The organism is Providencia sp. PROV040 (assembly GCF_032706145.1).
GTDB lineage: Bacteria > Pseudomonadota > Gammaproteobacteria > Enterobacterales > Enterobacteriaceae > Providencia > Providencia hangzhouensis.
Genome location: NZ_CP120530.1, coordinates 2,364,529 through 2,422,199 on the forward strand (window position 1 = coordinate 2,364,529; position 57,671 = coordinate 2,422,199).

The 57,671-nt window shown below is 39.1% G+C and carries 51 protein-coding genes and 1 other annotated feature (2 of these 52 only partly in view); of the genes, 21 read left to right on the forward strand and 30 right to left on the reverse strand.

What is annotated here, in order from left to right:
* Positions 1-776: the 3' portion of a murein tripeptide/oligopeptide ABC transporter ATP binding protein OppF gene (oppF, locus tag P3L40_RS10845; RefSeq protein WP_004254119.1), read on the forward strand. 226 nt of this gene lie to the left of the window's left edge; only the last 776 of its 1,002 coding nucleotides appear in the window; its start codon lies off the left edge, out of view; it ends in the stop codon at positions 774-776.
* Positions 777-866: 90 nt separating this feature from the next.
* On the opposite strand, the gene P3L40_RS10850 is transcribed toward oppF, so the two are convergent.
* Both P3L40_RS10850 and cls read right to left on the reverse strand, forming a co-directional pair.
* Positions 867-1,199 (reverse strand): HI1450 family dsDNA-mimic protein, encoded by a 333-nt coding sequence (locus P3L40_RS10850; protein ID WP_004254123.1) that lies wholly within the window; start codon positions 1,197-1,199, stop codon positions 867-869.
* Between the two features lie 22 nt (positions 1,200-1,221).
* Positions 1,222-2,682, reverse strand: coding sequence for a cardiolipin synthase (cls, locus tag P3L40_RS10855; RefSeq protein ID WP_094960524.1), 1,461 nt, complete (start codon positions 2,680-2,682; stop codon positions 1,222-1,224).
* Between the two features lie 287 nt (positions 2,683-2,969).
* Here cls and P3L40_RS10860 point away from each other — a divergent pair, with 287 nt between their 5' ends.
* Positions 2,970-3,143, forward strand: a complete 174-nt coding sequence (locus P3L40_RS10860; RefSeq protein WP_004254127.1) for a YciY family protein — start codon at positions 2,970-2,972, stop codon at positions 3,141-3,143.
* 127 nt (positions 3,144-3,270) lie between these two features.
* On the forward strand, positions 3,271-3,990 hold the full coding sequence (locus P3L40_RS10865; protein WP_210852541.1) for a TonB family protein: 720 nt from the start codon (positions 3,271-3,273) through the stop codon (positions 3,988-3,990).
* A gap of 82 nt (positions 3,991-4,072) precedes the next feature.
* On the opposite strand, the gene yciA is transcribed toward P3L40_RS10865, so the two are convergent.
* Entirely contained in the window at positions 4,073-4,507 is a 435-nt protein-coding gene (yciA, locus tag P3L40_RS10870) for an acyl-CoA thioester hydrolase YciA (RefSeq protein WP_004254136.1), read from the reverse strand.
* Between the two features lie 289 nt (positions 4,508-4,796).
* On the opposite strand from yciA, the gene P3L40_RS10875 reads away from it, so the two are divergent.
* Positions 4,797-4,994, forward strand: coding sequence for a YqaE/Pmp3 family membrane protein (locus P3L40_RS10875; RefSeq protein WP_004911118.1), 198 nt, complete (start codon positions 4,797-4,799; stop codon positions 4,992-4,994).
* A 58-nt stretch (positions 4,995-5,052) separates the two neighbouring features.
* Here the strand turns inward: P3L40_RS10875 and P3L40_RS10880 are convergent, their stop codons facing one another.
* Positions 5,053-5,610 carry a septation protein A gene (locus tag P3L40_RS10880; RefSeq protein WP_004254142.1) on the reverse strand — a complete coding sequence of 186 codons (558 nt, stop codon included), beginning with the start codon at positions 5,608-5,610 and terminating at the stop codon, positions 5,053-5,055.
* A gap of 225 nt (positions 5,611-5,835) precedes the next feature.
* On the opposite strand from P3L40_RS10880, the gene P3L40_RS10885 reads away from it, so the two are divergent.
* Positions 5,836-7,638, forward strand: a complete 1,803-nt coding sequence (locus P3L40_RS10885; RefSeq protein WP_196731940.1) for a SulP family inorganic anion transporter — start codon at positions 5,836-5,838, stop codon at positions 7,636-7,638.
* A 49-nt stretch (positions 7,639-7,687) separates the two neighbouring features.
* On the opposite strand, the gene P3L40_RS10890 is transcribed toward P3L40_RS10885, so the two are convergent.
* On the reverse strand, positions 7,688-8,440 hold the full coding sequence (locus P3L40_RS10890; RefSeq protein ID WP_096863786.1) for a YciC family protein: 753 nt from the start codon (positions 8,438-8,440) through the stop codon (positions 7,688-7,690).
* Positions 8,441-8,844: 404 nt separating this feature from the next.
* On the opposite strand from P3L40_RS10890, the gene ompW reads away from it, so the two are divergent.
* Positions 8,845-9,495: an outer membrane protein OmpW gene (ompW, locus tag P3L40_RS10895; RefSeq protein WP_094960528.1), complete on the forward strand. Its 651-nt coding sequence runs from the start codon at positions 8,845-8,847 to the stop codon at positions 9,493-9,495.
* Positions 9,496-9,836: 341 nt separating this feature from the next.
* Here the strand turns inward: ompW and P3L40_RS10900 are convergent, their stop codons facing one another.
* The 8 genes from P3L40_RS10900 to P3L40_RS10935 all read right to left on the reverse strand — a co-directional run bounded on the left by P3L40_RS10900 (position 9,837) and on the right by P3L40_RS10935 (position 21,341).
* Positions 9,837-11,519 carry a ShlB/FhaC/HecB family hemolysin secretion/activation protein gene (locus tag P3L40_RS10900; protein ID WP_004254154.1) on the reverse strand — a complete coding sequence of 561 codons (1,683 nt, stop codon included), beginning with the start codon at positions 11,517-11,519 and terminating at the stop codon, positions 9,837-9,839.
* Positions 11,520-12,053: 534 nt separating this feature from the next.
* Positions 12,054-14,201, reverse strand: coding sequence for a filamentous hemagglutinin N-terminal domain-containing protein (locus tag P3L40_RS10905; RefSeq protein WP_004254158.1), 2,148 nt, complete (start codon positions 14,199-14,201; stop codon positions 12,054-12,056).
* A gap of 494 nt (positions 14,202-14,695) precedes the next feature.
* Positions 14,696-15,502: a tryptophan synthase subunit alpha gene (trpA, locus tag P3L40_RS10910; RefSeq protein ID WP_094960530.1), complete on the reverse strand. Its 807-nt coding sequence runs from the start codon at positions 15,500-15,502 to the stop codon at positions 14,696-14,698.
* The gene (gene trpB, locus P3L40_RS10915; RefSeq protein ID WP_210852538.1) at positions 15,502-16,692 is read right to left on the reverse strand and encodes a tryptophan synthase subunit beta; all 1,191 of its coding nucleotides are present in this window, start codon (positions 16,690-16,692) and stop codon (positions 15,502-15,504) included. The genes trpA and trpB overlap by 1 nt, the downstream gene beginning before the upstream one ends.
* Before the next feature lie 47 nt (positions 16,693-16,739).
* The gene (gene trpCF / locus P3L40_RS10920; protein WP_210852537.1) at positions 16,740-18,131 is read right to left on the reverse strand and encodes a bifunctional indole-3-glycerol-phosphate synthase TrpC/phosphoribosylanthranilate isomerase TrpF; all 1,392 of its coding nucleotides are present in this window, start codon (positions 18,129-18,131) and stop codon (positions 16,740-16,742) included.
* A 1-nt stretch (position 18,132) separates the two neighbouring features.
* On the reverse strand, positions 18,133-19,134 hold the full coding sequence (trpD, locus tag P3L40_RS10925; RefSeq protein ID WP_172767169.1) for an anthranilate phosphoribosyltransferase: 1,002 nt from the start codon (positions 19,132-19,134) through the stop codon (positions 18,133-18,135).
* A 21-nt stretch (positions 19,135-19,155) separates the two neighbouring features.
* Positions 19,156-19,767, reverse strand: coding sequence for a glutamine amidotransferase-related protein (locus P3L40_RS10930; RefSeq protein WP_110591761.1), 612 nt, complete (start codon positions 19,765-19,767; stop codon positions 19,156-19,158).
* Positions 19,767-21,341, reverse strand: a complete 1,575-nt coding sequence (locus tag P3L40_RS10935; protein ID WP_210852535.1) for an anthranilate synthase component 1 — start codon at positions 21,339-21,341, stop codon at positions 19,767-19,769. The genes P3L40_RS10930 and P3L40_RS10935 overlap by 1 nt, the downstream gene beginning before the upstream one ends.
* 26 nt (positions 21,342-21,367) lie before the next feature.
* Positions 21,368-21,469: a sequence feature (Trp leader region), on the reverse strand.
* Between the two features lie 139 nt (positions 21,470-21,608).
* Between P3L40_RS10935 and rnm the strand changes: the two genes are divergently transcribed.
* From rnm to aphA, 4 genes are all read left to right on the forward strand, one after another.
* Positions 21,609-22,508: an RNase RNM gene (gene rnm / locus P3L40_RS10940; RefSeq protein WP_405127817.1), complete on the forward strand. Its 900-nt coding sequence runs from the start codon at positions 21,609-21,611 to the stop codon at positions 22,506-22,508.
* Between the two features lie 146 nt (positions 22,509-22,654).
* The gene (locus P3L40_RS10945; protein WP_036957701.1) at positions 22,655-23,275 is read left to right on the forward strand and encodes an L-threonylcarbamoyladenylate synthase; all 621 of its coding nucleotides are present in this window, start codon (positions 22,655-22,657) and stop codon (positions 23,273-23,275) included.
* A gap of 200 nt (positions 23,276-23,475) precedes the next feature.
* A complete protein-coding gene (gene rluB / locus P3L40_RS10950; RefSeq protein ID WP_036958116.1) occupies positions 23,476-24,393 on the forward strand; it encodes a 23S rRNA pseudouridine(2605) synthase RluB in 918 nt (305 codons plus the stop codon).
* A 393-nt stretch (positions 24,394-24,786) separates the two neighbouring features.
* Positions 24,787-25,500: an acid phosphatase AphA gene (gene aphA / locus P3L40_RS10955; RefSeq protein ID WP_004254174.1), complete on the forward strand. Its 714-nt coding sequence runs from the start codon at positions 24,787-24,789 to the stop codon at positions 25,498-25,500.
* A gap of 405 nt (positions 25,501-25,905) precedes the next feature.
* Here the strand turns inward: aphA and P3L40_RS10960 are convergent, their stop codons facing one another.
* The 4 genes from P3L40_RS10960 to P3L40_RS10975 all read right to left on the reverse strand — a co-directional run bounded on the left by P3L40_RS10960 (position 25,906) and on the right by P3L40_RS10975 (position 32,576).
* Positions 25,906-28,014 carry a filamentous hemagglutinin N-terminal domain-containing protein gene (locus P3L40_RS10960; RefSeq protein WP_210852533.1) on the reverse strand — a complete coding sequence of 703 codons (2,109 nt, stop codon included), beginning with the start codon at positions 28,012-28,014 and terminating at the stop codon, positions 25,906-25,908.
* 498 nt (positions 28,015-28,512) lie between these two features.
* Positions 28,513-30,660, reverse strand: coding sequence for a filamentous hemagglutinin N-terminal domain-containing protein (locus P3L40_RS10965; protein WP_210852530.1), 2,148 nt, complete (start codon positions 30,658-30,660; stop codon positions 28,513-28,515).
* Between the two features lie 555 nt (positions 30,661-31,215).
* Entirely contained in the window at positions 31,216-31,806 is a 591-nt protein-coding gene (cobO, locus tag P3L40_RS10970) for a cob(I)yrinic acid a,c-diamide adenosyltransferase (RefSeq protein WP_112307152.1), read from the reverse strand.
* A 5-nt stretch (positions 31,807-31,811) separates the two neighbouring features.
* Positions 31,812-32,576 (reverse strand): YciK family oxidoreductase, encoded by a 765-nt coding sequence (locus P3L40_RS10975; protein WP_036957702.1) that lies wholly within the window; start codon positions 32,574-32,576, stop codon positions 31,812-31,814.
* 177 nt (positions 32,577-32,753) lie between these two features.
* On the opposite strand from P3L40_RS10975, the gene sohB reads away from it, so the two are divergent.
* Entirely contained in the window at positions 32,754-33,800 is a 1,047-nt protein-coding gene (gene sohB / locus P3L40_RS10980; RefSeq protein ID WP_004254182.1) for a protease SohB, read from the forward strand.
* Between the two features lie 96 nt (positions 33,801-33,896).
* On the opposite strand, the gene P3L40_RS10985 is transcribed toward sohB, so the two are convergent.
* Complete coding sequence (locus P3L40_RS10985; RefSeq protein ID WP_094960535.1) at positions 33,897-34,154, reverse strand: DUF2498 family protein; 258 nt, start codon at positions 34,152-34,154, stop codon at positions 33,897-33,899.
* A gap of 290 nt (positions 34,155-34,444) precedes the next feature.
* Here P3L40_RS10985 and topA point away from each other — a divergent pair, with 290 nt between their 5' ends.
* Both topA and sodC read left to right on the forward strand, forming a co-directional pair.
* Entirely contained in the window at positions 34,445-37,051 is a 2,607-nt protein-coding gene (gene topA / locus P3L40_RS10990) for a type I DNA topoisomerase (RefSeq protein WP_004254195.1), read from the forward strand.
* 318 nt (positions 37,052-37,369) lie between these two features.
* A complete protein-coding gene (sodC, locus tag P3L40_RS10995; RefSeq protein ID WP_004254197.1) occupies positions 37,370-37,894 on the forward strand; it encodes a superoxide dismutase family protein in 525 nt (174 codons plus the stop codon).
* A gap of 320 nt (positions 37,895-38,214) precedes the next feature.
* Here the strand turns inward: sodC and P3L40_RS11000 are convergent, their stop codons facing one another.
* On the reverse strand, positions 38,215-40,248 hold the full coding sequence (locus P3L40_RS11000) for a M13 family metallopeptidase (protein ID WP_136135095.1): 2,034 nt from the start codon (positions 40,246-40,248) through the stop codon (positions 38,215-38,217).
* A 315-nt stretch (positions 40,249-40,563) separates the two neighbouring features.
* Here P3L40_RS11000 and cysB point away from each other — a divergent pair, with 315 nt between their 5' ends.
* From cysB to P3L40_RS11015, 3 genes are all read left to right on the forward strand, one after another.
* On the forward strand, positions 40,564-41,538 hold the full coding sequence (gene cysB, locus P3L40_RS11005; protein ID WP_004254202.1) for an HTH-type transcriptional regulator CysB: 975 nt from the start codon (positions 40,564-40,566) through the stop codon (positions 41,536-41,538).
* 275 nt (positions 41,539-41,813) lie between these two features.
* Entirely contained in the window at positions 41,814-44,486 is a 2,673-nt protein-coding gene (gene acnA, locus P3L40_RS11010; RefSeq protein WP_004254205.1) for an aconitate hydratase AcnA, read from the forward strand.
* Between the two features lie 306 nt (positions 44,487-44,792).
* Positions 44,793-45,236, forward strand: a complete 444-nt coding sequence (locus P3L40_RS11015; protein WP_036957705.1) for a hypothetical protein — start codon at positions 44,793-44,795, stop codon at positions 45,234-45,236.
* A gap of 110 nt (positions 45,237-45,346) precedes the next feature.
* Here P3L40_RS11015 and hemB read toward each other — a convergent pair whose 3' ends face one another.
* Positions 45,347-46,324 (reverse strand): porphobilinogen synthase, encoded by a 978-nt coding sequence (gene hemB, locus P3L40_RS11020; protein ID WP_036957706.1) that lies wholly within the window; start codon positions 46,322-46,324, stop codon positions 45,347-45,349.
* A gap of 189 nt (positions 46,325-46,513) precedes the next feature.
* Positions 46,514-47,110: a GTP cyclohydrolase II gene (ribA, locus tag P3L40_RS11025; protein WP_094960627.1), complete on the reverse strand. Its 597-nt coding sequence runs from the start codon at positions 47,108-47,110 to the stop codon at positions 46,514-46,516.
* A gap of 213 nt (positions 47,111-47,323) precedes the next feature.
* Here ribA and P3L40_RS11030 point away from each other — a divergent pair, with 213 nt between their 5' ends.
* From P3L40_RS11030 to yciH, 5 genes are all read left to right on the forward strand, one after another.
* The gene (locus tag P3L40_RS11030) at positions 47,324-48,046 is read left to right on the forward strand and encodes a phosphatase PAP2 family protein (protein ID WP_136135096.1); all 723 of its coding nucleotides are present in this window, start codon (positions 47,324-47,326) and stop codon (positions 48,044-48,046) included.
* 145 nt (positions 48,047-48,191) lie between these two features.
* A complete protein-coding gene (locus P3L40_RS11035; protein WP_004254219.1) occupies positions 48,192-48,509 on the forward strand; it encodes a LapA family protein in 318 nt (105 codons plus the stop codon).
* A gap of 6 nt (positions 48,510-48,515) precedes the next feature.
* Positions 48,516-49,688 (forward strand): lipopolysaccharide assembly protein LapB, encoded by a 1,173-nt coding sequence (lapB, locus tag P3L40_RS11040; RefSeq protein WP_136135097.1) that lies wholly within the window; start codon positions 48,516-48,518, stop codon positions 49,686-49,688.
* 44 nt (positions 49,689-49,732) lie between these two features.
* Entirely contained in the window at positions 49,733-50,458 is a 726-nt protein-coding gene (gene pyrF / locus P3L40_RS11045) for an orotidine-5'-phosphate decarboxylase (RefSeq protein WP_112307124.1), read from the forward strand.
* Positions 50,455-50,781, forward strand: coding sequence for a stress response translation initiation inhibitor YciH (gene yciH, locus P3L40_RS11050; protein ID WP_004254225.1), 327 nt, complete (start codon positions 50,455-50,457; stop codon positions 50,779-50,781). Before pyrF ends, yciH begins: the two co-directional genes overlap by 4 nt.
* Before the next feature lie 72 nt (positions 50,782-50,853).
* Here the strand turns inward: yciH and nadS are convergent, their stop codons facing one another.
* From nadS to rsxC, 9 genes are all read right to left on the reverse strand, one after another.
* A complete protein-coding gene (gene nadS, locus P3L40_RS11055) occupies positions 50,854-51,138 on the reverse strand; it encodes a NadS family protein (RefSeq protein ID WP_096863771.1) in 285 nt (94 codons plus the stop codon).
* Position 51,139: 1 nt separating this feature from the next.
* A complete protein-coding gene (locus P3L40_RS11060) occupies positions 51,140-51,472 on the reverse strand; it encodes a type II toxin-antitoxin system RelE/ParE family toxin (protein WP_036957715.1) in 333 nt (110 codons plus the stop codon).
* Positions 51,473-51,623: 151 nt separating this feature from the next.
* Positions 51,624-51,842: an osmotically-inducible lipoprotein OsmB gene (osmB, locus tag P3L40_RS11065; protein WP_036957717.1), complete on the reverse strand. Its 219-nt coding sequence runs from the start codon at positions 51,840-51,842 to the stop codon at positions 51,624-51,626.
* Positions 51,843-52,043: 201 nt separating this feature from the next.
* Positions 52,044-53,987, reverse strand: a complete 1,944-nt coding sequence (locus P3L40_RS11070; protein ID WP_196731499.1) for an exoribonuclease II — start codon at positions 53,985-53,987, stop codon at positions 52,044-52,046.
* Between the two features lie 139 nt (positions 53,988-54,126).
* Positions 54,127-54,768, reverse strand: coding sequence for an endonuclease III (nth, locus tag P3L40_RS11075; protein ID WP_004254236.1), 642 nt, complete (start codon positions 54,766-54,768; stop codon positions 54,127-54,129).
* 19 nt (positions 54,769-54,787) lie between these two features.
* Positions 54,788-55,504: an electron transport complex subunit E gene (locus tag P3L40_RS11080; RefSeq protein ID WP_094960545.1), complete on the reverse strand. Its 717-nt coding sequence runs from the start codon at positions 55,502-55,504 to the stop codon at positions 54,788-54,790.
* A complete protein-coding gene (gene rsxG, locus P3L40_RS11085) occupies positions 55,504-56,133 on the reverse strand; it encodes an electron transport complex subunit RsxG (protein WP_036957719.1) in 630 nt (209 codons plus the stop codon). Before rsxG ends, P3L40_RS11080 begins: the two co-directional genes overlap by 1 nt.
* 10 nt (positions 56,134-56,143) lie before the next feature.
* Positions 56,144-57,229, reverse strand: coding sequence for an electron transport complex subunit RsxD (gene rsxD / locus P3L40_RS11090; protein WP_004254245.1), 1,086 nt, complete (start codon positions 57,227-57,229; stop codon positions 56,144-56,146).
* A gap of 11 nt (positions 57,230-57,240) precedes the next feature.
* Positions 57,241-57,671 carry the 3' end of an electron transport complex subunit RsxC gene (gene rsxC, locus P3L40_RS11095; protein WP_210852524.1) on the reverse strand. It continues 2,029 nt past the right edge of the window, so only the last 431 of its 2,460 coding nucleotides appear in the window; its start codon lies off the right edge, out of view; the stop codon is at positions 57,241-57,243.

A 57,671-nucleotide genomic window follows, 5' to 3' on the forward strand; every position in this document is an offset into this window, starting at 1 on the left:
CGGATGGTACGGTAAGTTGGCTGGGGCAGAATTTATTAGGTAAAACTGATAAAGAGTGGCGCAGTGTTCGCAGTGATATTCAAATGATTTTCCAAGATCCACTGGCTTCGCTTAATCCGCGAATGACCATCGGTGACATTATCGCTGAGCCATTAAAAACCTATCATCCTAAAATGCCACCATCACAAATCACAGAAAAAGTGAAAAAAATGATGATGCGGGTTGGCTTATTACCAAATTTGATTAACCGCTACCCCCATGAGTTTTCGGGAGGGCAATGCCAGCGTATTGGTATCGCAAGAGCATTGATTTTAGAACCTAAACTCGTGATTTGCGATGAGCCAGTTTCTGCATTAGACGTGTCAATTCAAGCACAAGTTGTTAATTTATTGCAAGAATTACAACGCGAAATGAAATTATCGCTAATCTTTATCGCGCACGATTTGGCGGTTGTTAAGCATATTTCTGACCGTGTCTTAGTGATGTACTTGGGGCATGCCGTAGAGCTTGGTACCTATGATGAGGTATACAATAATCCCTTACATCCTTATACACGCGCATTGATGTCAGCAGTGCCCGTTCCTGATCCCGATAAAGAAAAAAATAAGGTAATAGAACTTTTAGAGGGTGAATTGCCATCACCCATTAACCCACCTTCAGGTTGCGTATTTAGAACCCGTTGCCCATTAGCGGATGAAGAGTGTGCAAAAACAAGGCCATTATTAGAAGGGAGTTTCAAACATGCGGTGTCTTGTTTGAAAATTGACCCATTGTGATTGTTTTCTCATGATGGGCGAAAGGGAATGGCGTTTAGGGGGCTTCTACTTTAATTAATCCAAAAGGGACGAAATGTCCCTTTTAATCAACTATTTCTTCCAAAAAATATGGTGAAACGGTTTAGAAGGGTGGCGGCTAATTAATACGCGAGCAAAAATATCGTCTAATTCGGCATCCGGGCTTTGAGCTAATCCAATAACCACTTCACTTAATTGGTTTAAATTAAGCTCTTCAGTAATCATCTCTTGCCAATTAAGGGTAACAGGAACAATTTCTGCGGCACCTAACTCTTCAAACTGCAAAGCAAAAATTAATTGGTCAGCGGGCTCTAAATTATCCATTGCCCCTTCAAGAAAAAGGTCATAAGCCATTTCAATGATGTCATCTTCATCGATTAAAGGTGTATTTTGTATTTCAGTCATGACCTTTCCTAATTAACTTAATTTATAACAATGGGCTAAAGAAGTAGCAAATGCGTTCAACGACACGGTTCCAGAACGGACGTTGTTCCCATTCTTCAATTTCTAAACGAGTTGAACGCGCAATATAATCATACTGAACTAGCGTGAGATCGCTACCAAAACTTTTATCATCAATGACCACTGTTATTTCAAAATTGAGCCATAAACTGCGCATATCAAGATTTACTGAACCAACAAGGCTAAGCTCGCCATCAACCAAAACACTCTTCGTGTGTAATAAACCATCTTCAAATTGATAAATCTTAACACCAGCAGCTAATAATTCACTGTAAAATGAGCGGCTTGCCCAGCGAACAAGGAATGAGTCATTCTGCCTTGGCATAATAATACTGACGTCGACACCTCGCATTGCTGCTGTACAAATTGCATGCAAAAGGTCATCACTAGGCACAAAATAAGGGGTGGTCATGATCAGTTGTTTGCGCGCAGAGAACATCGCGGTCATCAGTGACTGTTGAATCAACTCATCAGGGAAGCCCGGTCCTGAGGCGATAATTTGTGTTGTATGCCCATTCGCTTGTTCAAAAGGCATAATATTACTGTCAGGCGGTGGTGGAAGTACGCGTTGGCCGGTTTCCATTTCCCAGTCAAAAGCATACACGATACCTAATGTGGTACTCACAGGGCCTTCCATACGTACTAAAATGTCAACCCATTCACCAACCCCTGAATCTTGTTTAAAATAACGAGGGTCAACCATATTCATACTGCCTGTATATGAAATATAGTTATCGATAACCACTATTTTACGATGTTGACGTAAATCCATTCGACGCAAGAAGAAACGCATCAAATTAACTTTTAATGATTCTACAAACTCAATACCTGCAGCACGCATTTTTTCGGGGTAATCGCTACGGAAAAAATGCCAACTTCCCGCGGAGTCCACCATAATCCGGCACTTAACACCGCGTTTAGCGGCATTAAGTAAGGCTTCGGTAACACCGTCGACTAAACCACCCGGTTGCCAAATATAGAAGACCATTTCAATCGAGTGCTGGGCATTGTTGATGTCGTTGACTATCGCTTTTAATGAGTCTTCACAGGTAGTTAAAAGTTGAATTCTATTACCTTTAACACCAGCAATACCCTGGCGCTTTTCAACTAACTGAAATAATGGTTCAGCGACGGGGCTATTATCAGTGGCGAAGATATGTTTTGAAGTTCGTAAGTTTTCTAACCATGTCGCGACGGAAGGCCACATATCATGAGCTTTATCGACTCGACGTTTACCGAGGTGAAGTTCACCGAAGGCGACATAGGCAATAATCCCGACTAATGGCAGAATATAAATGATCAGGAGCCATGTCATGGCTGAGGTGACCGGCCTTCTTTTGACTAAAATGCGGACTGTAATTGCTGCAATAATTAGCCAATATAGGAAGAACAGAAGCCAACTCATAAGTGTATAGACGGTTGCCATAACGGGTCAGATGCCTCACTGATAAGAAAAAGGTTCAAAAAAAGATAGTTTAGCTAAAAAAACTGTTAGTAAAATATCAACTTAATAGAATTTAGCAAAATTCTGCAGTAAAAGCTTCGTGAAATAGAGTAATTTGTTAGGAAAAATAGTTTTGTTAATTGATTTTATCATCATGAAATTAAAAGCAGTGCACCGAAATGACATAAAAAGTTCCTCTTGGTTCTTTTTTTCAAAGGAATATAATATTTTTTTCTAATAATTTTTAGACGATAAAAGGACACAATTAAATGAGACGTAGTAGGCATGAAGTAGGGCGTTGGCGTATGTTAAGACAATCCCTACGTCGCCGTAGACGCTGGCTAGAAGGGCATTCAAGGCGAAACATGCGCATCTATGCAATGCGTAAAATTGACATTTACCATCGTCGGCATTCCCTGCTTTTTACCCAATGGATTGAGTAAGGTTATTACAGCGTACACTCACATTTTTCACTTTGTATGACAAACCTTATTGAATATGATTGCTATTTGCATTTAAACTATCAGTCATATTCTTTTTTGGTAGACAGGTGTAGGGTAGAAATTGCATATGCGTTGGATGCGTTGGACTTTAATTATCGCCGTTTCATTATCTATTCATGCGGGTCTTGCAATGGCATGGATTTTTAATCAACCTAACTTGGTCAGAGACCCTGAACCATTGACGATTTCTATGATTGCTTTTGCCGCCCCTGAACCTGCTTCTGAGCCCGTTGAGCAGGTTGAAACACCGGTAGAGCCAGAACCAGAGCCCGTTATAGAACCTGAACCCGAACCGGTAGTTGAACCTGTTATTGCATTACCTAAGAAGAAACCTGAGGTAAAGAAAAAGCCTAAGCCAAAACAGGAAGAAAAGAAAAAAATTAAAGAAGATGTTAAGCCAGTTGAAAAGCAATTGGCGATGAATAATCTTAAATCAGACGTTACTGCGCCGAAAACGAATAACAGTCCAATTAAAACTGCAAACAATACAGGGGCAAGTAATAGTCAATCGACTAAGAAAGGCGGCCCGAGGGCTCTGCATAAACAAGCTCCTTCCTATCCTGAACGCGCGCGTCGCTTAGGTAAAGAAGGATATGTGAAAGTTCGTTATGATATTGATGATGGTGGACGAGTGACAAATATTGAATTTGTCGAAGCCTCACCTAAAGGTTTATTCGAGCGGGATGTTAAACGTGCAATGAACCGTTGGACTTTTGAAAAGCAACCTGCAAAAGGCTACGTGACTGAAATTTATTTCAAATTAGATGGCACTGTTAGCCAAGTCTAATGGTTAACATTAGGTTGTATAAAAAAGCACCACAGCAATGATGGTGCTTTTTAGTTTTTACATAATGAGTGGAGCTAAAAACTTATGCTTCGTTAGTTTTTTGATCTGAACTCGCTAACTGAAAATGTTGTTTTTCTTTGGGTAATGAACGTGAGGTACTATCATCATTAACTGCGACATAAGTAAATACCGCATCAGTAGCACGGTAACGTTGCCCAACAGGCTCCGTTGCGACTTTTTTTACCCAAACTTCAATATTAATGGTAATTGAGCTTTTTCCTGTTTTTAAGCAACGTGCATAGCAGCAAACAACATCACCAACTGCAACGGGCTTTTGAAACTTAATGCCATTAACTGCCACAGTAACAACTCGTCCGAGCGCTATTTCTTTTGCTAAGATAGCCCCACCAATGTCCATTTGTGACATTAACCAGCCACCAAAAATATCACCATTCGCATTAGTATCTGCGGGCATGGCTAATGTACGTAAAACCAACTCACCGTTCGGCAATTGCATATCTGACTCTTATTAAAAGGGTTATTACTTTTGATTTTGCATTTATAACAAATTACATATGCAATAGTAAACCTGAACCATACAGTTATTGATTGATAATAGCTATTTGATTGAATTGCTGCAAAAATAAGACAAATATGGTACCCATTATTAATAAACGGCGTCTAATTCTTGGTAAAAGATCAACTTTTGCAAAGAAAAAGCAAGAAGTGTTTTTTATATTTAGTCAATTGATTGAATTGGCTATACTCAATAATATAAATTTTATTGATTAATTTAGAGGTATGAAATGAGATTGTTACTGGCAATATTATTACCTTGGTTGCAATTTTTTACGATAGGGCGCCCCTTTGCTGGGATCATTTGCTTAATTCTACAGATCACGTTAATTGGTTGGCTACCCGCAGCCATATGGTCGGTATACGCATTATCACAGTACAATACAGATAAAAAAATTGAAAAAGCATTTGGTGACAAGCGCTATTAATAAGAAAAAAACCTGCTAATCGATAGACAATTAGCAGGTTTTTAACTCTAATTTTTAATTATTCTTCGTGTTTTTCTGCAGGCTCTTTAACCATATTTTTAAAAATATAGACCACACTCAGTACTGTAAATATTAATGTTCCCGCTGTCAGACCAAAGACTTTGAAATTTACCCAAATATCTTGCGCCATCCAGAAAGCAACATAAATGTTCAGTAATGCGCAGAAAATAAAGAATATTGCCCATGCACTATTGAGTTTGTTCCAATAACTATCTGCTAATTTTATTTCTTGATTACTGCCTAACATGCGCTGAATTAGGGGCTTTTCAGTAAACCATTGGCTAAAGAGTAATGCGCCAGCAAACGCAGCATAGATGATAGTGACTTTCCATTTAATAAATGCATCACTGTGGAAAATAAGGGTTAACGCAGCAAAACTCATCACAATTGCACAGGTGATTTTTGCAACTTTCTCAACTTTTTTATAAATAAGGTAGGTAGCTAATAACGCTAAAGGAGTGGTAACCATTAGTGCGCCACTCGCATAGAAAATATCGTATCTTTTATAGACTATAAAAAAGATTACCAAAGGAATAAAATCAATAAGTTGTTTCATAACAGTGAATACAGCGCCTCAACGTAAAGATAATGGAGTAGTTTAACCGATTTTGGCTTTAATTGTTAAAAGTTTGCACCTTTTTACCAATAAACATGTTTTGTTACCAATCATATTTGCACTATTTTACGATTATTTGACTTACTTCTAGATAAACTTTATTAGTTCGGATATAAGTAATACATAAAATAATTTAACTTGCTAATTTATAGGTACTTTTCTCCCATGATAAAGGCAAAGCTATTTGTCTGGATGCCAGGTTTAAAAACGCTATTTAACTATCAACGTACAGACTTAGGCCCTGATATTAAAGCGGGTTTGTCTGTCGCTGCAGTTGCTTTGCCAGTGGCTATTGCCTATGCCGAATTAATGGGGGTGAATGCCATTGTCGGATTATACTCATGTATTTTACCAATGTTTTTCTATGCGTTATTTGGGACGTCGAAACAATTGATTATCGGGCCTGATGCCGCAACATGTGCTGTAATTGCAGCCGCAGTCGCACCACTCGCAATGGGGGATGAAACCGTTCGTTGGCAACTGATTATTGTCATGAGTTTTATGACTGGGGTTTGGTGTTTGATTGCAGCAAGGTTTCGTTTAGGTACCTTTGCTGATTTTTTATCGAGACCGATATTGCAAGGTTTATTAAATGGGGTAGCTCTTACGATTATAGTCAGCCAAATCAGTAAAATATTTGGTATTACGACTTTACCTTCAGGGTTTATTGAACGCTTAATAGCGTTTCCATTAGCGCTAATGGAAACACATATTCCGACATTATTAGTAGCTATTGCAACATTGGTAATCACCTTAGTGATTAAACGAGTAAGGAGTAAGTGGCCGTCCCTATTAATTGCAATGGTTTTGGCTACAGCAGCCAGTATTCTATTTAATCTTGAGCAATATGGCATTAGCACGGTTGGGGATTTAGGTGAAGGACTTCCTTATATACCTATGCCTGATTTTCCGCCTGGGTTACTCAGAGATCTTGTCATTCCATCATTAAACTTAGCAGTGATTAGCTTTGTAAGCTTTATGATGACAGCGCGAAGTTTTGCAAGCAAAAATGGCTATACCGTGGATGCAGACCAAGAATTAAGAGCATTAGGAATGGCAAATATTGCTTCTGCTTTTGGTCAAGGTTTTGCAGTGAGTGCTGCGAGCAGCCGTACAGCAGTTAATGATATGATGGGAGGGAAAACACAGTTGGTTTCCCTCGTTGCCGCGGTGACCATCTTAGCTGTTTTACTTTTTTCTATGAATTTATTGGAATATATCCCTATGCCTGCTTTAGGGATGGTTTTAATTATTTCAACTTATTCCTTGCTCAGTTTCCGCAGTATTTTATCAATGCGTAAACGCAATAGAGAAGCTTTTTTCTTATGTGTTTTTACTTTATGCGCAGTGTTGGTAGTTGGTTTGATTAGTGGTGTAGGCTTAGCCGTTTTATTAGGTTTATTACAGTTTATCCGAATTATATTTAGGCCAACAGATCAATTATTAGGCGTTGATGAGCATGGTATGTTGCACTCGATGACATCAGAAAATGATATTCAAGAAGTTGATGGTGTCCTAATTTATCGTTTCAATTCTCCGCTTACCTATTTTAATGTGAATTACTTTAAAGAGCGGCTAAATAAACATTTAGATAATCAACGTAAAAGACCCGCTTGGGTGATTGTTGATGCTGCTGTCAGCTTTACGCATAATGATGTGAGCGTATTTTCCACATTGAATGATATTGTGACATCTTTGAAGGCGAAAGGGGTGACTTTGGTATTAGCTGGGCGTAGAACTTCTCTTAATCGTTGGTTAGAACAAAATAAAATCAACCGTTCAGATGATGATTTATTAGTGGTACCGGATATTTATTTTGCGATCCGTTTAATTCAAAGTAAGCAGCAAATTCAAATGAAATGTGTGGAAGAAAGAAAGACACAAGAGAGCGGGAAGGACCCAGGCTCATTAGAATATGATTGCGAAAATCGAATTAGACCAACGAATATTAGCTCAGATAAAGTTTAAAAATAACGTAAATAAAAAGGTATCAAATGATACCTTTTTATCAGCGAGATCAATTTTTTGTAATTAGCATATATAAACGATAAAAGTAAATTAAAGCAAATGCGGCTACAACATTATTGAGTAAAAAGGAGATACCATTAATCGCAATATGATTCATATTAAGGTTACCCAATAGAACACTGATAAGCATTTGAACGGCCATCCAAATTAAAATCATCGGTAAAGCGACACGCCAATTTGCATAAGCCAATTTCCAGCTTTTTCCCATCGCACTAAATGGGTTGGTGTTTTCAGTCATTAAAATTGCTGGCGCTAAGGAAAAACCAATGGCTAGCACGATACCAGGTAGAACCATAATTGTGATGCCTAATTGGATAAGCAGCGAGCAAACGACCAACAGAAGAAACATAGATGGCGCTTTGTTCAGTGATGATGTTATCGCTTGAAGCCCTGTCATATCTTCGCCACGAGACATCCCTGAGATATAGGATAATGTGCCACAAATAAGGAACAAACTGCCAAGAGTGACGGAGAGAATCAATCCAAAAGAAACGCGCAAAATACTACTTTTATCTTCTTCAGATAGATTTAGAATCCAGTCTTGTAACCCCGAATTACCAGATTCAATCATTTTACTTTGTGCTTGAGCAAGAACACCTATCATCTGTTCACTAGGGATCATCATCGCATAGATGACAAGGCTTACCACGGTGGCTAAGAGCACAATGGTGAGGAGGCCACTCAATTGGTTTTTAAAGAAATTGATACTATCACTGATGAGTGAGTTGGCCGAAATGGACATGACACTGCTCCTATCTACAAACGGGATCAAAATTTTAATCTAATTGTAACCGAGTATCACGCCTAGAGGTAGAGAAAGATAAGAAAATTCGGGAGGTTAAGAAAAATATATTGCTCATGATGATCGAATGTAATTAACCCAAGAAATGAATTTATATAAATTGTATTTTTTATGCATGTTTAAATTTTGAAATAAATATCTATATTTAGAAATCAAATTTTTATTTTGTTAGTTACTTTATAAAAATTGATTTAAATCAAAAATAAAAAAACAATAAATGAAATAATAAATCCATATTTATTGGTTTACCTATAAATTAGTAAAAGATGTGATCTTGATTTGAACATCAATTTAAATAATACGGTATATTTTCCTAAAATAAAAACATAGGAATGGGATTGATAATGAAAAAACTCACTGCGCTTGTATTAGCTGCTGCAACTTTAGCTCCAGCAGTTTCTATTGCTCATGAAGCTGGCGATTTTCTTTTTCGCGCGGGTACTGCAACAGTCAGACCTAATGTCGGAGGAGATGATGTTAAAATTAATGGATTAGGTAATTTAGGTACCTTTGATGCGAATAATAATACTCAATTAGGTTTAACGTTTGGGTATATGATCACTGATAATATCGGTGTGGAATTATTAGCAGCAACTCCGTTTGAACATAAAGTTGGTACAGGCCCTACAGGTAATATTGCAACGGTAAAACATTTACCACCAACATTAATGGCGCAGTATTATTTTGGTAGTAAAGAAGATAAATTACGTCCTTATTTAGGTGCCGGTGTTAACTATACTTTCTTCTTTGATGAGAAATTTAACTCTACCGGAAAAACTGCAGGCTTATCTGATCTAGATCTATCAAGCTCGTGGGGCTTCGCGGCACAAGCAGGTATGGATTACATGCTGACTGATAACTGGATGTTAAACGCTTCTCTTTGGTGGATGAATATTGAGAGTGATGTGAAATTTAAAGCGGGTGGTGAACAGTATAAAGTTAATACTCGTTTAGACCCATTTGTATTTATGTTCGGTGCGGGTTACCGTTTCTAAGAATTTGATAGGATGCAATACAGGTAATACCTGAATTCTGAAGGACTAGAGAGAAGTAGGAAATCCGAGAATATTCGTATTCTCGGATTTTTCAATTACCATTAAGCTTGAACATATATTTAACAAATGGTCATCATAAAAAAACAAATTATGATAATGATATTTATAGTATATTAATTAGTGTTATAGGGTGATAATAAAGTAAAGGTACTTATTGATTATCTTTATTTAGGGTAATTAATAAAAAAATAAAAATATTGAGACTAATTACCTTGAAATAAAAAAGCCGAATACAGTGGCGTATTCAGCTTTAAGATATTATTCAAATTTACAATATTAAATTACCAAAACCATTGCACGTTTAACCCAGCATTGACGCTACTGGTTTCATATTCATCCGGCTTATAAAGTGGGGCACCTAAGAATAAGTCATAACTAAATATATTAACATTACCTCTCATGCCTATAGCCATTCCTAATAATTGGTCATCAGAATAGAGACCTAACGGATAAACACCGCCGAATACACGTCCATAGTCAAGAGCATAGTATGGATAGATGGAGAAGCCAGGAATATAAAAGTTAAACTCATTGCGTAAGTAAAAACCTTTGTCACCTATTAGGGAAAATTCTTCGTCAAAACCACGAACCGTCCAACGGTTACCTAACGAAAATTGATCTTGAATGGTTAAGCGGTCTCGTGAGTATTGTATAAACAGTTGTGGATTATAACTCATAATAAAATTGTCAAAGGCGAAGGGAAACATTCCTGAAATATCGGCAGTATAAACACGGCTCATTTTGCTGACATCACCATATTTCATATCCCAGCTTTCTTCGGCACCAAACCAAGGTACATTACGTTGGTAATATATTGAAGCATCGATAGTTGAATTATTGATGTTTTGACGGTGGCTAACACCGAGCTTAAGGCTGGTAAGGTCACGTTGTTGGGAAAGTAGGGCGACATCCTCTAATTTATATTTTGATTTTCTTTTAATTAATTGAATTGATGCAGTGTCTTTGAACGTTTGCCCACGCAAGAAAACATTACTCGCCGTAGCATTATAATATTTACTATCACCATAATACTTATAGCTAAATACGGAGTCATTAATAGTTTGTTTATAGTCGCTTTTGCTTGCATACAATGAAAAAAGCCAGTAGTTGTAGGGTACGGCATAATAAATTGCAGTATTACTGGTGCTGTAGCGGGCTTGGTTTTTTAAATTTTTTCCTGCTGAAACATATATTGTGTCGTTTAAACTCGTTAAATTGTTAGCATACAAAGTCACTCCGACTTGATCTTTACCCGTTTGGCGGCTTCCTGAGTTATTGTAATATCCACCTACGTTAAAGTGAGATGATTTTTCTCTTTGTATGGAAATATCAGATGTGGAAAACTCTTTACCCGGTGCTAGCTCTATATTCACTTTAGCACCCGGTATCCGTTCAAGGTTCTCTAAGCCTTGTTCGATGTCACGAATATTCAGAATATCCCCTTCTTTAGCAGGCATAATCGCACCTAATGTAATATAAGTGTCGCTACCTTCTGCAAGTTTTACATTCGCAACTTTACCTGGAATAATTTGGAGCGTTAAAATACCCTCACTGATGTTTTGTTCTGGAATATTAACTCGTGTTGTCACATAGCCTGATTTAATTATTTTATCTTGTAAGCCCTTTGCTAAAGTTTCAACGCCATTAATACCAATGCATACACCAACAACTTGGTTTGCATAAGCTTCTAGAGGTCGCATAGAAGGGAGTTTAGGCTCAGAGAGTAAGATAACCTGTTTCATTTGAAAACAATCTTTCTCATCATCAAAAACTAAAATATTATTTGAACGCTCTCTAGTTTTACCTAAGGCATCTTTAGCTTCTAATTGAGTCTGTTGTTGGCGAGAACGATCTTGGCTAGCTTGGTTATTAATTTGTTGGTCAATAATTTGTGCGGTATTAGCTGATGCAGCTAAAGGCAAAGAAGTTAAAGTTGATAATAGAAAAATAAATCGAAAATTCATGTGCACCACATTAATTTTAATAAAGATTAAAGTTATTTTTATGATATAAAGACTAATAAATTGCCGATATAATTATTTATTAATTAAATACATCAGAATTTTCTTGTTTAATCTCCATCAGTCCTTTGTTTTGAAATGAGTACATGTATATCCCTATAACAAACCTATTGTTAATTTTCTTATTTTACATAATTTAATTATGCGTTAAATTTATAATAAATAAAAATTAATTAAATTGATTGAGTTAGTGTAAATGCTTTTGGGGATTACTACTGAAAATATAACTAATATAATTTAATCTTTGGTGGCTTGATTAATTCTTAATGAAATCAATGTCTAGTAAATACACTAAATTAGATTAAATAAGTTTTTTTACTTAGAGTTAAACTATTTTGTCTTGCTTTAAAAATAAGTAAACATTAGAAAGCTTTAAGGTTTGTCAATGATATTAAAATAATGGTGTATACTATTTTAATATCACTCCGTATTGGCGTAATAAAATAAGGAGGCTAGTAGCCTCCTTATTTGACCTAATTAATAATAATAAGGTGTATTTAAAACAATCATTGAACCTAGGATTTGTCCAGTAGGGCTATTGTAAATTATAGGACTTGTAATCGTAGTTTTGTTCATTGAACTTAAGCGTCCAGTGTTATTATCTACGCGAGTAAAGGCATCAATGTTTAAATCTTTGCCAGCATGAATTGAACCTGATTTGGTATTATCTAGCTTATTAAGATCTAAATTGACATCATTAGCACCTTGAATTTTTCCACTACGGTTATCAAGGTCATTTCTTAGTGTAATATTAATATCGCCTTTATTTCCAGCCTTTTCCTGTGCATCTGAAACAATCACACCAGAGTTGTTATTTATGCCATTTGCTTTGATAGTAATAGAACCATCTTTGGTATAAATACCACCCGTTTGGCCGGAAACACCGTATTTGCTAGCATAAGCATTAAAACCGCTAGCATAGCTGTTATCTACAGTTGTTGCATTAACTACGACATTAGAATCAGCAGAAATTAAACCTCTGAGGTTGTTTAAGTAAGTTGCTTTAATGTCTATATTATTTCCTTTGATAAAACCATATTGGTTGTTAAGGGAATACACATCAAACTTGGACTTACCTGCACCAGAAATTAGTGAACCTTGGTTATTAACAACATGAGCATTAATATTTAAGGCTTTTCCACTATCAATTGAAGAATAACCGTTATTTACTAGGTTACTTCCCAAGGTGATATTGATTGGGCCATTGTTAGATTTAATCAATGAGTTACTATTTTGTAACGTAATAGTATCTATATCGATTCTTCTTTTTGCTGAAATTTGAGAGTTATTATTATTAGTGACAGTATTACGAGCATTTATTGTAATATCACGACCTAATAATGTTGAGTTATCGTTTGCTAGGGTGGTTGTTTCTATAGTTAAACTACCATTACCACCTGCTCGAATTCCTCGTTCGTCTGCATTAACAACATTACTACGTAAGGTATAGTTATTATCAATCTTGCCTGTTGCACGGATTGCAATATTTCCACTATTAGTTTTGATTGAACCATTAGTATTAACAACATTTGCAGTTGAGATATTCATGTCTTTTTGAGCATGGACAATACCATTTCGGTTATCAATACTCGAAGCTGAAGCGAGTTTGAGATTACCGCCATTAGACTTAATCTGTCCATTCACATTACTTAGAACTAATCTTTGAGAATCAATATCAACATCGCCATTAGCTATAATAGTGGAATTATTATATAAACCATTGGCTTTTATATTGATGTTGCCATTGGCATTTACTTTTCCACGTTGGTTATACACTAAGCCAGTTGAATCAATATTAACTCCACCGATTCCGGCAGCTAGGTTTCCGTTATTGGAAACACCAGTTCCACTTTCAGTTGAAATTAAGGTAATTTTGTCAGCATACATACCACCCATGGCGGCTACATCGACACCAATTCGAGTTGCATTTCCAACGCCTTGAACTTTAGTCACGAAATTACCTTTGGCATCGACAAAGTTATTACCTGCGACGACATTAATTTCTTTAGCGTGGATATCACCTTGGATCACCGCAGAACGAGCGATGATATCCGTCGGGGAGTCTGATTTTAAGCGGCTATTAATAATAATTTGGCCTTTTTCAACGTTATAGCCAAGAACTTCACCGCCAGCAACAATTGGTTTACCCGTTGTTAGAGTTACTCGGTCTGTGTTGATAAAACCACAATTATTACATGTGATACCAGATGCGTTAGCAACGATAACTTGTGCTTTATCACCTGCAACTTCAATCATACCCCCTAGGGTACTTGCCTTATATGAATTAACTTCATTCAAAATGACTTTTGCAGGGCCATTACCATTATTTAAATTTAGGTTTCCATTGATTTGTCCGCCTAAACTGGTATTCGTATTTGTTGCGCTATTATTTAAAATAACCCCTTTTTGGTCAACATCAAATTGGCTATAAATGTTATGTGAGACACCTTTGTCACTAGCTCCTTTAATATGAACGATAGTCGGGCCATTACTTTGATTTATTACACCAGCACCATTTGTATTAACAACGGCGCCGTGAGCAACAGATATTGACCCTAAAATAACGGATACGCTTAAAAAGAGTGGTTTGATTTTCATCATAGGATGAGTGGTAGGCTGTTTCATAAATATCCCTAAAATAGACTATAGATAAAATTAAAAATAGCTAAATAAAATTCCATTAAAGCATGAAGATTATCCGTGATATTTGTTTTTATTAAAATTTAATTGTACTTAAGTTGAATCATGCGGGTGCAAATGGCTTAAAATAATTATATTTTGATATAAATGGTATTTTATATGCAGCGGTTCATTATTGATTAGTAAAATCAATGGGTAAGGTTTACTCTGCTGTGGATTTGATAAGGGAATTTACCAGTGTGTAAATACGTAAGTATTATTTTTGATATTAATGGATTCGATTAGTAAATATTATGATTATTAAATTTTAGATATTTAATCAATAGCTAATTAATAGTTAATTGATATCTATTATATTTAAATTGGTTTAAAATTTAATTATAGAAGGCTAGGTAAAGTTTATTTAAGACTATTTTTTATAATTTTAAGTAACCAAGCCATTAATTTTAAATATGACTTGATTACTATTTATTCCTTATCTATTTTTGTGTTGCTGCTTTCATTTTTGCAACGAATTCAGTTAATGATTTAAGCATAACGTCAGGGCGATGTAGGTTATTTTCAATAATTTTAACCACAGCTGAACCTGAAATTGCGCCTGCAGCACCATTTTTAATCGCTTCTTCGACTTGCTCAGGTTCTGATATTCCAAAACCTTGTAGGGCGGGAGCCGCTTTATATTGGTTTAATTGACTCAATAAGTGAGTCAATGGCATTTCTGCTCTTTTTTCAGTACCTGTCACGCCTGCACGAGATAATAAATAAGTATAACCTTGGCTATATTTCCCGATCTGTTGCAGTAGCTCATCATTAGCATTTGGTGGGCAAATAAAAATGGGTGCAATATTGTGAGCTAGCGCCGCTTCGCGAAATGGTTTTGATTCAGACATAGGGACATCTGCAACTAATACAGAATCAACACCTGCTTTTTCGCAGCGAATATAAAAATTTTCAATACCATTCGTAAAAACTAAATTTGCATAGACTAATAAGCCAATAGGAATAGTAGGGTGTTTTTCTCGAATACGACGGAGTAGTTCGAAACAAATTGTTGGGGTAATTTCACTTTTAAATGCACGCAAATTTGCATTTTGGATAGTTGGGCCATCTGCCAGTGGATCAGAAAATGGAATACCAATCTCTAATGCATCAGCACCACCAGCAATCAAAGCATCGACAATTTTTAATGATAACTCAGCATCTGGGTCACCTAAAGTGACAAATGGAACAAATGCGCCTTGGTTATTCTGAGCTAAACGTTCAAAAAGTTGGGTGTAGCGTTCCATTAGATTTCTCCTTTGCTGGCTAAAATATCATGTACCGTAAAAATATCTTTATCACCACGGCCAGACAAATTGACGATTAATAACTGTTCTTTATTAGGTTCTTGCTCTGCCATTTTTAATGCATAAGCGAGTGCATGAGATGATTCTAATGCAGGAATAATTCCTTCCTTACGTGATAATAATTTAAAAGCATTTAAGGCTTCATCATCGGTAATGGAAACATATTCAGCACGACCGATACTGTTTAAATGGGCATGCTGAGGGCCAACAGACGGAAAATCTAATCCTGCAGAGATAGAATATGATTCTTCAATTTGACCTTCATTGGTTTGCATCATTGGCGATTTCATACCGAAATAAATCCCGACACGGCCATGTTTTAACGGGGCACCATGTTGGCCGGATTCAATACCTAATCCAGCAGGTTCCACACCGATTAGTTTCACATCTTCTTCTGGAATAAAAGAGGCAAATAAGCCGATTGCATTTGAACCACCACCAATACAGGCAACGACAGCATCAGGTAAACGGCCTTCTTTTTCGAGAATTTGTTGTTTTGCTTCATCACCAATCATACGTTGGAACTCACGTACAATTGTTGGGTAAGGGTGTGGCCCCGCCGCGGTTCCTAATAAATAATGAGCTTTATCATAGCTGCCAGACCAGTCCCTTAATGCTTCATTACAGGCATCTTTCAATGTGGCTGAACCGCTGTAAACTGGAATAACTTCAGCGCCCATTAATTTCATTCGAAATACATTGGGAGACTGGCGTTCTACATCTTTGGCGCCCATATAAATACGGCATTTCATGTTCAGTAATGCACAAGCCAGTGCTGTCGCAACGCCGTGCTGCCCAGCCCCTGTTTCTGCAATTATTTCAGTTTTTCCCATTCGCTTAGCAAGTAGTGCTTGGCCTAATACTTGGTTAGTCTTATGGGCACCGCCGTGCAGTAAATCTTCCCGCTTTAAATATAATTTTGTTTTTGTACCTACGGTTAGATTTTTACATAACGTTAGCGCAGTAGGGCGACCTGCATAGTTTTTTAGTAAGTCGTGAAACTCACGAATAAATTCATCATCATTCTGTGCGTCGATAAACGCGTCTTCTAATTGGTTTAATGCAGGAATAAGAATTTCTGGGACATATTGCCCACCAAACTCGCCAAAATACGGATCTAATTTGCTCATTATTTATTGTCCATTTTATCAGTTACATTAATTGGTGTTGGAGTCTTTCATTTCGTTGTGTATTGATGAGCCGTTGATTTGGCTAACAACGTTGACAATACCAAATTTATTTTTTGTTGACTTTTTATACCAGGTTCAATTTCAACCCCTGAATTAAAGTCTAATCCGTTGCACAATAACTTAGCTGCGTCTAGGCAGTTATCAGGGGTAAGCCCCCCCGCTATCATTAATTTCTGTGTTGTGGACGAGGGGATTGCTGACCAATCGAAGGTTTTGCCAGTACCACCAGAGCCATTATCCAGCAATAACACATCAATACCTTGTGTATCGTAGTCATTTAGAGTTGTTCGTGACATATCAAGCGCCTTCCAAACTTCACAGTAGTTTGGTAAAAATGTTTTTAACGTATTGATATAAGAAGTATCTTCTTCACCATGTAATTGTACCGCAGATAATGCAAGTTGCTTGGCAATATGGGCAACAAAATCCGCGGACTGATTGCGGAAAACACCGACATATTTTAAAGGTGCTGCATGGATGATACTCCGCGCCTGTGACAACGTCACTTTTCTAGGGGAGGTTTCAGCAAAAATTAATCCACCATAGTGTGCTCCCGCTTCAAATGCGGCTTTTGCGTCTTGCTCGCGGGTTAAGCCACAGACTTTATGTTCTCCCACTAACAAGTTTCGAATGGCTTTATCTAGGTCAGCTTGCTCCATTAAGGCGCTACCGATTAAAAAACCATTCGCAAATTGCTTCAATGACTGAATATGTTGATGTAGATAAATACCTGACTCACTGATCACAATGGTACCCTCAGCTAAGCGGGGTGCAAGTTCACGAGTTCGGTTTAAATCAATAGAAAGGTCACGTAAATCACGGTTATTGATACCAACAACCTTGGCTTGTAACCGAATTGCTCTCTCTAATTCTTCTTCATTACTGACTTCCGTTAATATTCCCATATTAAGTTGATGAGCGACCTCTGCTAACGCTTTATATTCATCATCATTTAAGACAGATAACATGAGTAAAATGGCATCCGCTTGGTAGTAACGTGCAAGGTAGATTTGGTATGGGTCAATAATGAAATCTTTGCATAACACGGGTTGTTTTACGGTATTACTGACAATCGTTAAGTAATCCATATTCCCTTGAAAATATTTTTCATCAGTAAGAACTGAAATCGCGGATGCGTAGGGCGCATAAGTTTTAGCTATCACAGCGGGGTCGAAGTCAGCACGAATCAACCCCTTTGAAGGCGATGCTTTTTTGCACTCTAAAATAAATACAGGGCGTTTTGCGCTTAGTGCGTTATAGAAACTACGCTGGCTAGGTTGAATACCAGCAATAAAGCTTTCTAATGGCTGCTTGGCTTTGCGTTCGATTAAATAATCAACTTTATCATCAACAATTTTTTGTAAGACTGTCGCTTTCATTTTATTGGTTCCTTGCCGCGAGTGCTGTGACGCGGTCAAATGCTTTACCGCTACGAATAATTGCGAGTGCGTGTTCGCTGTTTTGTTTTAAGTCTTCATGGCCATTAATACGCATCAACATGGCGACATTGGCCGCTACAGCAGCTTCGTGAGCAGCTTGCCCATGGCCTTGAAGCAAGTTACTAAGTAACACGCGGTTTTCATCTGGTGTTCCGCCTTCTAAGTCACGTAATTGATACGGTTCTAACCCAAAATCATCTGCAGTTAATTGGTAATGTTGTACTTTGCCATCTTTTAATTCAGCGACTTGAGTTACTGCATGTAATGAAACCTCATCCATCCCTCCACTGTGTACCACAGCTGCACGGGTGAAACCAAGCATCTGTAATGTTTCAGACACCGGTTTTACTAATGATTCTTGGTAAACTCCGATAAGGGCAATTGGCGGACGAGCCGGGTTGATTAATGGCCCCAATACATTAAATAACGTTCGGGTTTTCAATTGAGTGCGTACAGGGGCCGCATGACGGAACCCACTATGGTATTGCGGTGCAAATAAAAAACAAACACCAAGCTCATCTAATGCGTCACGAGCGCTTTGCGCACTGAGATCAAGAGCGATACCAAAGGCTGCCAGTAAATCTGAAGAACCTGAACGGCTCGAAACACTACGATTACCATGCTTGGCTATTTTAATACCACATTCAGCAGCAACAAAGGCACTTGCCGTTGAAATATTAATACTATTTGCACCATCTCCCCCTGTACCAACAATATCACTGAATAGGTAGTCAGGGCGGGGAAAGGGTTGTGCATTTTCTAAACAAGCTAGAGCGGCACCCGCAATTTCTTGTGGTTGTTCGCCACGCATTTTCATACTGATTAACACAGCGGCTAACTGAGGTTCTGTTAATTCACCTTGAATAATGGCATTAAACAAGTACTGGCTTTCTTGTTGAGTTAGCGGCTGCGCTTTAAATAATTTATCATAAATATTTTGCATAATTGGCTCTTTAGTATTCCGTTAGTGCGAATGAGTGGATTCGATTGCATTGGGAGTAGAAAGGGCCCATGCCACGGTGTTTTCTAACAACTGTTTACCTTGAGTTGTTAAAATGGATTCTGGGTGAAATTGGAATCCACAAACTCTATCGCTATCATTACGTACAGCCATGACCATGCCATTTGACTGGGCACAAATGGTCAAGCTCTTCGGAATTTGGCTACCAACAAGAGAGTGGTAGCGAGCCACTGATATTGGGTTTTCAAGATGGTTAAACATGGCTAATCCATCATGTGTGGCTATTGAGGATTTACCATGCAAAATTTCACCTGCAGCAGAGACAGTTCCACCATAGGCCTCAACAATAGCTTGGTGACCTAAGCAAATACCGATAACAGGAATTTTGCCTTTTACGCGCATCAATATTTCTGGCATTGAACCTGCTTCACTAGGTTTTCCTGGACCGGGTGATAAGACTAAAATAGGTGAAACCATTTGATTTAATACAGATAAAATATGTTCTGCACTAACGGTATTGCGATAAATAACTACCTGATGTCCACCCGCACGCAGTTGGTCTACAAGGTTATAAGTAAAGGAGTCAACGTTATCGAGCAGTAAAATATTCGCCATTAGAATAACTCCTTAACTTGGTGTGCTTGGGCAATTGCACGGATCACAGCACGTGCTTTATTACGGGTTTCATCTGCTTCTGCTTGAGGTATGGAGTCTAGAACGACACCACCTCCCGCTTGTACAGTGGCAATGCCATTTTCTACGTAGGCGGAGCGAATAACGATGCAGGTATCAAAATCACCATTTCCTTGGAAATACCCTACAGCCCCCCCGTATGATCCTCGGCGCTCTTGTTCATATTGCGCAATCAGCTGCATTGCTTTTACTTTTGGTGCACCCGTTAACGTTCCCATATTCATACAGGCTTGATATGCATGAAAAACATCTAAATCTTGGCGTAATGTTCCCACGACATGAGAAACCAAATGCATCACGAAAGAATAGCGGTCAACCTTAGTTAGGTTAGCAACGTAACGGCTACCCGCTTCACAAATACGCGCTAAATCGTTACGTGCTAAGTCAACGAGCATGATGTGCTCAGCAAGCTCTTTCTCATCAGAACGCATGGAAAGCTCAATTCGGCTATCTAAATCAAGGTCTAATTCACCTTGGGCATTTCGTCCACGAGGGCGAGTTCCGGCGATTGGATAAATTTCCACTTTGCGATTTGCTGTCGCATATTTGAGTGCGCTTTCGGGTGAAGCCCCAAAGAGTGTAAATGCGTTATCTTGCATGTAGAACATATAAGGGCTTGGGTTTTGTGCTTTGAGTTTTTGGTACGCAATTAAAGGATGTGAGCATGGCATCGTAAATTTACGAGAAGGCACAACCTGAAAAATATCCCCACGGTATATGGCTTCTTTTAATGAGGTGACAATTTCCCCATATTCTGGGTCATTTTTGTTTACCGAGACGGCAAAGTCAGGCGCAGTTGCTAAAGGAAGCGCTGGCAAGAACGGCCGGCACGAAGCGATAATTTGAGCGTGACGCTGCGTAACAGTTTCGACATCTTGCTCATTCTGCGTAAATAGGCAACTTTTTAGACGTGCAGCCTGATTTTGATGGTCGATCACTAAATAATGCTCAGCAACAAAAAAACAGTAATCAGGGCAGTGATTAACGGTATTTACCTTGGGTAAATCTTCAAAACTCGCGACTAAATCATAAGCAAACAACCCACCAACAAACAGATTTTCAGGTTTTGTGGAATAGGCTTGTGCAAGAGCGGGTAGTGCACGTAAAACGTCTAAGCTAGATGCAGCCTTCAGGCGGCTGTCTTCGTCTAAATCTTGTCCAGGCTGGCTGAACGTTACCGTCAAACTATTTTCTTGCATGCTATGATGCATGATTAAATCTGTTAATTGAGCTAACAGTTTAGGTAATAAGGCCTGGCCATTTGGCGTCAACGCTTCTATTTCAACTTGTTGGCCAAAAGCACGAATACGTAGTGCGCTGTTGACAATCAATAAGCTTTGCAAGTTGGCTTTATTATTAATTTCAGCGGATTCCAACAGCATTGTTGATGGAACTTGATGACACAAATGATTAAATAATAATGTTGGGTCAGGCTGATAATTAATTGGGCTATCCAGATACTTAAAATGTGCTAATGTGGTGTTTTGTTCGTTCATTATGTTGCCTTACGCTAATTTTTGACATAAAAAAACCCGCCGAGGAAGGGCGGGTTTGGCACTGAAACATACAATAACTATGCGCGTGCGGCTTCCGCCCAATTTGGGAAGTCACGCCACCAACGATTTGATAAGTTTAATAAAGTCATTGTATGCCTCACTGGATAAACTGATTATTTTTAGCTTTAGCCGTCTTGCGTACTAGTTAACTGGATCGCGATATTTATGTCAAGGACTTTATTAATTTATTAGGAAAAATAGTTTTTCATGGAAATAGGAGAAGATATCAATATGCCGACAGCCTCGTCGCCATTAGTGACTCGCTATGACTTACATAGCCATACGAATGCTTCGGATGGTGACCTCACTCCTGCTGAGTTAATCGAACGTGCAGTGGAAAAAGGGGTTAATATTTTAGCGATTACCGACCACGATACCTGTGAAGGTGTATTAGAGGCTCGCCGCTATCTTGCTGAACATGAGCGGCCAATTGAGCTAGTCAATGGCGTTGAAATTTCGACACTTTGGGAGAATATTGAAATACATATAGTGGGCTTAAATTTTTCGCCTTCACATCCCGCGATGGTTCAATTGTTAAAAACACAATCTGAGCATCGTTTAGAGCGTGGTATTGAGATGGGCAGGCGGTTACAAAAAGCAGGCATTGACGATGCATGGGAAAATGCACAACGTATTTCTGGCGGTGGGCAGGTAACGCGGGCACATTTTGCACAATATATAGTGAAAATAGGTAAAGAAAAAACGATTAATAATGTATTTAAACGTTTTTTATCGAAAGGGAAAACAGGGTATGTGCCTGCGAAGTGGTGCACAATTCAAGACTCAATTGACGCAATCCATGCCGCAGGGGGAATTGCGGTATTAGCGCATCCGTCTAAATATCAATTATCCAATAAATGGTTAAAACGGTTGGTTGCGTATTTTAAACAGTGCGGTGGTGATGCTATGGAGGTTTCTCACTGCCAGCAACCGCCAAATGAAAAGCAATATTTAGCAGAATTGGCCAATAATGCTAATTTGTATACATCCGTTGGTTCAGATTTTCATCGGCCTTGCTCTTGGATAGAGCTTGGCAGAAATTTATGGTTGCCCGATGATGACAAGGCTGTTTGGACACTTTGGGATACAGTAAAAACAGCTAATTAATTGATGTATTAATAATGCAGTGTAAAATAATTATTATAAGTGATGATTTATTAATGAGTAAGTCATCTTATGGAATTCAAAGATAGTAGCATTTATAGGTATTTTTGCCGGGTGATGCTGTCGATACCCAAAAATTAGAGGTATGTATGAGCCAGTTTTTTTATATCCATCCGGACAATCCTCAGGCAAGACTTATTAGCCAGAGTGTTGAAATTTTAAATAAAGGCGGAGTGATTGTTTATCCTACAGATTCAGGATATGCCATTGGATGCCGTTTAGAAGAAAAAGATGCTTTACAACGTATCTGTCGGATTCGTCAGCTTGATGCTAACCATAATTTCACATTAATGTGCAGAGATCTCTCTGAGCTATCGAATTATGCGCATGTTGATAATACTGTCTTCCGTTTAATTAAAAATAATACACCAGGTAATTACACCTTTATTTTGCGGGCAACGAAAGAAGTTCCACGGCGTTTAATGAATGAAAAACGTAAAACTATTGGTTTACGTGTACCGTCGAACCCGATAGCTCGAGATTTACTCGAAGCTGTTGGTGAACCGTTGATGTCAACTAGTTTGATTATGCCAGGTGATGATTTCACTCAATCAGACCCTGAGGAAATCCGCGATTTACTCGATAAACAGGTCGATTTGGTGATACATGGTGGTTATATTGGGCAAAAACCAACAACTGTGATTGACTTTACTGATGATACGCCTGTTGTGGCGCGAGTCGGAACAGGGGATCCAACGCCTTTTGAGTAGGTATAAATATATCGAAGCTTAAGGTTCAGTACTGAACTAACTAAAATTGTATTGAATGTGCAATATACAGATAAGTAATAGGGGTTCAGGATAAACCTGTGTATAATGCGCGGGTTTTCAAATTCATTATTGTTTGGCGCGGCAAAAATAGCGCGCCAAAAAGATATTTGACGCCTGTGAAGGCGACAGCAGAGGGTTACATGAGCGTAAAACCGCAAAAAACTGAAAAATTACAGAAAATCCTTGCTCGTTCAGGGCATGGTTCTCGTCGAGAAATCGAAACATTCCTGCAAGCGGGTCGTATTAGTGTTGATGGCAAAATTGCGACACTAGGGGACCGTGTTGAAGTCACACCAGCAACAAAAATTCGTTTAGATGGTCGTTTATTAGCAATCAAAGAGCCTGAAAAGGAAATCTGTCGTGTAATGGCTTACTACAAGCCAGAAGGTGAGTTATGCACACGTCATGATCCTGAAGGGCGCCCAACTGTTTTTAACCGTTTACCACGGTTAACGGGGGCGCGGTGGATTGCTGTTGGCCGTTTAGATGTTAACACTAGTGGTTTATTGTTATTCACAACAGACGGTGAGCTCGCTAACCGTTTAATGCACCCTAGCCGTGAAGTTGAACGTGAATATGCAGTGCGTGTGTTTGGTGAAATTAACGATGCAAAAATTCGTCAATTAACACAAGGTGTACAGTTGGAAGATGGCCCAGCCTCTTTTAAAACGGTTTCTTACCGTGGCGGAGAAGGGATGAACCAATGGTTTAATGTCACCTTAACTGAAGGACGTAACCGCGAAGTTCGTCGCCTTTGGGAATCTGTTGGTGTACAAGTCAGCCGTTTAATCCGTGTGCGTTATGGTGATATCGACTTACCTAAAGGCTTACCGCGTGGAGGATGGACGGAACTTGGTTTAGAGCAAACCAACTATCTCCGTGAGCTGGTGGAACTGCCGGTGGAAACGGAAAGTAAGGTTGCGGTTGAGCGCGATCAACGTCGCATTAAAGCAAACCAAATTCGCCGTGCGGTTAAACGCCATACACAAGTCGCATCGCGTCCGGCATCAAAACGTCAATCATCAAGACCAACAGCGAAACGTCGTACTCGCATCTAAATTTGCTATTCTTTATTCAGTATAAAAACGCAGAGCGTAATTTCTCTGCGTTTTTTTATGTGATCACGCCAATAATCATCCACTCCAGTAATTACCAATCTTATAAATTCATCTTTCAGTAATAGTTATATGCCACATAGATAATTAGAAAATTAATGGTCTAGTTCACATTATTATGAAACCTATTAATAATAGATAATGTTTATGAGATGTTTGTCTCATTTTAATGTAATAAAAAGTCTTAGTATGCCCATTCTTATGAGATGTAACTCACAAAATGTTGGGTTGCTAACTGATAATAAAGATAAATTTACAGATAAACCTATTACTTACCCAGTTTATCCAGATAAATAAAGAATGGTTTAAGTGGATAAACCTGAATAAGGACAAAACATGAAAAAAATAACACTGACTTTGAGTGCGATTGCATTGGCATTGAGTTTTACGGCAACCTCTCAAGCAAAAATTCCAATGCCAGAAACCGTAAGCCCCGGCGTTACCGTTGTTGAACTTGCTCAACAACAGCCTATTCATTGGGTTTCCATCGAACAAATTAAACAAAGCCTAGAAGGGAAAGCACCTATGGCTGTTGGGTTTGATATCGATGATACGGTGTTATTTTCAAGTCCAGGTTTTTACCGTGGTAAATTAGAGTTCTCACCTAACGATTTTAGCTACCTCAAAAATCAACAATTTTGGGAAAAAATGAATAATGAGTGGGACAAATTCAGTATGCCAAAACAAGTGGGTATTGATTTAGTCAAAATGCACTTAGAGCGCGGTGACACTGTTTATTTCATTACTGGCCGTACGAAAACAAAAACGGAAACAGTGACGAAATATGTTCAAGAAGGTTTAGCGATACCTGCGGATAAAATGCAACCTGTTATTTTTGCGGGTGATGAACCAGGGCAAAATAATAAAGTGAGCTGGATGCGTGATCACAAACTTACCATATATTATGGTGATGCTGATGCCGATATCGCAGCAGCACATGAGTTAGGTATTCGCGGTGTTCGTATTCTACGTGCGGCAAATTCATCTTACCAACCATTACCAAAAGCAGGTCGCTTTGGTGAAGAGGTTGTGATTAATTCAGAATATTAATTCAACAAGTGCAATGCAAATAATAAATATCCTCCGACTAATGCCGGAGGATATTTATTCAAACACTCTACGAATAGAATCTTCCCCTAACCGTTGGCGAGCCTGAACAACATCACCTGGTGAAACGTAAGGTCATTTACTAGATAAAACAATTTCTAGATGGAGAACGAGTTGAGCCATGGAAAGTGAGCGAAAAAGGGGCATTCCTATTACAGCTCATATCATCATTTCCATCGGAATTCTTTTGGCGGGAAAGCCTGAGCAGACTCGAAAGCTGGCTAAGTAACATAAAAAATCCGTAATCTTGGGATAATTACGGATTTTTGTAGATCGGTAGGGGCGTTAAACTGATTATTTAGCTCTTAACTGATCGGCATTAGGTAAATTACCCCTTTATTGCATAACTTAATAATAATTGTCTGTATTGATGATTACTTCACCGCCTAATATTTTACCATCTGGGCTGTTATAAACCATAGGTGCAGTGACGCGAGTTTGATTTTTTGATGAAATAGTACCGTAAGGATTAAATAAAGCAGTTTTTGCATTTATAGTTGCGTTATAATCAGCACTAATTAAACCGTGGTATCCGTTATCAATAATATCTGCATTTAATTTTAAATTATTAAAAGCTGAAATTGTACCGTTTGAATTATACAGATTTTTATTGATATTCATTTGAATATCACCAGAAGCTAACGTTTTTTCAGTCCAGTTAGTTTTAACCTCTCCTATATAATTGTTAAAGGTATTTGCTTTAATATTGATAGAACCATCAACTGCATTTATTCCTGCTTTATCATCTGTGACACCGTATTTTTGGGCATGATTGGAAAAATCTGAACTCCAACGGTTGTCTAGTTCGTTTGTTTTGATTACTAAATTACCATTTGTACTAATTAAGCCTTCTTTATTAATTATTTTATTTTCTGCATTGATATCTAAATTAGTTGCGTTGATATAACCTGCAGTGTTATCTAATTTATCGGTATTGATGGTAGATTTACCTGCCTTGGAAATAATAGCACCAGAGTTGATAAGTGATGGTGTCTCGATAGTTAAAAGACGACCACTTTCAATCGCTGAGTCTTTACCATTAGTTAATGACTTTTCTGCAATTAGATCCATTCTTCCATTCGTGGTTTTGATTGAAGAAGTGTGGTTATTTATTTCCTCACTTTTTAAGTTCATACGTCTTTTTGCATTGATTAACGCATTATTTTTGTTTTCAATAGAAACAGCCGCCTCAATTGTAATATCACGACCAGTAAGTAAAGCATCATTATTGTAAACAATGCTACCTGAATTAATGTTTAATTCATTACCGGCTGAAATTACACTTTTAATAGAATTAGGAAACATATTGGATGAATTTTCAACATTATTAACTGTTTTGATGTTCATATCACCTTTGGTGGCCTGTATTTTACCGCCATAGTTGCCAATCATGTTAGCGTCAGCATTTAAATTTTGATTTGCAGTGATCTCGCCACCAGAATAGTTAAGGATATAGCCATCAGTATTGATATTAATATCGCTGTTTTTTGATTTAATAGCCCCTGTATTTTCAATTCCGCTTAAATTGTGCGCATAGGCAGGATTACTGGTTGCGGTAATATTTACGTCACTAATAGCATCCATTGTTTTATAATTGAAAATATTACCATTACTGGCAATTCGTAAACCATCATCACCAGCGGAGATAATGCCTTTGTTGCTAATAGCGCTATTATTTCCAGTGGATATCAGCGTGATTTTATCTGCATACATGCCACCTAATGCTGAAATATCGATAGCAATATTTGGAGTGTTAGTATTGGAACTTGCAGATTTTATAAGTTGTCCATTTTTACTAATAACATTAGTACCTGTAATTATATTTATCTCATCAGCATTCATCTTACCCGAGATAGCAGCTGTTTTTGCTAAGATATCAGTAGGTGAGTTTGAATTAAATTTATCAGTAATGACGATTTGACCTTTGTCAACATTGATAGTGAAATCACCATTAAGTTGTGGTGTTATTTTCCCTGTCGTGAGTGTTGCTCTATTTGTGTTAATGAAACCACAATTATTACAAGTAATACCTGAAGCATTGGCAACAATAACTTGAGCACTATTACCAGCAACTTCAATCATTCCATTTAATTGGGTTGCTTTATTAGAATTAACTTCATTTAGAATAACAGTTGCAACATTACCTTGAAGATTGCTGTTGGCTTTAATATTACCTGCTAATTGCGTATTAATATCTGCTTTACTGTTATTGAGTACGACACCTTTTTTGTCAACATCAAATTTACTATAAATATTATGAGAAACACCATTATTAGATGGGGTCTTTATATTTACAATAGTTGCGCCATTTGGTGCTTTAATGACACCAGCGCCATTGGTGTTAACAATATCTGCTTGCGCAATAGAAATTGTACCTAAAAAAATGGAAATTCCTAAAAAAACAGGTTTTAATTTTAGGGTAGGATGGTTGTAATATTCTTTGTTATTTTGTTTCATATTAATCTCTAATTTATCGATAGATATAAAATACGTAGATGATAAATAAAATAAGCTATAGGATTGTACGTTAATAAAAATTTAAATAAAAATTAATTCTTTTTAAGACTATGCAATTGACGTCAATTAGATGTTATACCTATAAAGGTGAAAAAATGGGTATTTATCACTTGGCTTGTAAAATTTCCTTGTATATTCAATATGTAAACTTTACTCTAAAATGGAGATCGTATACGTTATTACTTAAGTGAGTTCTCCTATCTATTGTGACTTTACAATAAGCATAGATAAGATATGTTTAACACTTATTATTATTGTTGTTGGGTAGTGGCATTTGGCTGTTATATATTAGGTTTTAATTTCGCCACTTATTAATTATTTGTTTGTGTTTGTTTCGGTAGATATAGTGTGAGAATATTATTTAGGCGCGGTCGGTAATAAGCCCTTATAGGGCTAGAATAAACCACCCGCTATGCGAGTGGTTATGATTGTAATATATTAGTTTGTCACAACTGCATCAATAATCACACGGTTACCCGTGATGCTTCCAGTCGTTCCATTACTTATTATAGGGCTGGTGACTTTAGTCGTGTTAGTAGAGCGTAAAGCACCATATTGGTTGTTAATACGATTTTTTGAATCAATGGTGAGATTTTTCCCTGCGGCCACTGTTCCTGAATAGTTTTCTAATGTGCCAACATCCAGTTTCTGGCTATTAGCGCTTTTGATTTCCCCATAATTATTATTGAGTGTTGCTTTGAGCTTAACGTCAATATCATTACGTGCAGCGGTATTATTTTCTACATTTGCAGCAATAGAACCATAGGTATTATGTAACGTATCACCTTTAACTTTAATAGTTCCATTATTGGTTTGTAGGCCACCATTTTGGTTTGTTAGTCCAAATTTAGTATTAATGAGTTTAAAGTCACTACTGTAACTGTTGTTCAAATAACTGGTTTCAATATCCAGATTATTCTCAGCATTAATTAACCCTGCTTGGTTATCAATACTATAGGCTTTAATCGTAAGATTTTGTCCTTTGATATAGCCAGAACGGTTGTTCATTGAATTAGCATTAATGACGGATTTGCCGTTATTCGAAACAATCGCTCCGGTGTTATTGAGCTGGTTAGCATTGATATTCATCAAGCGACCACTATGAATGGTTGACGTTCCCGCGTTAGTGAGTGATACCGACGCATCTAAATTCATCTGGCCATCAATGGCATTTATTTCAGAGTTAGTTTGCGTTAAGTACATCGTACTGATGTCTGAATGGCGTTGTGCAATAATTTTGCTATTTGATGTGTTATCAATTGCGGATTGCGTGCTGATCTTGCTATCTCGCCCTGCAGTAATATTGGAGTTTTCATTCACAACACGAACGGCATTAATCGTTATATCGCGCCCGGCATTAAATCCTTTTCCTGGATCATTTGGATTGGCGAGATTGTCCCTGTTGTAAATTGTACTCATGGAATGAATGTCGATATTACCTTTAGTAGACTGAATGATACCATTATCATTTACAAATGAATCAGAGAGTGTATTAACATTCTGCAGAGCGATTATCGAACCACGATTGTTGCTTAGTGTACCTAGTGTACTTAGATTAATATCATTGTTATAGGATGTGATATCACCATTATCATTATTAATTACCCCCGTTCCTGCAACGGTAATATTGACGTTTTTATTACCCGCAATGTGACCGTTATTGGTAAGGCTTGCTGCTTTAATATCAATATCACCCGCTGCGTTCATATTACCATTGGTATTATTCACCGTTCCTGCGGTATCAATAGAAATTGCGCCATTATAGGTACCAATATCCCCTAAATTACTGACACCAACGCCAGTTTCAGTGGCTATTAATGAGATTTTATTGGCATACATACCGCCAATCGACGAAACATCAATCCCAACAGTGGGTTTTGTTCCAATTGCAGCGGCTGTACCCGTCACATCCCCAGCCGAATTGACGTGATTACTTCCAGCTATCACATTGATGCGCTGTGTATCAATAATGCCATTAATGGCCACCGAACGTGCAATTAAATCTGTCGGAGAATTGGTATCTAATCTCCCATTGATGGCGATTTTACCTTGCTGCACATTATAGTTAGCAATGGAGCCATCATTTGCTAGCTCTACTTTACCGGTTGTCAGTGTTGTACGATTGGTGTTGATAAAGCCACAGTTGTTACATGTAACTCCGGACGCATTAGCAACGATTACTTGCGCTTTGCCGCCTGCAACCTCAATCATGCCATTTAATGTGGTTGCCGCATTTGAATTTATTTCGTTTAAGATAACTTTAGCTCGCCCGCCAGCAACATTGGTATTGCCACCAATTTTGCCGCCAATGAGCGTATTAGAATTTTTTGCACTGTTATTTAAAATAACGCCTTTTTGGTCAACATCGAATTGGCTATAGGTATTATGGGAAACACCAGCCTGGCTTGGTTTATTAATATAAACGACAGTCGGTCCATTACCTTGATTTAATATACCAGCCCCATTAGTTGGTGTAATTGCCGCTTGAGCAACAGTAGTAGTTCCAACGATTATTGAAACACATAAAAAGAGTGGGTTAAATTTCATTTTTGTGAAATTCAAATGAGAATTTGAAACGTTTTTCATATATATCCCTTAAATAAAATAGAAAAATCTAAGATAACTAACAATCCATTATTGCAGTTTAATTATGCTTAAATAGAAAACCAAATAAAATTAATAATGTTAACATGGGTAAATATATCGTTATTCATTGATAACTAACTAAAACTGAATAAAAGCGGAGTAATATCTATTTTTATAGATTAGTTTGTTTTTTATCAATAGGTTGTGTTTACGCATTTTTAGCCTGTTAGGAGGATTTTACTCACGTAGCAATACGTAATCATTTTAATTAAAGAGGAGGTTTTCAATAAATAGCATTAATTATTTTTATATTTATTCTTTATCGTTATAAAATAATTGTGATACTTGATGAACAAAAGTTAGCAAAAAAATTCATACTACCAAAAAATATTTTCCAATATGGAGTTCACACTAAATTAGTGTTACCAATGAAAAGTATTAAATAACTTTTTTATAGGTTAACTGATGGCTTAGTTAGAAAAATAGCTAGTGAAATAGATTAGAAGTGCAATAATAAAAAATAACGCCTTATTATTGCACTTTGTTATCGGATGATTACCAATCAATCCCTTTTTGAGCTTTAATCCCAATATCAAATGCATGTTTCACTGGGCGCATTTCTGTTACTGTATCAGCTAATTCGATTAAATCTCGGTGGCAACCTCTGCCAGTGATCACAACAGATTGATTGGCAGGGCGGCTTTGTAATGCTTGGATCACTTCTGCTAATTCGAGATAATGGTAACTTACCATGTAGGTGAGTTCATCTAAAATGACTAAATCGTACTGTGGGTCACTTAATAATTGTTTGGCGTATTGCCAAGTTTCTATACAGGCGAGGGTGTCTGTCTCTTTGTTTTGAGTTTCCCAAGTGAACCCTGTGGACATAACATAGAAGGGAACGCCTTGGGGTTCTAACAGCTCACGTTCACCATTATCCCAGCCACCTTTAATAAATTGAACAACAGCGGCTTTTTTACCATGGCCTACTGCACGGCAAACAGTACCAAATGCCGCTGTCGTTTTGCCTTTTCCATTTCCAGTAAAGACAATAACGATACCCCGTTCAATTTGAGCGGCTTCAATTCGTGCATCCACTTTTTCTTTTAAACGTTGTTGACGTTCTTCGTGTCGGCTTTGAGACATCATTTTTACTCCGCAGCACCGGGCTTGCGTCCGGGTTGTGCATCATAGCTACTTCCTGTTTTACGCAGGCTATCATCACCCATCAAATAGATATAAATAGGCATGATATCAGCAGGAGTTTTCAATTTAAGTGGATCTTCGTCAGGGAACGCGCTTGCTCGCATAGAGGTTCGAGTTCCACCTGGATTAATACAATTTACACGAAGATTACTGTGCTTATACTCTTCGGATAGAATTTGCATTAAACCTTCTGTCGCAAATTTAGAGACAGAATAGGCTCCCCAACCGGCTCGACCTTGTTTACCTACACTTGAACTGGTAAAAACTAACGAGGCATTAGGCGCTTTAAGTAATAGAGGGAGCAAAGCTTGAGTTAGCATAAATGTGGCATTAACATTTATTTGCATCACATCATGCCATAGGTCACTGGGTTGCTCAGAGATAGGGGCTACTACACCAAGTATTCCCGCGTTGTGTAAAACGCCATCTAAATAAGGCGTTATTGACGCAACTTGCGAAGCGAGTGTATGGCAGTCATCAATTGTTGCGGTTAATAAGTCTAATATAAAGCAAGGTGGATTCTTTCCATCTAAAGCCGCTATTTCATCACTAACTGATTGTAATTTATGCAGTGTTCTACCAACAAGAATAAGGGATGCACCATAGCGCGCATAAGTGAGAGCGGCTTCACGGCCAATGCCATCACCGGCACCTGTCACGAGAATAGTTTTACCTTTCAATAGGTCTTGTCTAGGCTGATATTGGAGCATATTCTTTCCTACTATTGTGATTAGCATGTATGGTTATCATCGCACTGATTGTGATAATTGGCTAATCTAACATAGTATTAACAAGGTTTGTCGTGCCAACTCTGTTTTTTTCTGGTTGTTTGCGCGTAATCGTGAGATTATTTTTGTATTGAAGATAAATATCAAAAGGATCAGATTGTGGAGTATTTCTCATTGTATGGGCTATTTTTAGCAAAAGTCGTTACGATTTTGGTAGCGGTGGTTTTGCTGGCTGTTTTTGTGTTTGGCGTAGGTATGCGCAGACAAGGAGCAAAAGGTGCTTTGAAAATCACAGATTTAGGTGAAAGCTATCGTGAGCGTCAGCGCCAAATGCAACAGATAAAAATGAATGAATCAGAACATAAGGCATGGCTAAAAGCATTTAAAAAACAGCAAAAAGCAAAATCAAAAAGTGAGAAAACTGGGGCTAAATTAGGCCAAACAGGGGTTAAAAAGCCTTGCTTATATGTCTTAGACTTCAAAGGTAGTATGGATGCACGTGAAGTTGCCTCTTTACGTGAAGAGATCAGTGCAATTCTCGCTGTTGCAGACCAACAGGATGAGGTTTTGTTAAGACTTGAAAGCCCAGGTGGGATGGTTCATGGTTATGGCTTAGCGGCTTCACAATTACTAAGAATCAAAGAAAAAAATATCCCACTGACTATTGCGGTAGATAAAGTCGCTGCGAGTGGTGGATATATGATGGCGTGCATCGCAGATAAAATTATCGCAGCGCCATTTGCCATTATTGGTTCGATTGGTGTTGTCGCTCAAATTCCAAATATTCATCGGTTATTAAAAAAGCATGATGTTGATGTTGAACTTCACACCGCTGGCGAATACAAACGTACATTGACCATGTTAGGTGAGAACACGGAGCAAGGTCGTAAGAAATTTGTTGAAGATTTAAATTCAACACATGAATTGTTTAAACAATTTGTTCATCAAAATCGCCCATCTTTAGATATTTCTGCAGTTGCAACAGGGGAGTATTGGTATGGTTCACAGGCGCTTGATAAAGGGCTTGTGGATAATATTGGTGTGAGTGATGATTTTATTATTAATGCGATTGATACTAAGGAAATAGTTAGTATCCGTTATGTATTAAGTAAAAAAATGATGGATAAGTTTATGGGAAGCGCGGCAAAGAGCGTGGATAATTTATTATTGCGCTGGTGGCAGCGTGGGCAAAAACCACTCTTGTAATTTCGAATTTTGCCTAGCGAATAAGCGTTTTTAAATCTACTATTAATTTACCGGCTTTTTAGCCGGTAAATTATATACAAAGAGCAAACGTGTTAATTAGTTATTATCACTCAATTGGTATTGTTCTGATAGTACATGAGCAAGGTGTTTGTACATATTAAAAGCAGCGGTACTCTTTAAGGTAGGGATATTGTTCTCATCTAAGAAGAACTCCCCTTTAAATACCAATGTACCTCGATGCTGCTCTACAGTATCAACAAACATACCATGAATATAATCATCATGTTTCTTTATGATATCATTAGCTTTTTCAAGTAACTCTTTTTTTGTGATGAACGGTAAATTGTCTTGCATAACTTGGCTTCCTTGAAAAAATAATTGGTTGCTTCTAGCATTTTATCAGGTAGAGTGTGTGGTTTTCAATTGTGACTAAACATCTTTATATGGTTAAAATCAGTCGACTAGAAGACACTTTGTGCCTTTTAGAATAACGTGATTGAGTTTATAAGTTTTGTTTCAACACAAATAATTGTTTAAAAATATATTGATATATTGTGATTGTGTCGCAATATAAAAAAGAGATTCTCATTTTGCGCATTTTAATGTAGAAATGCGCCATTGTTGATATTTAGGTAAAGGTAAATATGGGTAAAGCTCTTGTTATAGTGGAGTCCCCGGCAAAGGCCAAAACGATTAATAAGTATCTTGGCAGTGGCTACGTTGTAAAAAGCAGCGTTGGCCACATTCGTGATCTGCCGAAAAGCGGCTCTGGTTCACAAACCGGCTCACAAAAGAGTACAGGCTCATCTACCGACAAAACAAAGAAAGTGAAAAAAGATCCGCGTGATGCATTAGTTAAGCGCATGGGGATTGACCCTTACCATGGTTGGAAAGCGAATTATCAAATTCTACCAGGTAAAGAAAAAGTGGTCTCTGAACTTAAATCACTGGCGGAGGATGCTGATCACATCTACCTCGCAACGGACTTGGACCGCGAAGGGGAAGCTATTGCGTGGCATTTACGTGAAGTGATTGGTGGAGACGATTCTCGTTTTAGTCGTGTTGTATTTAATGAGATCACCAAAAATGCGATCACTCAGGCATTTGATAGCCCTGGGGAATTAAATATAGATAGAGTTAACGCACAACAAGCGCGTCGTTTTATGGACCGAGTTGTGGGTTACATGGTTTCTCCACTGTTGTGGAAAAAAGTGGCTCGTGGCTTATCTGCTGGTCGTGTTCAATCAGTTGCAGTGAAACTGATAGTTGAACGTGAACGGGAAATTAAAGCCTTCGTTCCTGAAGAATATTGGGAACTGCATGCCGACTTAGCTGATAAAGATATCGCTAATTTGCGTATGGAAGTCACTTCACAAGGTGGTAAGGCATTTAAGCCAGTCAATAAAGCGCAAACAGAGGCGGCGGTTAAATTACTGGAAAATGCCCGTTTTGCGGTTACTGACCGTGAAGATAGGCCGACATCCAGTAAACCGAGCGCACCGTATATCACGTCAACGCTACAACAAGCTGCTAGTACCCGTTTAGGTTTCGGCGTGAAAAAAACCATGATGATGGCTCAGCGTCTTTATGAGGCGGGTTACATCACTTATATGCGTACTGACTCAACAAACTTGAGTCAAGATGCACTCGACATGGTTCGTGGCTATATTAATGATAATTTTGGCGCGAAATACCTGCCAAAAGATGCCAATGTGTATAGTAGCAAAGACAATTCGCAAGAGGCACACGAAGCCATTCGCCCTTCTAGTGTCGATGTTTTACCTGAGTCACTAAAAGACATGGAGAACGACGCGAAAAGGTTGTATCAATTGATTTGGAATCAGTTTGTGGCTTGTCAAATGACACCTGCGAAATATGATTCAACAACCTTAACAGTCAAAGCAGGGGATTTTGAACTAAAAGCCAAAGGGCGTACTCTGCGCTTCGATGGTTGGACGAAAGTCATGCCTGCACTGCGTAAAAATGATGAAGACAAAACGCTGCCACCAATACAAGTCGGTGCGGAGTTGTCTTTGGTTGAACTATTGCCTAGCCAGCACTTTACCAAGCCGCCAGCACGTTTTAGTGAAGCGTCTTTAGTTAAAGAATTAGAAAAGCGTGGTATTGGCCGTCCTTCAACGTATGCAGCGATTATTTCGACGATACAAGACAGAGGTTATGTCAAAGTTGAAAACCGTCGTTTTTATGCAGAAAAAATGGGTGAAATCGTCACAGACCGCTTAGAGGAAAACTTTAACGATCTGATGAACTATGATTTTACTGCACGTATGGAAGACCAATTGGACCATGTTGCAAACCATGATGCCGAATGGAAAGCCGTATTAGATGAATTCTTCTCTGATTTTAGTAAGCAGCTAGATGTTGCTGAAAAAGAACCAGAGGAAGGGGGAATGCGCACCAACCCAATGGTAATTACCTCAATTACCTGCCCTGATTGTGAACGCCATATGGGCATTCGTACCGCATCAACTGGGGTATTTTTAGGTTGTTCTGGTTATGCATTACCACCCAAAGAGCGTTGTAAAAAAACGATTAACCTTATCCCTGAAGACGAAGTCCTTAATGTCCTTGAAGGGGATGATGCGGAAACTAACGCATTAAGAGCCAAACGTCGTTGTCCAAAATGCGGCACCGCGATGGACAGCTATTTGATTGATAATGGCCGTAAATTACATGTTTGTGGTAATAACCCTGCGTGTGAAGGTTATGAAATCGAAGAAGGCGAGTTTCGTATTAAGGGTTATGACGGCCCGGTCATTGAGTGTGACAAGTGTGGCTCAGAAATGCACCTGAAAATGGGGCGTTTTGGTAAGTACATGGGTTGCACCAACGAAGAGTGTAAAAATACGCGTAAAATCTTACGAAGTGGTGAAGTGGCACCACCGAAAGAAGATCCAGTGCCATTGCCGGAACTTCCATGTGAAAAATCTGATGCGTATTTTGTGTTACGTGATGGGGCTGCTGGCGTTTTCCTTGCGGCGAATACATTCCCTAAATCACGAGAAACACGTGCACCACTAGTGGCAGAATTACAGCGTTTTAAAGACCGTTTACCTGAAAAACTCGCATATTTAGCTGAAGCACCGGCTGAAGACGGTGAAGGTAACCCAACAGTCGTCCGTTTTAGCCGCAAAACGAAACAACAATATGTTTCTTCAGAGAAAAACGGCAAAGCAACGGGTTGGAGTGCATTCTACGTTGATGGTAAGTGGGAAGTAAAAGAAAAGTAATAGCTCTCTTTTGTTTCCAAACAAAAAAGCCAATCATTTAATTAGATTGGCTTTTTTATTAACTTGTCAATTTCATATCAATGCCTATCAGTGAATAACCCGCTGTTATACTGTCCATTCCTTTATTTCTTATCGCTCACTGTGATACAGCCACCAATTTTTAACTAAACTCAAATGTAGCACCAAAGTGATAACTAATTTGTGTTAACTTAAGATAGAGTCGTTGTAGTTATCAATTGGCAGTAATAATCCTTACCTTGCTGAAATATTTAGGTAAGTCGATGGAATGATAGATAAAAGTTATCCACCGGAGGCAAAATGAAGTTAAAAATGTGTTTACTGGCTGCATTATTGACAGCGGGGACAGCGTACGCTGCTCAGTCTACTGTTGTATTAAAAGAAGCGACACCCACAGGTGATGGTAAAGCAATAGGTGAGGTTGTTATCTCAGAAACGGAATATGGATTACTGTTCACGCCTAAATTAACAGGACTACAAGCAGGCATTCATGGCTTCCATATTCATGAGAACCCAAGTTGCGAACCTGCAGAAAAAGACGGTAAATCGGTACCTGCATTAAAAGCGGGTGGTCATTTAGACCCAGCCAAAACAGGCGTTCATAAAGGCCCTTATGATAACACAGGGCATTTAGGCGATTTACCCGGCTTAGTTGCCGATAGTCAAGGTAATGCTAATTATGCGGTACTAGCGCCACGTTTAAAATCACTCAAAGATGTTCAAGACCGCGCATTGATGGTGCATGTGGGTGGTGATAACTATTCTGATAATCCAGAAGCGTTAGGCGGTGGTGGGGCTAGGATGGCCTGCGGCGTCATCAAATAATACGCGTCATATTTCAAAGCTGTGGCGTTGTTAGCTGCGCTTGCTAACCCTAGTCACATACTGATGTATGCTCCTAGGGCTTAGCGCCGCTTGCTGCCTAGCCACAACTTGAACTATTTAGCGTATTGTATTGATTATAAAGTAGTTTAAAAGACAGTATTGCATTGATTAGAATATGATTTAAACAGCAGAATTGTTATCTGGACTTACTAATGTTAATTACATACTGATGTATGCTCCTAGGGCTCAGCGCCGCTTAATGCCTAGTCATAAAAAGAAGGCTCACGCTAAATTTCGAGCCTTCTTTTGTCATTGATAAATTACCAAATACGAATACGCTGTTCTGGTGCCAAATACAGGGCGTTATTTTTATCAACACCGAATGTTTCGTACCAGTCATCAATATTGCGTACTACGCCATTTGCGCGAAATTGGTTAGGGCTATGAGGGTCTGTCATAATCTTATTACGTTCAGATTCTTTATTTGACAGCTCTTGCCACGTGCGTGCCCAAGCAATGAAGAAACGCTGTAACCCAGTTGTTCCGTCAATAATTGGAGCCTCACCATTTGGGTAGTTTTCTTTGGCAAATTGCTTATAAGCACTTAAGGCAATATTTAACCCACCGAGGTCACCAATATTCTCCCCTAATGTAAGCTCACCGTTCACCTTTAAGCCATCAACAGTAAAGCCGTTATATTGTTCAACAAGCTTAGCGGTTTTCTCTTTAAAGTGGGTTTTAGCGCTCTCACTCCACCAATTACGTAACTGCCCGGTTCCGTCATATAAACTGCCTTGGTCGTCAAAACCATGGCCCATTTCGTGGCCGATGACTGCACCTATTGCGCCATAGTTATAGGCTGGGTCAACATTAGGGTCAAAGAACGGTGCTTGTAAAATTGCAGCAGGGAACACAATTTCATTTTGAACAGGGTTGAAATAGGCATTGACTGTTTGTGGCGTCATTCCCCATTCCCATTGACGAACAGGCTGACCAATTTTGCCAATCATATCATCATATGACCAAGCTAAAACTTGCTTATAATTATCTAATAATGAATCGGGCTTGAGGTTAATCTCACTGAAATCATTCCATTGGTCTGGATAACCCACTTTAACCGTGAATTGTTCCAATTTTTTAAGGGCTTCTTGACGAGTAGGCTCATCCATCCAGTCATTGACTTTTAAGCGTGAATTAAATGTTCCTCTCACATAACTAACCAAATCTTTAATTTTTTCTTTAGCTTGAGGGTCGAAATATTGTTCGACGTAAATTTGCCCTAATGGCTCGCCTTGGAGTGAGTTAACGGTTTGCAAAGCGCGCTCTTGGCGGGTGCGTTGCTTCTCAATACCATTGAGTTTTTTCGAGTAAAAATCAAACTGTGCATCTGCGATGGTTTGGTTTAAATAACGTGCGTGCTCACTAATATACTGAAAGGTTAAGTAATCTTTTAATGTCGAAACTGGGGTATCTGCAAAAATCTTTGCAGTTTGTTCAACTGCGCTGTCCGTTTCAACGACCACTTTCGCAAGTTGCTTATCAGTTAACTTGCGGCTAGTAATAAAGCTATCCCAATCAAAACCTTGGGTATGGTTTTTCATTTCAGTTAAGGTCATTGCATGGTAATTTTTGATAGTGTCACGGCGGGCCTCAGGGCTCCAATGTACAGTTGCAATCGCTTTTTCTAAATCAAAAATTTTCTGTGCTTTTTGTGTGACATCTTTTTCACCGGCTAGCTCTAACATGGTAGCGATATAAGCGATATAACTTTTTCGAATATCTTCCATTTGCGGTGTGTTATCGAGGTAATAAGTCCGATTAGGTAGCCCTAAGCCACCTTGGCCGATATAAAGCACATAGGTATCCGGTGCTTTAGCATCTAAGTCTACCCAATAAGAAATCAATGATTTGTAGTCGGGTTGGGTCATTAACTGGCTAATATCACTATGGCTTTTAGCTTTCTTAATGGCATCTAAATCGGATTTTATTGGGGTAATTCCTGCCTGCTCGATAGCCGTTTCATTCAGGTAACTAAGATATAAATTTCGAATATTTCGTTGATTATGCGTAAGTTTGTTTTCGGGGATCTGCTGTAGCTGGTCAATTATCGATTGAATTTGTTTTTCTGTATTTAAGTATAATTCTACAAAAGAGTTAATACGTGGCATACCGGTAGGGATTTGCGCTTTATTTACCCAATCTTCATTCACATAACGGTAAAAATCATTGCCGGGTTCAATCGTGTCAGACAAAACAATTTTTTGTTGTCCATAACTAACTTCTTTTGCCAATAGTGACGGGGCAAAAGAAATAGTCGACATACCAATAATTAAAGCCAAAACATTTAAACGCATGTAACCACCTCTCTTCGTTGAGAATTACGATATCCACTCTAATACGTTAAACCTTGGAGCGAGTGTTCTGCAAAATTTATTTCACTTATTGAACCACATAATGAAATAAAGTTAATCCGTCTTTGCAGTACCTTACTGCTTTTCTTCATTGTAGAGGGGATTTAGATGAAATTTTATCATCATACTGTTTATTCTTCAGAGAATGATGTTATATTGGTTATATCAAATAAACCAATTATAACTATTAGCTATATGTAATATTCTTTAGCTATAGATAGCAAATGCACATTATTCCTGTATGAGGTAGACTGAAATATGAAATTGCAGCAATTACGTTATATTGTTGAAGTGGTTAACCATGACTTGAATGTCTCCTCAACCGCTGAGGGGCTTTTTACGTCACAGCCCGGTATCAGTAAACAAGTGCGGATGCTTGAAGATGAGCTTGGGATCCAAATTTTTGCGCGTAGTGGTAAGCACTTAACGCATGTTACTCCCGCAGGGGAAGAAGTGGTACGGATCTCCCGAGAAGTGCTATCAAAAATAGAAGCGATCCGCTCGGTTGCTGGGGAGCATACTTATCCAGATAGAGGTAGCTTGAGTATTGCCACGACACATACACAAGCTCGTTATGCTTTACCTCCGACAATAAAAGGTTTTATTGAGCGTTATCCACATGTTTCATTGCATATGCAGCAAGGGTCACCAACGCAAATCGCTGAGGAAGTGTGCAAAGGTAACAGTGATTTTGCGATAGCAACCGAAGCATTGCACCTTTATAACGATTTGATTATGTTGCCATGCTACCATTGGAATCGCTGTGTGGTCGTGCAAAAAGACCATCCACTTGCAACGAAAAAAAATGTCACTATTGAAGATATCTCTGAATATCAAATTGTAACCTATACTCATGGGTTTACTGGCCGTTCAGAATTAGATGTGGCATTTCAGAAAATTGGTCTTGAGCCCAAAATTATTTTTACTGCAACCGATGCTGACGTGATTAAAACCTATGTTAGATTAGGGTTAGGGATCGGTATTATCGCGAGTATGGCCGTTGACCCTGTTAGTGATAGCGATTTAGTTGTGATTGATATGCGTGATAAGTTCAGCTATAGCACAACCAAGATTGGTTTTAAACGTACTAGTTTCTTGCGTAGTTATATGTATGATTTTATGTGGCGTTTCGCACCGCATCTAACCCGTGATGTGGTCGATAAAGCGGTTGCTATACGTAACAATGAAGAAATTGAAGAGTTTTTTAAAGATATGAAACTGCCTATCATTTAATTTCTTTATATTTTTGCCTTGTCATAATTTGTAAGTAGGAACCCTAGTGATCGTATTTCTAGGGTTTTTATTATTACCGAGTTGGTGTACTTGGTTTTTTCCTGACTTATTTCCCTTCTTATCTTAAATTTCCTATTATTAATAGAGAAAAATTCAATATTTGGCACAAAATCTATAAATCAAATTTCTAGAGCAACTATGATTACAATTGGTTAACAAAAAATAATGGTGGTAAATACAAATATTGCCATAGCCATAAAAACCAAGGAGGAGTTATGTCGTTGAGTCTAAAAACAACGAGTGCTTCGACACTCAATGTTGGAAACAAGCAGTATAATTACTTCAGTTTAGCGCTTGCTGAAAAAAAGCTCGGTGAGGGGACTAAATTACCTAAGTCATTAAAAGTTTTACTCGAAAATTTATTACGTCATATTGATGGCACCTCAGTTGTCGAACAAGATTTACAAGCAATAATTGACTGGCAAAAAAACGCGCATGCAGATAGAGAAATTGCTTATCGCCCAGCGCGTGTTCTCATGCAAGACTTCACGGGTGTTCCTGCTGTTGTTGACCTTGCCGCTATGCGTGAAGCAGTTAAATCCCTTGGCGGCAATGTTGAGCAAGTAAACCCGTTGTCACCTGTTGATTTAGTGATTGACCACTCAGTGATGGTGGATGAGTTTGCAACCGAATCAGCATTTGGCGATAACGTTGAAATTGAAATGGCGCGTAACCATGAACGTTATTTATTTTTACGTTGGGGCCAAAAAGCATTTAATCGTTTTCAAGTGGTGCCGCCGGGTACCGGTATCTGTCACCAAGTTAATTTAGAATACCTTGGCAAGGCAGTATGGTATGAAGAAATTGACGGTAAATTATATGCTTATCCCGATACTTTAGTGGGTACGGACTCTCATACGACGATGATCAATGGGTTAGGTGTGTTAGGTTGGGGTGTCGGTGGTATTGAAGCTGAAGCCGCGATGTTAGGCCAACCGGTTTCAATGCTGATCCCTGATGTTGTTGGTTTTAAATTAACAGGGAAATTATCCGAAGGGATAACGGCAACCGACCTTGTATTGACGGTAACACAAATGCTACGTCAACATGGTGTTGTGGGTAAATTTGTTGAATTTTATGGTGATGGCCTAGCGGATTTACCATTAGCAGACCGAGCAACGATTGCGAATATGTCACCAGAATATGGCGCAACTTGTGGTTTTTTCCCTGTTGATGAAGTGACGCTATCTTATATGCGTTTAACTGGGCGCAGTGATGATGAAATTGCGCTGGTGGAAGCTTATAGCAAAGAACAGGGTTTGTGGCGTTATGCAGGTGATGAACCTATTTTTACCAGTACACTTGAGTTAGACATGTCGACGGTTGAATCCAGCTTAGCAGGCCCTAAACGTCCGCAAGATAGAGTTGAACTCAGCCAAGTACCAAAAGCATTTCGCGGTGCAGTAGAGTTAGAAGTTAATAAAAAAATTCAATCGAGCTATCCTTCTGTTAAATATCAAAATAAAACTTTTGAGTTAACCGATGGTGCAGTCGTTATTGCGGCAATTACATCTTGTACGAATACGTCGAACCCAAGTGTATTAATGGCCGCAGGACTATTAGCGAAAAAAGCCGTTGAAAAAGGGTTAGTCCGTCAGCCATGGGTTAAATCATCATTGGCACCGGGTTCAAAAGTTGTCACTGATTATCTTGCTGTCGCGGGTTTAACGCCTTATTTAGATAAGCTCGGATTCAATCTTGTCGGATATGGATGCACAACCTGTATTGGTAACTCAGGCCCATTACCAGAACCAATAGAAGAGGCGATTAAACAAGCGGATCTTACCGTTGGCGCTGTGTTATCGGGTAACCGTAACTTTGAAGGGCGAATTCATCCATTGGTGAAAACCAACTGGTTAGCATCACCGCCACTTGTTGTTGCATATGCTCTGGCGGGTAACATGAATATCAACTTGAAAACCGATCCTATCGGTGTCGATAAATCAGGTAACGATGTTTATTTGAAAGATATTTGGCCATCGAGTGCTGAAATTGCCCAAGCTGTACAGCAAGTTAAAACAGACATGTTCCGCAAAGAATATAATGCGGTCTTTGAAGGTGATGACGCTTGGAGAGCATTGAAAGTTGAAAGCTCTTCAACTTATCACTGGCAAGAAGACTCAACTTATATTCGCCATCCACCTTTCTTTGAAGGTATGCAAGTTCAGCCAGCACCGGTCAAAGATATTCATGGTGCAAATATTTTAGCGATCCTCGGCGACTCGGTAACTACTGACCATATTTCTCCTGCAGGGAATATCAAAAAAGAGAGTCCAGCGGGGCGTTATCTGCAAGAACACGGCGTTGCTGTTGCAGATTTCAACTCTTATGGCTCGCGTCGTGGTAACCATGAAGTGATGATGCGAGGAACATTTGCAAATATTCGTATTCGCAATGAAATGGTGCCAGGTGTAGAGGGGGGATATACCTTACATATACCGACAGGCAAACAAATGGCGATTTATGATGCGGCAATGCAGTATCAACAAGAAAATCGCCCATTAGCTATAATCGCCGGTAAAGAATATGGTTCAGGTTCTAGCCGAGATTGGGCAGCTAAAGGCACGAATTTATTAGGAGTAAGGGTCGTTATTGCTGAATCATACGAGCGTATTCACCGTTCTAACTTGATTGGTATGGGGGTTATACCTTTAGAATTTAAAGATGGGGTATCCCGTAAAACTCTCGGGCTAAAAGGTGATGAACGCATTGATGTTACAGGGCTGCAGTCAATTACTCCAGGGCAGGATATCAGGGTGAAAATCACGTATGGCAATGGGGATATAAAAGAAGTTATAACCCGCTGTCGTATTGATACCGCAACGGAGATGGATTATTACCGTCACGGTGGTATTTTGCATTATGTGATAAGGCAGATGCTACATTAATCATTATTAATCATTAAATTATGACACTTCAACGCCTGTAAGATTGTATCCTACGGGCGTTTTTATTTTTTAATATTTAATCTTATTTATCAATCTTGTTTTTTCTCAATATTTTTGATGGCAATCTACGTTATGGTGTTAAATAGACGGTAAATTAAAGGAGAAAATAGTCGCAACTAGGCTAAATGAAAATAGGGTGAAGTTCGCCATAAATAAGTTTCTTTGTGCAAAATAATTGAATGTAATAGCTTTAGCATGGGGCACCATGTGACTGAGCTTATCGAAAACACTATTAAGGAAATGAGTATGGCAGATATCAATGAAACCGATTTCTATAAAGGGGCATTGTGGGCAGCAGATATCTTATTAACCACATCCCATTTTGATGGTGCGAACGAAGAGGTTCGTGACATTTTGGAGCACATACCTAACTTATATTCTATTGTGATGAGAACACCTGAAACGGAAGTCCATGATTTGCGTTTATATGCAGACAAAGAATTTCCACTCGGCTTAAATGCAGATTATACCGCCATTACCATTGCGCCATTACAAGACTACTTTGATATTCTGCCGATGCCCGATCAAAACCCTGAAAGTATTACGGTTGAAGTTGATTACTGGGGAGTGGTCGCAACAACATCTGCGGGTAAACAAGATTTATTGATTGCTGGTTTGGCAACGGCAGAGCAAGCACAGCATTATGCGCAAACACTAACTCAACAACTTGAATTGCAAAGAGCAAAATAGCCATTTGGTTGTTAATTGGTCGATTTAAGTATTATTATTCAACAAAAATGACAAAAACCCGCACCACTGTAATTATATACAGTGGTGCGGGTTTCTTTAACTGAATGAGATTATAGCGCGTTGGCTTCGGCTAATTGTAAAGCAAAATAAGTGAAAATAAGATCAGCACCTGCGCGTTTGATTGACCCCAGTGTTTCAAGAGCCACACGAGTTTCATCAATTGCACCCGCTTGAGCAGCAAATTTAATTTGTGCATATTCGCCACTGACTTGATAAGCACCGATAGGTAATTGAGTATGCTCGCGTAAATCACGAATAATATCCAAATAAGCCCCAGCAGGTTTAATCATTAGCGCGTCAGCACCTTCACGTTCATCAATTAGTGATTCATGTAGTGCTTCACGGCGGTTCATTGGGTTCATCTGATAGGTTTTTCTATCCCCTTTAAGGCATGAACCCGCTGCATCTCGGAATGGGCCATACAGTGCTGAAGCAAATTTTGTGGAGTAAGACATAATGGCGGTGTCTGTAAAACCAGCTTCATCAAGTGCATGACGAATTGCGGCAACTTGGCCATCCATTGCAGCAGATGGGGCAATAAAATCAGCACCTGCGCGTGCAGCGGCAACCGCTTGTAAACCTAGGTTATGAATGGTTGCATCATTATCAACGATATGGCCGTGCATGACACCACAGTGACCATGGGAGGTGTATTCACAGAAACAGGTGTCAGACATCACTATCATTTCAGGGACGGTTTCTTTACAGATACGTGACATACGTGCCACTAAACCATTTTCTTGCCATGCATCACTACCATTATCATCAAGATGATGGGAAACCCCAAAGGTCATCACTGATTTTATTCCTGCATTTGCGATACGCTCAATTTCATAAGCAAGACGTTTTTCAGGAATACGCATAACACCCGGCATGCTGTTGATTGGCATATAGTCGTCGAGTTCTTCTTCAACAAAAATTGGCAAGCAAAGGTCATTAATAGAAAGGTGAGTTTCTTGGAATAAAGTGCGGAGTTTTTCAGTTTTACGCAATCTTCTCATGCGTTGAATGGAATGCAGGTTGTTCACAGTATCTCCTGGTAGTATGCGGAATAAACCTCAAAAACTCAGTTTATTCGTCAGGGTAATCAGATGGCTAACAGTATAAACCTTATGGAAAGAAAGTGAATATAGCCGTGGATAAATGGCACACTTTGAATGGTGATAATGAAATAGGAAAAATAAAGGGAAGAGCAGAACACTCTTCCTTTGCTGAGGTCATTGGTGCTTAAATAGCATATGGCCCATTTTTTCTGCTTTAACGTCAAGATAATGTTCATTACTTGGGTTGCGGCCAACGATCAACGGAACACGTTCTACCACGTTAATTCCAGCTTCACGCATGATATCGATTTTTTTCGGGTTATTCGTCAATAAGCGGACTTCATTTATCCCCAATAACTTATACATATCAGAGCATAAGGTAAAATCACGTTCATCCGCTTTAAAGCCTAACTTAATGTTAGCTTCAACCGTATCTAAGCCTTGATCTTGCAATGCATAAGCTCGGATTTTATTCAGCAAGCCAATATTTCGGCCTTCTTGACGATGGTAAAGTAATACCCCTCGGCCTTCTTTACTAATCTGAGAGAGTGCGGCTTCTAATTGAAAACCACAATCGCAACGTAGACTAAATAACGCATCTCCTGTTAAACATTCGGAGTGGATCCGGCTGAGTACCGGTTCACTTCCTGAGATATCGCCAAAAATTAACGCTACATGATCACGACCGGTTGCGATTTCTTCAAAACCCACCATCAAAAATTCACCAAAAGGTGTAGGGAGCTTAGCTTCGGCAACGCGTTTTAGCTGCATATTTTCTTTCATTAGTTAAAGTAACTCTTGCTTAATTAATAACGTTTATCGATATAAAGTAGCTTAACTATAATTCATCGATGCTATATGACGTTTAGCATATAGAGGTTGGTATTCTTTGCACACGACCAACGCTGTATTACTATAACAGAGTTAATAATAGGTGAATGGAATATTTGTATATTTAATAGAACTTTATTTGGAACACGTTGAATGAAAAAAACTGTTTTGGTCGTTTGTACTTTTGCATTGTTATTAATTATGCCTCCCATGGTGATGATAGTTACAGGGTGGCATTGGTCACCAGAAACCCAGTTTAACTCAATGAAATGGATACTCTGGCTGACAGACACTGCGGGAGCACCTTATAGTATTTTAACGTCTCTGTTATTTCTTGGCGCAGTTGCATTTATTTTTCGTTCAGAAAAAAAACAGCGACTGAAAATATTGCTTGTTCTTGTTGGTATTGTATTACTGCAGCAAGGTTTGAAGACGGCATTAAAAAGTACGTTTAAAGAGCCTCGCCCTTATGTGGAATGGCTGGCAACCGAATATCAAATTCCTTCATCAGACTTTTATGCGTTAAAACGTAGTGAACGAGCAAAATTAATTAAAGACACCGTCAAACAAGATGAATATATAGCGAAATGGCAGCGTAAACACTGGCAAGCAGAAACTGGATATTCTTTTCCTTCTGGTCATATGTTATTTGCGGCTGGCTGGGCATTGTTTTTAATTGCGCTTTTTTGGCAACAACGTTTATACGTTTTATCGATAGGGCTCGCTATTTGGGCTGAGGGTATTGCATTTAGTCGTATGTTGTTGGGCATGCATTGGCCTATTGATATAATTACTTCAGTGATCATCAGTGCGTGTTTTGCCTTATTTGGTTATTATATTTTGCGAGCATGGGGAATACTGAGTAAAACCGATTAATCTTTCATCAAGTTAACCATTATTAGGGGAGATCTGACTTAAATCTCTCATTGTATAAAATAAATTGCTTTGTCTGAATGCGTTGGAAATGCTACCTTAACAGGTAGATATTATTGGATGAATAGAACTGATAACGGGAATAAATGTGAAATATTTTCTGATTTTATTACTAGCGGTCGCTTTTTTTATTATTTCGATTACGCTAGGTTCAAGCAATGATCAGGTTATTACATTTAACTACCTGATTGCAAAAGGGGATTTTTCATTATCGACCCTTCTTGCATCACTTTTTGGTGTCGGTTTTGTGCTAGGTTGGCTAGTTTGTGCTGTGTTTTATTTACGAGTCATTGTTAGCCTGAAAAACGCACGTCGTAAAATTAGACGTTTAGAATCACAATTAGGTGCTGGAGAAAGTCATATTTCCGATTCAACCTCATTAGTGACGACTCAGAACAAGGAATAATCCTGTATGTTCGAGTTGCTGTTTCTGCTGCTACCAGTTGCTGCTGCTTACGGTTGGTACATGGGGCGCAGAAGTGCTCAACAAGATAAGCAACAACATGCGAATCGCTTGTCACGTGATTATGTGACAGGCGTTAACTTCCTATTGTCTAATCAACAAGATAAAGCTGTCGATTTATTCCTCGACATGCTGAAAAATGAAGATAGCTCTGCTTTTGAAGCACACCTCACGTTGGGAAATTTATTCCGTTCTCGTGGTGAAGTTGAACGCGCCATTCGTATTCACCAGTCGCTGGTGGAAAGTGCCGCTTTATCATTTGAACAACGCTTATTAGCAACTCAACAACTCGGTCGAGATTACATGGCTGCTGGGGTTTATGACCGAGCAGAAAACATGTTTCAACAATTGACGGACGAAGTCGATTTCAAACAAAGTGCCTTACAATCCCTATTAAATATTTATCAATTAACCAGTGATTGGACAAAAGCTATTGAAACAGCAGGTAAACTGGTTAAATTAGGGCATACAGAGCTACGTGAGCAAATTGCACATTTTTATTGTGAACTAGCGACTCAACAACTTGCTAGCGATGATCTCGAAGAGGCACTGATCTTTTTAAATAAGGCAGAGCAAGCCGACAACCACTGTGCTCGGGTCTCAATTATGAAAGGGCGCTTGTTCATCGAACAAGGTAATTACGACAAAGCAATTCATGTCCTAAAACAAGTCTATGAGCAAGATAGAGAGCTCGTCGCTGAAACGCTACCTTTGCTGTTTGATTGCTACCAACATACTGGCCAAGCCGATGAGTGGGAAGATTACCTACGTCAGTGTGTTGCGGGTAACTCAGGGGCTATTGCAGAGCTTTATTTAGCGGATATTATTGTTGAAAAGCAAAATCACGAAGCCGCTGCAAATTATATTAATGACCAAATTCAACGTCATCCTACCATGCGTTTATTTTATCGTTTAATGGATTACCATCTTGAAGAAGCTGAAGATGGAAGGGCAAAAGAAAGTTTGATTTTGCTACGAAAAATGGTAGGGGAGCAAATTCGTACCAAACCCGATTATCGTTGCCATAAATGTGGGTTTACATCACGTGCATTATATTGGCATTGCCCATCTTGTCGCTCGTGGGACACGATTAAACCTATTCGTGGGCTAGATGGTCAGTGACAGCGTCACTTTTTAAATAATAACGACTCTTTAAAGGCTAAGAAATGATTTCCTCAACTGAGAACCACACACATTCACCAATTATTGTGGCACTTGACTATGAAAATGCTAATGAGGCTTTGGCTTTTGTGGATCGCATTGACCCACGTGATTGTCGCTTAAAAGTAGGCAAAGAAATGTTTACTTTTAATGGCCCTCAATTTGTTAAGTCACTCCATGATCGTGGTTTTGATGTTTTCTTAGATTTGAAGTTTCATGATATTCCAAATACTGTTGCCCGAGCGGTTGCAGCTGCGGCTGAAATGGGGGTATGGATGGTTAATGTTCATGCAAGTGGTGGTGCTCGTATGATGGAGGCGGCACGCCAATCTCTTGAGCCTTATGGTAAAGAGGCGCCATTACTCACAGCAGTAACCGTATTAACGAGTATGGATGAATCTGACCTCATTGGTGTTGGGATTAACCTGTCACCAGCTGCTCATGCAGAGCGTTTGGCCTTATTAACCAAACAATGCGGGCTAGATGGTGTTGTTTGCTCTGCTCATGAAGCCCAACGTTTAAAACAAATTTGTGGTGCCGATTTCAAATTAGTTACCCCAGGTATTCGCCCAACGGGAAGTGATGTTGGGGACCAACGCCGCATTATGACACCACAAGATGCAGTGAAGGCGGGTGTGGATTATATGGTGATTGGTCGTCCGATTACGCGTAGTGAAAACCCAACTGCCACATTACAACAAATCAATCAGTCTATTGAAGGTTTGCTATGAGTGATTCAAATAGTCGTCTTGTTTACAGTACAGAAACAGGGCGTATTGCTGAAGATAAACCCAAAATTGAAAGGCCTAAAGGTGATGGTATTGTGCGGATCCGCCGTGAGACATCAGGCCGTAAAGGAAAAGGGGTTTGTGTTGTAACTGGTCTTGACCTTGAAGACAGCGAATTAGCTAAATTAGCGGCTGATCTTAAAAAGAAGTGTGGCTGTGGCGGAGCTGTCAAAGACGGTAACGTTGAAATTCAAGGCGATAAACGTGATGTTATCAAACAGTACCTTGAGGCGAAAGGTTTTCAAGTTAAGTTAGCTGGTGGCTGATAGGTTCGAAAATTTTACTGTTTGTCATGAGTGGCTACTTAGAAAGCCACTCATTTTATAACGAAGAAGTGGTTAAATTGCTGCTAACTCAGCAAATAAAGCTGGGTTACGTTTAATGGCGATGAGTATTTTAGCTGCTAGCCCTGTTGGGTTTCGTCGTTTAAGTTCCCAACTTTTAATTGTATCGAGGCTAGTTCCTAGTGCATGAGCTAATTCGCTTTGGGAAACATTCAGTTGCTCTCGAATAGCTTTGACATCAGTAATTTCGTAACGAGTAACATTAGCGGCTTTTTGATGGCCTTGTTTTATTTCAACAGCTTCTTCTAAAGAGGCTTTTAATTCGTTGAATATACTCATTTTATACCTCATTTTTTAGTAATTTCGTTAGTTTCTTTAATTCTGCTTTTTCTAAGTCATTTAGCGTATCTTTGACATTTTTTGGATAAGCCATTATAAAATAAATAATTTCTGCTGTAGCTAGGAAATAAATAACTCGTACACTTGCACTTTTTCCTTTATTACCAGTTGCCATCCTAATTTTACGAAGCCCACCCGTTCCTTGGATGATATCGCCTTTATCTGGCCATGCGATAAGTTCATTTTGTAATATCCTAAGTTCTTCTTGTGTGGCGATAGATTGGATTTGTTTGGTAAAAAAGCTGGTTTCAATAAATTCAATTGCGTGACTCACAGGGTTCCCTCCCTTTGTATTAATTGCAAGTGTACTTTGTACACTTTTTGCCGTCAATAGTTTAATAGATTATCGGATATAAAAAATAAAATAGCGTTCATACTGAACGCTATTTTAGATTAAGGAGAGCGACTAAAGGATATTATGAGATTTATTTGCCTACTTGGTGTCCAATAATTCCGCCAATAGCCGCACCACCTACGGTTCCTATGGAACTTCCGCCTGTCAATACAGCGCCACCAACAGCTCCTACACCGGCACCAATCGCTGTGTTTTTATCGCGTTTAGACATATTTGAACAGGCACTGACGCTGATAGCGACAGTAGCTATCACCATGAATGATAAAATACGTTTGCTTACTGTGTTCATTTTAATGACCCTTAATACAGATTTAACAGTTAACAAAATATCATGATAGGTAAATTTACGAATAAGAATAATCAGGAAAAAATATGGAAAAGTGTTTGCAGTTTAACGTTTAATGCGAATTTTAGGTTGTAAAAAAGTAGATAGAAAAATAAAAGACCATAGGTTTCAAACTATGGTCTCTAAAGAGTAGCAGAAAAGTTGTTATTCGGCTGGTCTAGCAACGATATTACGTGTTTCCATACGAACTTCATTAATGGTGACATTGATAATATCGTTAAGTTGGTAAGCTATTTCACCTTTAACAAGCACATTACCTGTTTCTTGGCTACATTGGATCTCATCACGAACGCTATGAATAAAAGGCGCAGGAACAAAAGCTACAGCACCATTATCTACCAAACGGACTCTTACGCCACCGCGAGTGATATCAATAATTTCAGCTGGGAATTTGGTATCAGTACCTTCAAAAGGTTTTAAGTAACGAGAATAGAGCCAATCACCCACATCACGTTCAGCCATGCGGTTTGCACGACGACGTTCGGCTAACTTGATTGATAATTCTTCGGATGGCTTATTCGTTGAAGGTTTACCAGCAATAATAGATTTGATTAAACGGTGGTTGACGATATCGGTATATTTACGAATTGGTGAAGTCCAAGTCGCATAAGCTTCAAACCCTAAACCAAAATGCGGGCCGGGCTCAGCTTTGACTTCTGCGAAAGTTTGGTAACGGCGAATGCGGCTATCGAGGAATTGGGTCGGCTGTGCATCTAGTTGACGGCGTAGTTGGCGGAAGCCTTCTAGTGATAATAATGATTCAGCCGTTGTTTCAATGCCATTATCTTTAAGCGTTTGCACGACTTGGTCAATTTGTAGGGGTTCAAAGCCCATATGCACATTAAATACGCCAAATCCTAATTTTTCTTTCAGTACTGCGGCAGCACAGAGGTTAGAGGTGATCATGGCTTCTTCAACAATGCGGTTAGAGCTGCGGCGACGTTCAGTCACGATATCAACCACAATTCCTTTGTCATCTAATACAAAGCGGTAATCAGGGCGATCTTTGAACACGAGTGCATTGTTTTCGCGCCATAGTAAACGCCTATCTGCCATTTCTTTAAGCAGCAAAATTTGTTGTTTGTCAGTGTCATTTGCTGGCTGCCAACTGCCTGTATTTTCAAGCCAATCAGAGACTTCGTCATAAACTAATTTAGATTTTGATTCGACCCAAGCGCTGAAAAACTCAATATTATCGTCAATGCGACCATCTTCTTTGATGAGTGCAATGCAGACTAAAGCAGGGCGACGTTCATTTGGGCGCAAAGAGCACAGGTCGTCAGATAATTTGCGCGGTAGCATTGGAATATTAAAACCCGGTAAATAGTTGGTGTAGCCACGGGCTAAAGCCAGTTTATCGAGTTCGCTACCTTCTGCTATATAGCTTGTTGGGTCAGCAATAGCGATATACAGTTTTAAGTCACCATTATCGTTTTTTTCAACATAGAGTGCGTCATCTATATCTTCAGTACTTGCATTGTCTATGGTCGTAAAGTGCAAGTGAGTTAAATCAACTCGTTCAATACCTTGGTCATCACGTTCGCTATCAACCATTTGCGGTTCATTACGGTCTAATTGGTGACGGCGTAACGTTACCCACCATGGTGCAAAATGATCATCTCCGTCAGTGATAAACTCAGTAATTTCAGCGTAGAAGGTTTTATCGCCTTTTAATGGATGGCGTCGCATTTGTGCAACAACCCAATCATCTTGCTTAAACTCATGAGTAATGCCATTGATAGGACGGCAAGAAATCATATCCTTCAGTAATGGGTGATCGGGAATGACAAATAAACGGTTATCATTTTCTTTCTTTTGTATTTTCCCAACAAACCTATCTAAAAAAGGTTCTACCAGTTCTTCTGGTTCTGCAAATTCACGGTCTTTATCGGTATGAACCGCAGCAATAACACGATCACCATGCATGACCTTTTTCATTTGAGGAGGCGGAATGAAATAGCTTTTTTGGCCATCAACTTCGAGGAAGCCAAAGCCTTTTTCTGTACTTTTTACCAGCCCTTCGACGCGTGGGGTTTGGGCATGTAGTTTTTGTTTAAGCTGTGCGAGCAGTGGGTTGTCTTGGAACATACTTACCGTTTAATTAATATTGGGTTTGGCTCTATTGTTACGTAAGACAAAGTCTTAGAGCAAGGAAAAAATGCGTTACCGGCTAGATTCATGATTAAAAGTATCGTTTATCTATAACCTATTCAAAATAGTATCTTGGTCAATCTTCTGGATATATTTTATCTTTAAATTCGCATAAATCTTCGATAATACAAGAGCCACAGCGGGGTTTGCGGGCAATACAAGTATAACGTCCATGCAAAATAAACCAATGGTGACAATCTACTTTAAACTCTGCAGGTACAACTTTAAGGAGTTTGTCTTCAACTTCAACGACATTCTTACCAGGAGCAAAGTTAGTACGATTGCAGACACGGAAAATATGCGTGTCAACGGCGATAGTCGGCCAGCCAAATGCGGTATTAAGAACCACATTTGCCGTTTTGCGGCCAACACCCGGTAAAGCTTCTAAAGCCTCTCGGTTTTCAGGGACTTGGCTGTTGTGCTTTTCGATTAAAATTTGACAGGTTTTATAGACGCTTTCAGCTTTGGTATTAAATAAGCCAATGGTTTTAATGTACTCTTTTATTCCATCCACACCGAGTGCCATAATAGCTTCAGGCGTATTAGCTACAGGATATAGCTTTGCTGTCGCTTTATTGACACTCACGTCAGTAGCTTGAGCTGATAATAAAACGGCGATTAATAGCTCAAAAGGGGAGTTAAATTCTAACTCCGTTGTAGGGTGTGGGTTGTTATCCCGTAGACGAGTTAGAATTTCAATGCGTTTTGATTTATTCATTGCTCACAAAATATCGTTGTTAAGAAATATGGCTGCCGCAACCTTGCTGTTTTTCATATTCACGTTCTGGTTGAATACCAGATTGTCGTGCGGCTCTTTTTTTCATTTTTTCATCAATTAAGTATTTCGCAGCTAATAGTAGTGCTAGGCCAATGAAGGCACCAGGCGGTAGCATAGCGAGTAAAAATGGGGAATCAAGGTGTAACACTTCAATACGAAGGGAGGTAGCCCAAGAACCGAGTAACAAGTCAGCGCCATCAAATAAGGTCCCATTCCCTAAAACTTCACGAATTGCTCCTAGAACAAGCAAGGTCGCGGTTGCACCTAAGCCCATAGCAAACCCATCAAGGGCAGATAGCCCAACAGGATTACGAGATGCATAGGCTTCTGCGCGTCCAATCACAATGCAGTTGGTAACGATTAACGGAATAAAAATCCCAAGTGACTCATACAAACCAAAAGCATATGCGTTGATTAACATTTGTACCGCGCTAACAACAGAAGCAATAATCATCACATAAATAGGGATGCGAATTTCTGATGGCACCCAACGACGTAAAGCAGAAACGGCAACATTAGTACAAACTAAGACTAATGTGGTCGCTAAGCCTAGCCCTAATGCGTTGGTTGCTGTTGATGACACAGCGAGCAGCGGACAAAGCCCTAATAATTGAACTAATGCAGAGTTGTTTTTCCACAAACCTTGCACTAATAAGTCTTTAGATGAATCGCTCATTATTCGTCCCCACAGCGTGGATAATTCGATAATTGTTGTGGAATTTGTTGCATAAATACCGCAGTACGTTTAGTGGCATTGACGACTGCTCTGGGTGTAATTGTTGCCCCAGTAAACTGATCAAATTCACCTCCATCTTTTTTAACTGCCCATTTAGGGTCATTATCAGAGGTTATTTTTTTACCACTAAAATAAGTAATCCAATCAGATATTCGTGTCTCAATTTTGTCACCAAGCCCAGGTGTTTCATGATGTTCTGTAACACGAGTTCCCAGTACTGTACCGTGAAAATCTGTACCGACTAATAAATGTATAGCGCCTGAGTAGCCGTCTAATGCGGTTGTTTCCAAGGCAGCAGCAACAGGTTCGCCATTTTTACGGGCTAGATACAAGCGCCTAGGTTGTTTATTACCCAGTATGGCCTCATTAGTGACTAAATAACACTCTTTTGCGAGGTCGTTATCGTATAAATCACTTGGTATTACTTGGTCGAGTAGTTTTTTCTGAACAATAGCAGCTTGCTCAGCAATAGTCTCTTTCGTTAACGTGTACACCGCAGCGCTAAGCGCAGTGGTTCCTGCTGCAAAGATGGCTAACGTGACCCCATGGCGTCTCATCGTGTTCAACATACGGTTATCCTTACTTATGTCCATGACCGTACGCACGAGGCTGCGTATAGTAATCAATTAATGGAACAGTAATATTGGCGAGTAACACGGCAAAAGCAACAGCGTCAGGGTAACCACCGTATACACGGATCACCCAAACAAGAAAACCGATAATCACACCAAAAATAATCCGTCCCTTAGGCGTTGTCGATGCGGTGACAGGGTCAGTGGCAATAAAAAATGCCCCTAGCATAGTGGCACCAGACAATAAATGAACCCATGGCGACGCATGTTGGCTATCATCAATTAAATAACTAACAATAGATAAAACTGCCAATGTACCTAAGAACGAAACCGGAATATGCCAGCTAATAATACGGCGCTGTAATAAGAACAAACCACCCACTAAATAGCCAATATTCACCCATTGCCAACCAATTCCCGCTAAGGAACCTTGTAAAATAGGTTGTTGTAATACTTCAGAAATAGAATGAGTCAGTAGGCCCGTTTTAAAGCTATCAAGCGGGGTCGCTTGGCTCATGCCATCAATGCCTGTACGTAGTTGCTCGAGGGTAATACCTGTTGGAGTATGGCCACTGAGAATAATGGATAGGCTATCAAGTGCAGAAATCGACATATTTTGTAATTCATGTGGAGGTAGCCAGTTTGTCATGTGAACAGGGAATGATATTAGCAAAACGACATAACCCACCATCGCAGGGTTAAAAGGGTTTTGCCCCAATCCACCATAACATTGCTTAGCAATCGTAATAGCAAAAAATGTCCCTAATACGATCATCCACCAAGGTGAGAGCGGAGGTAGGCTGATAGCTAATAATAATGCGGTCACAATGGCGGAATTATCTTTTAGTACAGGAACCACAGGTTGTTGGCGTAAACGAATAGAAACTGCTTCTGTGATAACCGCTGTTAGCACCGCTAGAATAATTTGGTATAAGGTGCCAACGCCAAAGAAATAAACTTGAGCAGCAATACCCGGTATTGCTGCTAAAAGTACCCAAAGCATCACTAAACTGGTGCTTTGATTGTTATGAGTAAATGGCGCACTAGCAATTTTTAAACGGCGATTTTTCGCATCAATTGGCCTAAATTTCATCTCGTTATCACTTACTCTGTAGTCGTTTGTTCATGTTGTTTTTGTGCTTGCTTTGCTTTTACTCGCGCGATCGCAGCGGCAACGGCAACTTTTCGAGGGTCGGTTTCCTCTTCAATGGGTTGTTCCGCGGCGGGTGTAAGCTCTTCTTGTGCGAGTTGTTCTGCTTGAGCTGCTTTTTTGGCTTTCGCACGAGCAATGGCGGCCGTAACAGCCGCTTTGCGTGGGTCAACCTCTGAATCAGTGACGGTGTCAGCGACTGGCTCTGTTGCAGGTTGCTCTTGAGCCGCTTTTTTGGCCTTCGCTCGTGCAATGGCGGCAGCGACAGCTGCTTTGCGTGGGTCAACCTCTGCATCAGTGACGGTGTCAGCGACTGGCTCAGTTGCAGGTTGCTCTTGAGCCGCTTTTTTGGCTTTCGCTCGTGCAATGGCGGCCGCGACAGCCG

What these genes read in the sequence shown, in the direction of transcription:
- topA (WP_004254195.1), top strand. Translation starts at nt 34,445, where the DNA reads ATGGGTAAAGCTCTTGTTATAGTGGAGTCCCCGGCAAAGGCCAAAACG.
- nadS (WP_096863771.1), bottom strand. Translation starts at nt 51,138, where the DNA reads ATGAGTATATTCAACGAATTAAAAGCCTCTTTAGAAGAAGCTGTTGAA.
- P3L40_RS10930 (WP_110591761.1), bottom strand. Translation starts at nt 19,767, where the DNA reads ATGGCGAATATTTTACTGCTCGATAACGTTGACTCCTTTACTTATAAC.
- acnA (WP_004254205.1), top strand. Translation starts at nt 41,814, where the DNA reads ATGTCGTTGAGTCTAAAAACAACGAGTGCTTCGACACTCAATGTTGGA.
- cysB (WP_004254202.1), top strand. Translation starts at nt 40,564, where the DNA reads ATGAAATTGCAGCAATTACGTTATATTGTTGAAGTGGTTAACCATGAC.
- lapB (WP_136135097.1), top strand. Translation starts at nt 48,516, where the DNA reads ATGTTCGAGTTGCTGTTTCTGCTGCTACCAGTTGCTGCTGCTTACGGT.
- yciA (WP_004254136.1), bottom strand. Translation starts at nt 4,507, where the DNA reads ATGCAATTGCCGAACGGTGAGTTGGTTTTACGTACATTAGCCATGCCC.
- P3L40_RS10985 (WP_094960535.1), bottom strand. Translation starts at nt 34,154, where the DNA reads ATGCAAGACAATTTACCGTTCATCACAAAAAAAGAGTTACTTGAAAAA.
- trpB (WP_210852538.1), bottom strand. Translation starts at nt 16,692, where the DNA reads ATGAGCAAATTAGATCCGTATTTTGGCGAGTTTGGTGGGCAATATGTC.
- P3L40_RS10850 (WP_004254123.1), bottom strand. Translation starts at nt 1,199, where the DNA reads ATGACTGAAATACAAAATACACCTTTAATCGATGAAGATGACATCATT.
- P3L40_RS11030 (WP_136135096.1), top strand. Translation starts at nt 47,324, where the DNA reads ATGAAAAAAACTGTTTTGGTCGTTTGTACTTTTGCATTGTTATTAATT.
- trpCF (WP_210852537.1), bottom strand. Translation starts at nt 18,131, where the DNA reads ATGAAAGCGACAGTCTTACAAAAAATTGTTGATGATAAAGTTGATTAT.
- P3L40_RS11000 (WP_136135095.1), bottom strand. Translation starts at nt 40,248, where the DNA reads ATGCGTTTAAATGTTTTGGCTTTAATTATTGGTATGTCGACTATTTCT.
- P3L40_RS10965 (WP_210852530.1), bottom strand. Translation starts at nt 30,660, where the DNA reads ATGAAAAACGTTTCAAATTCTCATTTGAATTTCACAAAAATGAAATTT.
- P3L40_RS10865 (WP_210852541.1), top strand. Translation starts at nt 3,271, where the DNA reads ATGCGTTGGATGCGTTGGACTTTAATTATCGCCGTTTCATTATCTATT.
- cobO (WP_112307152.1), bottom strand. Translation starts at nt 31,806, where the DNA reads ATGTCTCAAAGCCGACACGAAGAACGTCAACAACGTTTAAAAGAAAAA.
- P3L40_RS10935 (WP_210852535.1), bottom strand. Translation starts at nt 21,341, where the DNA reads ATGAACGAACAAAACACCACATTAGCACATTTTAAGTATCTGGATAGC.
- ompW (WP_094960528.1), top strand. Translation starts at nt 8,845, where the DNA reads ATGAAAAAACTCACTGCGCTTGTATTAGCTGCTGCAACTTTAGCTCCA.
- P3L40_RS10890 (WP_096863786.1), bottom strand. Translation starts at nt 8,440, where the DNA reads ATGTCCATTTCGGCCAACTCACTCATCAGTGATAGTATCAATTTCTTT.
- ribA (WP_094960627.1), bottom strand. Translation starts at nt 47,110, where the DNA reads ATGCAGCTAAAACGCGTTGCCGAAGCTAAGCTCCCTACACCTTTTGGT.
- sodC (WP_004254197.1), top strand. Translation starts at nt 37,370, where the DNA reads ATGAAGTTAAAAATGTGTTTACTGGCTGCATTATTGACAGCGGGGACA.
- P3L40_RS11015 (WP_036957705.1), top strand. Translation starts at nt 44,793, where the DNA reads ATGGCAGATATCAATGAAACCGATTTCTATAAAGGGGCATTGTGGGCA.
- trpA (WP_094960530.1), bottom strand. Translation starts at nt 15,502, where the DNA reads ATGGAACGCTACACCCAACTTTTTGAACGTTTAGCTCAGAATAACCAA.
- P3L40_RS10885 (WP_196731940.1), top strand. Translation starts at nt 5,836, where the DNA reads ATGATAAAGGCAAAGCTATTTGTCTGGATGCCAGGTTTAAAAACGCTA.
- P3L40_RS10860 (WP_004254127.1), top strand. Translation starts at nt 2,970, where the DNA reads ATGAGACGTAGTAGGCATGAAGTAGGGCGTTGGCGTATGTTAAGACAA.
- aphA (WP_004254174.1), top strand. Translation starts at nt 24,787, where the DNA reads ATGAAAAAAATAACACTGACTTTGAGTGCGATTGCATTGGCATTGAGT.
- P3L40_RS10905 (WP_004254158.1), bottom strand. Translation starts at nt 14,201, where the DNA reads ATGAAACAGCCTACCACTCATCCTATGATGAAAATCAAACCACTCTTT.
- rsxD (WP_004254245.1), bottom strand. Translation starts at nt 57,229, where the DNA reads ATGAAATTTAGGCCAATTGATGCGAAAAATCGCCGTTTAAAAATTGCT.
- rluB (WP_036958116.1), top strand. Translation starts at nt 23,476, where the DNA reads ATGAGCGTAAAACCGCAAAAAACTGAAAAATTACAGAAAATCCTTGCT.
- P3L40_RS10960 (WP_210852533.1), bottom strand. Translation starts at nt 28,014, where the DNA reads ATGAAACAAAATAACAAAGAATATTACAACCATCCTACCCTAAAATTA.
- rnm (WP_405127817.1), top strand. Translation starts at nt 21,609, where the DNA reads ATGGAAATAGGAGAAGATATCAATATGCCGACAGCCTCGTCGCCATTA.
- nth (WP_004254236.1), bottom strand. Translation starts at nt 54,768, where the DNA reads ATGAATAAATCAAAACGCATTGAAATTCTAACTCGTCTACGGGATAAC.
- pyrF (WP_112307124.1), top strand. Translation starts at nt 49,733, where the DNA reads ATGATTTCCTCAACTGAGAACCACACACATTCACCAATTATTGTGGCA.
- cls (WP_094960524.1), bottom strand. Translation starts at nt 2,682, where the DNA reads ATGGCAACCGTCTATACACTTATGAGTTGGCTTCTGTTCTTCCTATAT.
- yciH (WP_004254225.1), top strand. Translation starts at nt 50,455, where the DNA reads ATGAGTGATTCAAATAGTCGTCTTGTTTACAGTACAGAAACAGGGCGT.
- P3L40_RS10975 (WP_036957702.1), bottom strand. Translation starts at nt 32,576, where the DNA reads ATGCTCCAATATCAGCCTAGACAAGACCTATTGAAAGGTAAAACTATT.
- P3L40_RS10880 (WP_004254142.1), bottom strand. Translation starts at nt 5,610, where the DNA reads ATGAAACAACTTATTGATTTTATTCCTTTGGTAATCTTTTTTATAGTC.
- P3L40_RS10900 (WP_004254154.1), bottom strand. Translation starts at nt 11,519, where the DNA reads ATGAATTTTCGATTTATTTTTCTATTATCAACTTTAACTTCTTTGCCT.
- rsxG (WP_036957719.1), bottom strand. Translation starts at nt 56,133, where the DNA reads ATGTTGAACACGATGAGACGCCATGGGGTCACGTTAGCCATCTTTGCA.
- P3L40_RS10875 (WP_004911118.1), top strand. Translation starts at nt 4,797, where the DNA reads ATGAGATTGTTACTGGCAATATTATTACCTTGGTTGCAATTTTTTACG.
- trpD (WP_172767169.1), bottom strand. Translation starts at nt 19,134, where the DNA reads ATGCAAAATATTTATGATAAATTATTTAAAGCGCAGCCGCTAACTCAA.
- P3L40_RS10945 (WP_036957701.1), top strand. Translation starts at nt 22,655, where the DNA reads ATGAGCCAGTTTTTTTATATCCATCCGGACAATCCTCAGGCAAGACTT.
- P3L40_RS11070 (WP_196731499.1), bottom strand. Translation starts at nt 53,987, where the DNA reads ATGTTCCAAGACAACCCACTGCTCGCACAGCTTAAACAAAAACTACAT.
- osmB (WP_036957717.1), bottom strand. Translation starts at nt 51,842, where the DNA reads ATGAACACAGTAAGCAAACGTATTTTATCATTCATGGTGATAGCTACT.
- P3L40_RS11080 (WP_094960545.1), bottom strand. Translation starts at nt 55,504, where the DNA reads ATGAGCGATTCATCTAAAGACTTATTAGTGCAAGGTTTGTGGAAAAAC.